Here is a 55,308-nt window from a genome sequence, read left to right as displayed (position 1 = left end):
GCTCGCCGACGTCCTCGACGCGCCGTTCGCGCCGGCCCCCGCCCGCCGGCTCACCGAGCTGCGGGCCGAGGCGGCCGAAGACCGCTTCGACGCCTTGATCCGGCTGGGCGAGCACGCCGGCGTCCTCGCCGACCTCGCCGCCGCGGCCGACGCCGATCCGCTGCGCGAACGGCTGGCCGGGCTGCGGATCCGCGCGCTCTGCGCCGCCGGGCGGCAGTCGGAGGCGCTGGGCGTCTACTCCGGCATCCGCCGCACGCTGGCCGACCAGCTCGGCGTCGACCCGTCGGCCGAGCTGCAGGAGATCCACCTGGCCGCGCTGCGCGGCGAGTTCGCGCCGCCGTCGCCGGTGACCGACCGGCTGCCGACGCGGCTCACCACGTTCATCGGCCGCGACGACGAGCTCAAGCTGCTGGCCGAGCTGCTCGGCAGCGCCCGGCTGGTCACCCTGACCGGGCCCGGCGGCGCCGGCAAGACGCGGCTGTCCACCGAAGCGGCGTCGCGGCACCCGGCGCACCAGCAGGGCCGGGTCTGGTTCGCCGCGCTGGCCGGCGTGCGCGACCCCGACGACCTCGGCGGCGCGCTGCTCGGCGCGCTGGAGATCCGGGACATCCGCAGCGCCGACACCGAGATCCGCCGGCCGCTGGAGCCGGTCGAGCAGGCCCTCGAGGTGCTCGGCGGCGCGGAAGCGCTGCTGGTGCTGGACAACTGCGAGCACGTCGTCGACGCCGCCGCCCGGCTGGCCGACGAGCTGCTGCAGCGGGCGCCGCGGCTGCGCATCCTGGCCACCAGCCGCGAGCCCCTCGCGATCACCGGGGAGGCCCTCTGCCCGCTCGGCCCGCTGCCGGTGCCCGCGGAGCGCGCCGCGCCCGCGGAGGCCGCCGAGCTCGACTCGACGCGGCTGTTCCTCGACCGCGCGGCCGCCGTCCGGCCCGACTTCGTGCTCGACGAGTCCACTGTGGACCACGTCGGCGAGATCTGCCGCCGGCTCGACGGGATGCCGCTCGCGCTGGAGCTGGCCGCGGCGCGGCTGCGGTCGATGACGGTGGCGCAGATCGCCGGGCGCCTCGGCGACCGGTTCCGGCTGCTCACCTCGGGCAGCCGCACGGCGCTGCCGCGGCAGCGGACGCTGCGCGCGGTCGTGGAGTGGAGCTGGGACCTGCTGACCGAGGCCGAGCTGGTGCTGGCCCGGCGGCTCGCGGTGTTCGCCGGCGGTGCCGAGCTGGAGCCGATCGAGGCCGTCTGCGCGGACGAGCGGCTGCCGGCTGCCGACGTCCCGTACGTCCTCGGCAGCCTGGTCGAGAAGTCCATTGTGGACACCGTGGACGGCGGCCGCGGCGAGCCGCGGTACCGGATGCTGGAAACGCTGCGTGCGTACGCCACCGAGCGGCTGATCGAGTCGGGCGAGCAGGACCGGATGCGCCGCGCGATGGCGGCCCACTACGCCGAGCTCGGGGCCCGGTGGGAGCCGGTATTGCGCACGGGCGACCAGCTGCCCGTGCTCAAGCGGTACGAAGCCGAAAGCGCCAACATGATCGACGCCCTGCGCGGCGCGATCGAGCTGTCCGATGTGGACGGCGCGGTCGCCCTGCTGGACGGGGTCTTCTGGTACTTCACCATTCTCGGCCAGGGCGGCCGGGTCGGCGGCCTGGTCCGCGAGACGCTCGCGTTCGGCGACCGGCTGCCGCCCGCGGCCGCGGCCGCCTACCGGGCGATCCTCTACCTGATGGACGTCATCCCGATGAGTTCGGACCGCGGCGAGATCCTGAAGCTGGTCGACGAATGCGTGCGTACCGGCGCGATGGACCGCTACGCCGGGCTTTCGGTGGCCTTGCCGATGCTGGCCTTCCTCGGAGGCGACCGCGAAGTCGCCGCGCGCGAGGTGCGCCGCGCCGAGCAGAGCGCGGATCCGTGGACCCGCGCGGGTGGCTTCTGGGTGGAGAGTTTTCTGCTCGAGGACGCTGGGGACGTCGAGGGCGCCGACCGGGCGCGCGACCGGGCGCACAGCGGGTTCACCGAGGTCGGCGACCGCTGGGGCATTGCGATGACGCTGAGTTTCAAGGCCTACGCGCTTTCGCAGGACGGCCACAGCGCGAAGGCCATCGAGATCTACGAGGAGGGCCTGGCGCTCTCGTTGGAGCTGCAATCGGGCGAAGACGCCGTGCAGCACTGGTGGCGGCTGGTGGTGGAACGAGCGCGCAGCGGCGACTTCGATGGCGCCTGGCGCGACCAGGAAGCCGCCGAACGCTACGGCGCGGACATCACGAACCCGCAGCATCGGGCGATCCTGATGTTCGGCCGGATCGAGTTGCTGCTGCGCACCGGCCGGCTAGCCGAGGCGCGGGCGCTGCTCGATCGCGTGGCTTCGAAGGCCGACGACGACGAGTGGTTCGCCGGGGGCATCGGCGACGAGTGGATCAGCGCGTTCGAGGCGCGCCTGCTGCTGGCTGTGAACCGCCCCGGCGAGGCAGAAGCCCACGTGGCGAAGGCGATCCGGGCGACGAACGACCGCGGCGACATGCCGGACCTGGCCGGCGTGGTGGAGCTGCTGGCGCTGATCCGTGCCGCGCAGGGCCGGTTCGAAACGGCAACCAGGGTGCTCGCCGCGTCCGCCGTCATCCGCGGGCGGATCGACCTCGGCAGCCCGGAGGTCCGGGCCCTCATCGACGACCTGCGCGCGGCCCTGCCGGACTACGACTCGCGCTACGAAGAGCTCCGCGCTGTGTCCAAACAGGACACCATCGCCTGGCTCCTGACCGAAATCGGCTGAAGGGGACGCTCGCCCCCGGCGAACGTCCCCTTCAGCTCCCCCTGGCGCGGTTCACCCCCGTGTCGCGCGCCCTTTTTCAGACCCGCCGGCGGTACGCCCAAGTGGCCAGCGGGAAGAACACGATCACCGCGCCGGCCATCCAGGCCAGCGCCCCGGCCAGCGGGCCGGCGACCGCGCCGCCGTTCATCAGGCCGCGCAGCGCGTTCGCCATCAGGCTGACCGGGCTGATGTCGGCCCACGCCCGCAGCCAGCCCGGCATCGTCGACGTCTGGACGAAGACGTTGCTGCCGAACGTGAGCGGCATGATGAAGACGAACATCAGCGCCTGCGCCGAGCCCGGCGACTTCATCACCATGCCGACGAACACCGAGCTCCAGCAGAAGCAGAGCCCGAACGCCAGCGCGAGCAGGATCGCCACGGCGAACTCGCCGGGGCTGGTCGCGATCCGGTAGCCCATGAGCGTCGCGACGATCATCAGCACCGTCAGGCAGACCAGGTAGCGCACGACGTCGGCCAGCACCGCGCCGATCAGCGGTGCCGACCGGGCGATCGGCATGCTGCGGAACCGGTCGAAGACGCCCTTGGTGACGTCGGTGTTGAGGTTGGTCCCCACGGTGAGGCACGCCTGCAGGATGTTCATCACGATGATGCCGGGCACGACCATCTGCAGGTAGGCGTCGGTCGAACCGGACAGCGCGCCGCCGAAGAGGTACACGAAGATCACCAGGAAGATGATCGGCATCAGGGTGACGTCGGCGAGCTGCTCGGGGTTCTTGCGGATCTTCAGGATGCCGCGCCACGCGAGGGAAAGCGCGTGGCCGAAGCCCTTGGCGGGACTGATGTGCCGCGGCGGGGCCGGGCGGTCGAGCGCCAGCGTCGTCATGCCAGGCTCCCTTCGAAGGTCTTGTCCGCAATGGACTCTTCGGCGGTGTGCCCGGTGAGGGCGAGGAACACCTCGTCGAGGCTGGGCAGCCGCAGCGCCAGCTCGTCGGCGGTGATGCCGGCCTCGTCCAGCTTGCGGACCAAAGTGGACAGCAGGACGGGGTCGTTCACCGGCGCGGTGAGCAGGCCCGTCGCGTCGTCGCGGGTCGGCCGGACGCCGGACAGGTCGCCCAGGATCCGGTTGACGGCGTCCATGTCGGACAGCTGGGTCGGCCGGACCTGCAGCGTCTGGCCGCCGACGCGGCGCTTGAGCTCGTCGGCGCGGCCGTCGGCGACGACGCGGCCGTGGTCGAACACGGTGATCTTGTCGGCCAGCTGGTCGGCCTCTTCCAGGTACTGCGTGGTCAGCAGCACCGTGGCGCCCTCGGCGACGAGGCCGCGGACGACGTCCCAGACCTCGTTGCGGGCGTGCGGGTCGAGGCCGGTCGTCGGCTCGTCGAGGTAGAGCACCTCGGGCCGGCCGACGAGGCTGGCGGCCAAGTCGATCCGCCGTCGCATGCCGCCGGAGTAGGTCCGGATCGGCCGCTTGGCCGCCTTGGTGAGCTCGAACCGCTCGAGCAGCTCGGTGGCGCGGGCTTTGGACTGGGCGCGGGAGTGGCCGTACAGCCGTCCGATGAGGACGAGGTTCTCGATGCCGTTGAGGTCCTCGTCGACCGACGCGTACTGCCCGGTGAGCCCGATCAGGCTGCGGACCCGCACCGGGTCGGTGACCACGTCGAAGCCGCCGACGGTGGCTCTGCCGGCGTCCGGTTTCATCAGGGTGGCCAGGATCCGGACGGCGGTCGTCTTGCCGGCGCCGTTCGGGCCGAGTACCCCGACGACCTGCCCGAACGGGACCTCGAGGTCCACCCCGTCCAGCGCCTTGGTGTCCCCGAAGTGTTTGACCAGGCCCTCGGCCTGGATCGCGTGCGACATGGGCGTCCTCCTTCGCTGTCGCGTTCTGAGGACACTGTGACCGGACGCGCTGGCAGCACGCGCACAGCGCGCTGGCAGCGGCTGGCAGGCGCTGGTGGAGATCTTGTGGAGGAGTTGTCGGCCCCCGGGCCGGCCGGCGATCACCTCGGCATACTCGGCACCATGACGGTTGCGGAAGAGACGCGCGTCCGGCGGAAGAATCCGCTGGTCACGGCCTTGTTGGTGGTGCCGCTGGTGCTGCTGGCCGGAGTGGCCGCGCTGCGCTTGATCGGCTTCGACGGCGACTGGTACACCCTCGTCGCGCTGGCGCTGACGCCGTTCGCGGCGGCCGCCGGCCTGCTGCTCGGCGGGCTGGCGCTGGCCTTGCGGCGCTGGTGGATCGGCGGGGTCGCGCTGGTGCTGGCGGTCGCCCTGGCCGTTCTCGTGCTGCCGCGGCTGTCGGCGAGCGACCAGCGCGAAGTGCACGGCAAGACACTGCGCGTGCTCGCGTCGAACCTCCTGTACGGCCAGGCGGACCCGAAATCCGTCGTCGACCTGGTGCGCGAGCAGCGGATCGACGTGCTGAACCTGGTCGAGCTGACGCCCCGCGCGGTCGACGGCCTGACCGCGGCCGGGCTGTTCCAGCTGCTGCCGTACCGGGTGCTGCACCCGGCGGCGGGCGCGTTCGGCTCCGGGATCGTGTCGCGCTTCCCGCTGACGGAGGTCAACCTGACGGGTGATTCGGCGGCCAAGCAGCCGGGCGCGCAGGCCGACCTCGGCGACGGCGTGGTGGCGGAGATCGTCGCCGTCCACCCGATCTCCCCGGACGTCGACACCCCGCAGTGGGAGCGCGAGATCAAGGACCTCTCGCGCGCGGCGGGCGAGCACGGCCTGCGCATCCTGGCGGGCGACTTCAACGCGACGCTCGACCACGCGGCGTTCCGGACGGTGCTGTCCCGCGGCTACAACGACGCGGCCGAGGAGCGCGGCTCGGGGCTGACGCCGACGTGGCCGTCGTCGTCTCCGGTGGTGACAATCGACCACGTGGTGGTCGACAACCGCGCGGCGGTCCAGGACTACCGCGTGTTCGACGTCGCGGGCAGCGACCACCGGGCGGTGTTCGCCGAAGTGCGCCTGCCGTGACGTCGTCCCTGGCACGCTGACCGGTATGCGAAGACTCGTGCTCGCCCTCGTCCTGGTGGCCGCCGCCTGCGGGCAGCCCGACGCGGCTCCGGCGGACGACGGCCCGAAGAGCGCGCTCGGCTTCACCGCGCACGCGGGTGCGGTGGAGTTCCCGTCCGACACCGACTGGATCCCCACGACCGGCGGGCTGAACGCCTTGGTCCCGCTGAAGAGCTGCGTGCTCGGCATCGGCGACTACGCGACCGGCAACCGCATGCTCAACGCGAACTGGACCGGCTCGGCGGACTGCACGTCGTTGCGGATCGGCCCGATCGGCGGCGGCCTCCCGGCGGTGGCCGCGGTACCGGACCCGGACGGCTCGGTGCTGGGGGCCGGCGCGAAGTTCTCGCACCGGGACCCCGGCGGAACCGTGACCGAGCTCGGCGAGCTGCGCGGCCGGCGGGACGTCCGGGCGCTGGCGCGTTCGGGTGCCGGCCTGGTGGCGGTCGGGACGGCGTTCCTGGACGGGCGGACGACCCGGCCGGTGGCCTGGGTGTCGGACGACGGGGGCAAGACGGAACGCACGGTCGTGATGCCGCTCGCCGCGGGCGTGACCGGGGCGAACGGGCCGTCGTCGGTGGCGGCCGCCGGGCCGGAGCTGCTCGCGGCCGGCTATTCGAACCCGCGGCTGCAGCTCTGGGCTTCGCACGACGGCGGCGGCAGCTGGACGGTGTCGGAGCTGGCGACGCCGTCGGACGAAACTCTGGTGTACGGGATCCTGCCGGTCGCCGGGCAGTGGCTGATCTACGGCGAAACCACGAACGGCTACACGCAGAAACCCTTCGTGGTCACCGGGAAACCGGGCAATTGGTCCACAGTGGACACGCCCGGACCCGGCGGTGTCGTGGCGGGCACGCTGGACGCGCGTGGCAACCTCGTGCTGGCCACGCGGACGATCGAACCGAACCGGGGCAACCAGCGTCCGCGCTCTTGCTCGGCGGTGCTGGTGCGGGACGGTCCCGGCTGGCAGCGCGGCGAGCTGGGCTGCGCGGAGTGGCCGGTGCGGGTGGCGACGACGCTGGTCGACGGCCGGGTCATGCTCGCGGGGAACCGCGACCTGTGGCTGCGGCCAGCGCGGTGAGCGTTTCCAACGCTCCGGCCGCGATCGAGACGCCCCGGCCGTGGCGGATCTCCGGCTCGCGCGGGTTGACGCGGATCAGCGCGCCGGTCGCCGCGCTCGCCAGTTCGCTGTAGCGGCGGACCGTCGGGACCGCCTGGCCCGCGCCCAGTTCGACCACCACGAGGTCGCGCGCGGTCCGGCGCCACGCCGTCAGCTCGTCGAGCTGTGCCTGGCTGCGGTCCGGGACCCAGTCGAAGTCCCCGAACATCAGGATGTTGGGCCGCGCGAGCCCGCCGCACCGCGGGCACGACGGCAGCGGCGGCACGGCCCGCGTGGTTTCTTCGTCGATGACGACGTCGACGTCCGAAGCGGACCAGATTTCGTCGCTGCAACGGGAAAGGCACTGCAAGTGGTGGATCGAGCCGTGCGCCTCGGCGACGTGCTCGAACCCGGCCTTCTGGAACTGGCCGTCCACATTGGACGTGAAGACGCGTACGGAGGGTGCGAAGCCGTGCAGCAGGCGGAAACCCTCGTGCGGCACGGTCTTCCGGTACAGGTCGAGCCGGTGGCCGTAGAAACCCCAGGCCAGCTCGGGGTCGTCGGCGAAGTGGCGCGGGTCGGCCAGCTCCTCGAACCGCAGCCCGAGCCGGGCGTACGGCGGGTACGCGCGCCAAAACCCTTCGCCGCCGCGGAAGTCCGGCAGCCCGGAGTCGACGCCCATCCCGGCGCCGGCGCAGATCAGCAGCGCGCCGGCGCCGTCCAGGAGCTCCGCGGCCCGTTCGAGGGCGTCACTCACCCGGCTTCGAACCGAGGACGACCTCGAACTCCAGCAGGTTCGCCCCGGTGGACACGGGCTTGGCGCGCTCGCCCGAGTGCGCCGCCGCGGCCGGGCCGCCCTTCGCCCACGCCTGGTAGGCCTCTTCGGTCTCCCACTTCGTGTAGACGAAGTAGCGCGTCTCGCCGGACACCGGGCGCAGCAGTTCGAACCCGAGGAAGCCGGGCTGCTGGTCGACGGAGTGCATCCGCGCGGCGAACCGCTTCTCCAGCTCGGGGCCGGCGCCTTCGGGGACCTCGATCGCGTTGATCTTCACGACACTCATGGGCCCAGCCTACTGACGTCAGCTGCGCAGCGAGCCGGGGAAGAGGTCGGCGTCCGCGGGGAGCTTCGTCCCCCGGAACCACTCGTCGAAGAACGGCTTCAGGTTCTGCCCGCTCACCTGCGAAGCCATCTTCTCGAAGTCAGCCCACGAGGCGTTCCCGTGGCGATAGCGCGCCGGCCACGCGTGCAGGAGGCGGTCGAACGACGGGTCGCCGATCTGCCTTCGCAACGCGTGCAGCGCCAGGATTCCCTTGTTGTACACGCCCTCGAACTCGTGGCCCTGGCCCATGCCGACCAGCTTCTGCGCCCAGAAGTCCGTGCTGCCGCGGGTGATCTCGATCGCCGCGCGATAGCGGTCGTCGAGGCTCTGGCCCTCGCGCTCGGCCCACAGCCACTGCGCGTACGACGCGAAGCACTCGTTCAGGCAGATATCGGACCAGTTCTCCAACGACACCGAGTCGCCGAACCACTCGTGCGCGTTCTCGTGCACCAGCGTCGGCAGGTCGGCCCACTTCGCGTACGTCGGCCGGGTCTGCGTCTCCAGGGAGAACCGGACGTCCTCGTTCAGGAAGATCCCGCCCGCCGCCGACTGCGGGTACGGCCCGAACTTGCCGCTCAGGAACCCGAGCACCTCGGGCAGGCGGTCGCCGATCGCGCGGCGGGGCTCGGCGCCCGGCGCGTACGCCGAGACCACCGGGGTGCCGTCCGGCAATGTCGACCTGTCGACACTGAACTTGTCGATCGCGATCGTCGTCAGGTAGCTCGCGACCGGGTTCGGCTCGGTCCACGTCCCCGGCGGGCCCTCGCGGCCGTTCGAGATGACCGTCCAGCCGGGCGGGACGTGCGCGGTCAGCGTGAAGGTCGCCTTGTCGCGCGGGGTTTCGTCGACCGGGTACCAGAACGCGGCCGAGTGCGGTTCGCCGACCATGTACGCGCCGCCGTCGGCCGAGTGCTGCCAGCCGTTCTCGCTGCCGCCGTCGTGCGGGGTCTTCGCCGGGTCGCCGCCGTAGCGCACCCGCGTGCGGAACGTCGTCCCGGCGCGGATCGGCGACGCCGGCGTGACGACCAGCTCGAAGGCCTTCTCGCGGGTGAAGTGCGCCGGCTGGCCGTCGACTTCGACGCTGTGGACGTCCAGCCCGCGCAGGTCGAGGTCGAACCGGCTGAGGTCCTGGGTGGCTTTCGCGGTGACCGTCGTATCGCCGTCGAGGTGGCCGCTCGGCGGGTCGTACGTCACGCCCACCTGGTAGCCGAGGGCGTCGTAGCCGCCGTTGCCGTCGTCCGGGTAATACGGATCACCGGCGCCGGCCGCGCCCGGAACCGGGTGCATGGGCGGCGGCGGAGGCGGCGCCGTGACGGCGTCACCGCTGCACGCCGCGGCGAGGACCGCGGCGGCGCAGACGGCGAGGGCGGCGAGTCGGCGGCGCATACCCACCACCATAGGTGATGGATTGCGATCACTTGGTCACGTTCCGCACCTGCGGTTTTGTGGTTAGGTGGCCGCGTGCTCTGTTTCGGCGGCACCGGTGTGCCGATCGTTCTGCTCCACGGACTGATGGGCCGCGCGCGCACGTGGTCGCGGGTCGCGGAGTGGCTCCGGCCCTACGGCGCGGTGTACGCCCTCGACGCGCGCGGCCACGGCAGCGCGCCGCGCGTCGGCCCCTGGACGACCGAGCGGTTCACCGACGACGTCGCCGCCGCGCTGCGGACCCTCGACGCCGGGCCGGCGGTGCTCATCGGGCACTCGATGGGCGGCCTGCACGCGTGGACGACCGCCGCGAAGTACCCGGAGCTGGTGCGCGCGGTCGTGTCCGAGGACTTCGCGCCGGACCAGCGCGGCCGGACCGTCGAGACGTGGCGCGGGTACTTCGAGAGCTGGCCGGTGCCGTTCAAATCGCTGGACCACGTCCGCGAGTTCTTCGGCGACGCGGGCGAGTACTTCGCCGACTGCGTCGAGGAGCGTTCCGATGGGTTTCACCTGGTCGCCGACCTCGAGGACCTGTACGTCATCGCCGCGGAATGGGGCCGGCGCGACTACTGGGACGTCGTCGACGCGATCCGCTGCCCGCTGCTGCTGGTCGAGGGCGAGCACACGGCGATGCCGCCCGGCCAGCAAGCACTCGTTGCCGACCGAGTGTCAGGCGCGAAGCACCTGGTGGTCCCCGGCTCGGCCCACCTGCCCCACGACGAAGCCCCGGAGATCTACCGGGGCGCGGTCGAGGCCTTCCTGAGCGGCGTGCTCAGCCGGTGAAACCACGCGTGACCAGGCGGACGGCACACCGAGCGCGCCGTTGAGCCCGGTGCACCGACCACCTGGTCACGCGCGAGCCAGGTCCGCCCGCCAGGCTGCCGTCGAGCGGTCGGCGGGGACGATCAGCGGCCAGACGTCCGCGCCGAGGAAGCCGGTCTCGTCGGCCGCCCGCGCCGCGGTGCACGTGTCGCGCGGCAGCCCGGCCTGGACGGTCAACGCGGCCACGGCGTCCTTTGTGGACTTCCCGAAGACGCCGTCGGTCGGCACGCCGAACCCGGCGGACCGCAGGAACCGCTGCGCCAGCTGGACCCGCTTGCCGGTGTCGCCCGGCTTCAGCAGCGGCCACTCGGCTTCGGCGCGCGCCACCGAGACGCCGAGGACGCGCCCGACCGCCGTCCGCAGCTCCGGGAGCCGGTTGTAGAGCACCGTGCCGGGGCACTCGGTCGTGTTGAAGTCGCGGTGGCCCTTGATGAACTCGGGCGAAATGCCGTACTGGTGGGCGATGTAGGCGACCAGCCCGACGAGCGAGTCCCACAGCGCCTGCGGCACGTCGACCGTGCTGTAGAGGCCCTCGTTCTCGATGCCGATGACCTCGCTGTTGTGGTTGCCGACGTTCGCGCCCTGGACGTGCTGCGTGCCGCCGCGCAGGATCTCCAGGCTGCGGTGCCTGCCCTCGGTGACGAACCCGCCGCGGCTGTTCGTGAACTGCTGGCCGCTGTCGATCCAGCCGTTCTTGTCCATGTGCAGGTTCTGGATGTACTTCGCGACGTAGAACGCGCGCGCCAGCGAGAAGTCGTTGTTCATCGGCGGATCGACGGCGTGGTGCACGACGATGTAGGTCGGCTTGTGGTTCTCCACCACGATCGGCCCGCTGGCGGGCCGCGCGCCCCACTCGGAGCACCCGTGGATCGTCGGTGTCGGCACGGCCGCGGCGGCCGTCCCCGTGGTCGTCATCCCCAGTGCGCCGGCCGCCGTAGCGGTCACCCCCGCCTTCAGCAGGGTCCGGCGGTCAACAGTGACCATGCGAGAAAAGGTAACTCCGCATCGCGCCGATGACAACTATTGACCAACTTTGGTTGTAGCGCGTTAGTGTTCACCTGGCAGGGCGAAGAGGCCGCCGCTGGTCTGCTCCAGCAGGCCGTCGACCAGCAGGGAGTCCAGGCAGCGGTCGCGCTGGCCGCCGTCGTGCCACACCAGGTCGAGGCGCGCCTTTTCGACGGGACCCTCACTGCCGCGCAGGACGTCCAGCAGCAGGCCGCGGACCTGCCGATCGGTACCCGCGAACTTCTGGACCGGCTTGGCCGGCCCGGCGTACTCCGGCTTCCCGGCGAGCTGCCACGCGCACTCGTCGTAGATCGGGCAGTCCGCGCACCTCGGCGACCGCGCGGTGCAGATCAGGGCCCCGAGCTCCATGATTGCGGCGGAGAACTTCGCGGCGGGCGCGTCTTCGGCGGGCAGCAGCGCCTCGACGTCGGCCATGTCCCGGGTGTTCGACGCGGGCCCGGCGTCCCCGGCCCCGTGCACGGCCCGCGCGACGACCCGCCGCACGTTGGTGTCGACGACGGGCGCCCGCAGCCCGTAAGCGAACGCGGCGACGGCCCGCGCGGTGTAGGCCCCGATCCCGGGCAGCGCGAGCAGGGTGTCCACATCGGACGGAACGACGTCGCCGTGGTCCCGCGCGATGACGCCGGCGGCTTCGTGCAGCCGGAGGGCGCGCCGCGGGTAGCCGAGCTTGCCCCAGGCCCGCACGACCTCGCCCTGGCTCGACGCGGCCAGCGCCGACGGCACCGGCCAGCGCGCCATCCACTCGTGCCAGATCGGCTGCACGCGGGCGACGGGGGTCTGCTGGAGCATGATCTCGCTGACGAGCACGCCCCACGCCGAGCAGTCCGGCTCGCGCCAGGGCAGGTCCCGGCCGTGCGTGGAGAACCAGTCGAGCAGTACGTCAGCGTCCACAGCCACGCCGGGAGGCTACTTCGCCCGCTTCGGCAGCTCGCGGGCGACCTCGTCCGGCGACGGCATTTCCGCGATCTCCTCGGCGATCCCGCGGGCCGCCTCCCGGCAGGAGGACGCCTTCCGGGCCTGTTCGGCGACGGCGTCCGCGGTCAGTTCGCCCGGCAGGAGCCGCAGTGCCGCACCCGCGGCGACGAGCGCGTCGGCGTTGGCGAACTGGTCGGCGCCCTGCGGCAGGAGCAGTTGCGGGACGCCGGCGGCGACCGCGGCCAGCGTGGTGCCGCTGCCGCCGTGGTGCACGACCAGGTCCGCCTGCGAGATCGCCGCCGCCTGCGGCACCCAGGCCCGGGCGGTGACGTGGGTCGGCAGCGGGCCGAGGTCTTCGGGGGCCACGCGGCCGGTGGCCACCACGACGTGCGTGCCGAGTGCGGCCAGTCCCTCGATCGCCGTCTCGAGGACCTCCGGGGTGCCGAACGCGGTGCCGAGCGTCAGGTAGACCAGGGGCCGCCGGAAGTCGCCCGGCTCGGCGAAGGGCACCGGGCGCAGGGCGATCCGGTCGGCGGTCGCCCGGAAGCCCGCGTCCTGCAGGGACGGCGGGCAGATGTCCAGGTGCGTCCCGCCGGCCGGGCGCTCGAGCCCGATCCCTTCGGGGAACAGCCGGCCGAACCCGTGCCAGAGCGCGGGAATCCCGGCGCGCCCCGCGGCGACGGCCACCTCCGGGACACCCCACCCGTGCACGACCAGGTCCGGCCGCAGCCGCTTCAGGTCCGGTTCGAGGTCCTCGGCGTAGATCTCGTAGAACGAGTCCGCGGGCCGGAACGGGTTCAGCCCGAGCCGGCCCAGCGGCCCGTGGACGTGCTCACCGGCGGCGAAGTGCACCTCGTGCCCGGCGTCCCGCGCCGCGACCGCGAGCGGGACCATCGGGTAGGTGTGGCCAGGTGCCGCGAGACCGGCGAAGAGGACGAGCAAGGCCTACTGGACCTCGGTGAGCTTCCCGGTCTTCACGTCGTAGACGAACCCGCGGACGTTCTCCGTGTGCGGCAGGTACGCACTGCGCCGCACCCGCTCGACCGACGTCCGGACGCTGTTCTCCACGTTCCGGAACGCCTCGACCGACCACGTCGGCCGCAGGCCGGTGTCGCTCTCCAGCTCGTCCTTGAAGTCGTCCTCGGTGACCAGCGACAGGCCGCACTCCGTGTGCTGGACGATCAGCACCTCACGCGTCCCCAGCTTGCGCTGCGAAAGCGCCAGCGAGCGGATCATGTCGTCGGTCACCACGCCGCCCGCGTTGCGGAGGACGTGCGACTCGCCCTGCAGGAGGCCGAACAGCTCGAACACCCGGATGCGGGCGTCCATGCAGGTCAGGATGGCCACCTGCAGCGACGGCTTGGGGGACGACCGGTCGCCGGGCGTCACCTCGCCGAGTTCCTGGTTGCGCTTGAGCAGTACGTCGATCGAGGTCATCGGTCACCTTCCGGCCAGTGGCCCCGCGGCGCGGGCGTGCCACTCCATTTGACCCGGTGGGTACCCCGATGAGCAATGCACTACGAGCTATGTCACGGGTCAGCCCCCGAACCAGGGCTCCTCGACCGTCCTAGGGGGTGCCGACGTGCGGCCGACGCGCAGTTCGGTCGGCAGCGTGATCACCTTCGGCGCGCTGCGCTCGGCCGAGCCGAGCAGCAGCCGGCCGGCCGTCTTGCCCTTCTCGAGCACCGGCTGGTGGACCGTGGTGAGGCCGATCCGCTCGGCTTCGGCGATGCCGTCGAAACCGGTGACGGTCAGGTCCTGCGGCACCCGCAGCCCCCGCCGCTCGGCTTCGGCCATGGCGCCGAGCGCGAGGATGTCCGAGGTGCAGATCACGGCCGTGATCTGCGGGTACGCGTCGAGCAGCTGCCGCGCGGCGGACGCGCCGTCGTCCACCGTGTGGTCGAAGCGCTCGACCACCGGGACGCCGGCCCAGTCGACGCCGGCCGCCGAGAACGCCACGGCGAGCGCTTCCAGCCGGGTGCGCTGGACGTGGAAGTGCGCGCCGCTCTGCCGCGCCGGCGAGACGAAGTCGTCGTTGCGTTCGCGGGCCAGCCGCATGCAGATGACGCCGACCTGCCGGTGGCCCAGGGCGACCAGGTGCTCGGCGATCTTGCCGACGGCCGCCGCGTCGTCCGGGCCGACGCGGTCGATGCCCTCGAGGCTCGGCTGGTCGATGATCACCGTCGGCACCGGGCGCTCCAGCACGGCGGCCAGGTGCGGGTCGTCGTCCGGGACGGAGTAGACGACGAAGCCGTCGACACCCGCGCGGTGCACCGCGGCGACGTCCTCGCGGCCGGGGCTGGCGGGCACGAGGTGCAGGCCGACACCGGCGTCTTCGCAGGCCAGGGCCAGTCCTTCGAGCACGCCGACGGCGGCGGGGTCGCGGAAGGCGTAGGAGAGGTTCTCGGTGAGCAGCAGGCCGACCGCGCCCGCCTTGCGCGTGCGCAGGGAGCGGGCGACCGGGTCGGGACCGGGGTAGCCGAGGCGCCGCGCGGTCTCGAGGACGCGGCGGCGCAGTTCCGGGGACAGCTGGTCCGGCCGGTTGTAGGCGTTGGACACCGTGGTCCTGGACACACCGAGCTCCGCCGCGAGCGACGCGAGCGTCGCCTGCCTCCGGGTGCGAATAGGACGTCCCATCAGCAAACCGTAACGGTTCAGATCACTTTCTTGAAGAGACACCCCGGGTGGTCGATGTCTCGATCCGCATGCACGAACTCGCATACACCAAACCGGGATCGGATGGCCAGGAAGTCATCCGGATGGGGTAAGGTGAATCTGACAACGGTTTCCATTAGCGTCTCAGTGTCGTCAGGAGAGTTCTTCAGATGAGTTCCCGCCGCACCAGGAGCGTGCTCGCCGCCGCTTCGGCCCTGTCCGTGCTCGCCCTGGCCGCATGCTCCGGTGGGACCTCCGACGGCGGAGCGCAGGCCGGCGGGGACGGCAAGCTCAAGGTCGTCGCCTCGACGGACGTCTGGGGCAGCGTCGTCAGCGCCGTCGGCGGGGACAAGGTCGAGGTCAAGGCGATCATCCACGACCCGTCGGCCGACCCGCACTCGTACGAGACGACGGCTGATGATGCATTGGCGGCGAAGGACGCGAAGCTGCTGCTGTCCAACGGCGGCGGCTACGACGAGTTCTTCGACAAGCTCACCGCGCAGGCCGGGGACGCCAAGAAGCTCGTCGCCTACGACATCGCCGCGACCGGCGACGAGAACGAGCACGTCTGGTACGACCTGCCGGGCGTCGACAAGGTCGCCGACCAGGTCGCGGCGCAGCTCGGCGAGCTGCAGCCGGCGTCGAAGCAGGCGTTCACCGACAACGCGGCCGCGTTCAAGGCGAAGGTCGACGCGCTGGAGAAGCGCCTCGGCGAGCTGGGCGCCAGCCACCCGGGGGCGAAGGTCGTCGTCACCGAGCCGGTCGCGCACTACCTGCTCCAGAGCGCGAAGCTGACGGACGCGACGCCGAAGGCGTTTTCCGACGCCGTCGAGAACGACACCGACGTCCCGGCCGGCGCGGTGAACGAGTACAAGCAGCTCATCGCCACCAAGCAGGTCAAGGCGCTGATCAACAACGCGCAGACGGTGACCCCGCTGACCAAGGACGTCGTCGGGCAGGCGAAGGCCGCCGGGATCGGCGTCGTCGACGTGACCGAGACGCTGCCGCGGGGTGTGACCGACTACATTGGCTGGATGACCGGGGAAGTAGACGCGCTGGCAGGAGCGTTGAAGTAGGCATGGCTCCCGTTTCAGACGACGTACGTCCCGCGGTCCGGGTCCGCGGGGCGGCCCTCGCGTTCGGACCCCGGACCCTCTGGTCGGGGCTGGACCTCGTCGTCGAGCCGGGGGAGTTCCTCGCCGTGCTCGGCCCGAACGGCTCCGGCAAGAGCAGCCTGCTCAAGGCGCTGCTCGGCATGCAGGGCCTGTCGGCGGGCTCGGTCGAGATCGCCGGCGGCCGCCCGGGCGGCGCGAACCGCAAGGTCGGCTACATCCCGCAGCAGCGCGCGATCGACGAGTCGCTGACGCTGCGCGGCGTCGACCTGGTCGGGCTGGGCCTCGACGGCCACCGCTGGGGCCCGGGCCTGTTCGGCATGGCGGCCCGGCGTCGGCTCGTTTCGGAGGCGGTCGACGCGGTCGGGGCTACTCGGTACGCGAAGCAGCCGGTCGGCCGGTTGTCCGGCGGCGAGCAGCAGCGGCTGCGGGTGGCGCAGGCCCTGGTCGGCGACCCCGAGGTGCTGCTCTGCGACGAGCCGCTGCTGTCCCTGGACCTCGCGCACCAGCGCGCGATCAGCGAGCTGATCGACCGCCGGCGGCGCACGGCGGGCACGGCGGTGCTGTTCGTGACGCACGAGATCAACCCGGTGCTGCCGTTCGTCGACCGGGTGCTGTACCTGGTCAACGGCCAGTTCCGGATCGGCAAGCCGGACGAGGTCATGACCACCGGGACGCTGTCGGAGCTGTACGGCACCCGCGTCGAGGTGCTGAAGGTCGGCGGGCAGATCCACATCGCGGGCGCGCAGAGCGCGTTGTGCGAGGAAGAGCCGCACCACCACGAACACGACGTCGAAGAGCAAGTGGGCTGAGTCTTGGATCTGTTCGACTTCGGCAAGACGTGGGAGCTGATCACCGAGCTCGAGGGCGTCCAGACGGCGTTGCTGGCGGCCTTGATCCTCGGCCTGGTGGCCGGCGTGCTGGGCCCGCTGATCGTGATGCGGCGCATGTCGTTCGCGGTGCACGGGACGTCCGAGCTGGCGTTCACCGGCGGCGCGGCGGCCTTGCTGCTGGGCATCGGCGTCGAGTACGGCGCGTTGATCGGCGCGGTGGTGGCGGCGCTGCTGCTGGGCATCCTGGGCGCGCGTGACGCGGACCGCGACTCGGTGATCGGCGTGATCCTGTCGTTCGGCCTCGGCATGGGCGTGCTGTTCCTGTCGTTCTACAAAGGACGGTCCGGGAACAAGTTCGGCATCCTCACCGGCCAGATCATCACGATCGACTCGACGAACCTGACGTTGTTCGTGGTGTCGTCGGCGGTGGTGCTGGCGGTGCTGGCGCTGGTCTACCGGCCGTTGCTGTTCGCTTCGGTGGACCGGAACGTGGCCGTGGCGCGCGGGGTGCCGGTGAAGACGCTGACGGTGGTGTTCGCGCTGCTGGTGGGCGTCTCGACGGCGTTGAGCGTGAAGGTGGTCGGGTCGCTGCTGGTGGTCGCTTTGATGGTGACGCCGGCGGCCGCGGCGGCTCGCGTGACGGCGTCGCCGTGGAAGGCGACGGTGCTGTCCGTGGTCTTCGCGGAGGTGTCGGCGATCGGCGGGATCGTGCTGTCGCTGGCCCCGGGTCTCCCGGTGAGCGCGTTCGTGACGGCGATTTCGTTCTTGATCTACGTGGTCTGCCGCGTGATCGCCTGGCAGCGCGACCGCCGGACGCGGGTGAGCGCGGTGGAACCGGCGTCGCCCGCTGACCTGGCCCCGGTGGGGTAGCTACCGCATCAGGACGCCGCCGTTGATGTCCAGGATCGTTCCGGTGATGTAAGCGGCCTCCGGCGCGGCGAGGTAGGCGATGGCGTCGGCGACTTCCCGCAGGGTTGCCGCCCGGCCGAGGGGAATCGCGCTGTCCCGCCGTGCCCGTGCCTCCGCCACCGTGATCCCGGCTTCGGCCGCCGCGGTCTTCAAGCCGGCGTCGTTCAGCGGTGCGTCGATGTGCAGCGGCGCTACGCCGTTGACGGTGATCCGGTCCGGTGCGAGTTCGAGCGCCAGGCTCTTGATCATCGAACCGAGCGCGCCCTTGGACGCGCTGTAGACGGCTCGTTCCGGGGAACCGAGCTGCGCGTGCCCCGAATAGACGTAGACGATGCTCCCGCCCGGCGCGGTCATGGCGGGGATCGCGCTGCGCGACAGCAGGAACGGGCCCTTGGCGTTGACCGCCATGACCCGGTCCCACTCGGCGGGCGGGAGGTCCTTGAGCGGTGTCCGCGGTGGTGCGGTCACCGTGGCCACGGCCAGGACGTCGAGCCGGCCGTGCCGCGCGACGGTGGTGGCCACCAGTTCGTCACAGGCCGAGGCGTCGGTGACGTCGGTGCGGAGCCCGATCGCGTCGGAACCGGGGTGGGCCGCCGCGATCTTCGCCGCGACTTCGGCGGCGCCGTCCGGTACCAGGTCCGTGAGCACCACCTTGGCGCCGTCCTCGGCGAACCGCCACGCGGCCTCGGCGCCGATGCCCTGGGCGGCTCCGGTGACGATGACAACGCGTGGTTCGGATCCTGAACCCGGCATTCTGACTCCGTCCGCTCAACTCCAACCACAGGGTTGGAAATCAAGCTACGGTATCGCCCGCTCCGTCGGCAACCGCCTTCTCGACGGGCAGCATGATGCGTTCCACGGCGCGGACCACTGCCGCGCGGCGCCGGGCCCGCTCCGCGGGGTTGTCCGGGTTCGCGCCGGTCAGCAGCCGTGCGAGCTGGGGAACGGCGACCCACCAAGCGGCGAGGGCGACGACCATGAAGATGGCGTAGTCGGCGTCGATCTCGTCGTCGAGCGTCCCGTCGCGCTGCGCGGCGGCGTACCGCGCGACCTTGTCCTGGTAGTGCGCACCGCGAGCGGCCTCGTCGACCGGCGGCTCCCGGCTCAGCGCCTCCCACAGCAGCAGGCGGACGAGCTCCGGGTGTTCCTGGTGGTGGTCGAAGGTGCGGCCGGCGAACTCGCCGATGTTCTCCAGGCCGCCCTCCGGCTCGCCCACCGCGACCGCGAGCTGCTGGAGCTGCTCGGACAGCACCGCCTGGAACAGGGCTCGCTTGTCGCCGAAGTAGTTGTACAGCCGCTCCTTGTTGATGCCCGCCCGGTTCGCGATGCCGGCCATGGTCGCGTCCGGCCCGCGCTCGCCGAACTCGACGATCGCGGCTTCCTTCAGACGTCGTCGGGTCTCCTCGGTGTCCCAAGCCATGGCCGGAGCCTAGAACATTCCAACCGTGGGGTTGGATCAGCCGAGCATGAGCAGGACCTGCAGCTCACCCACGACGAACCCGATCACCCCGCCGACGGCGATGAGCTTCCACTCGTCCTGCCGGAACGCCGGCCGCAGCAGCCCCTCGAACTCCAGTGGCGTCAACGCCAGCATCCGCTGCTCGATCATCTTCGCGACGTCCATCGCCTCGGTCAGGTACCCCTCGGCGTAGCGCGCGGTGTCCGGTAGCTGCTCCAAGGCCTTCCGGGCCGCCGCGTGCTTGATCTCCCGCAGGCGCGTGCTGCCCACCGCGAAGGACAGCGGCACCTGCTTGTCGACCGCTTCCGACACGACGTTCTCGACCAGCGCCGCCAGCCGGTCGGCGCGCGGGCCACGCAGGACCGCGTCCAGCAGGTTCTGGACCGTCAGGACCTCGTTGGCGATCAGCTCGCCGTACTGCCGCGCCACCTCCGCGCGCCGGCGCTGGAACTTGCCCTGGAAGATCACCCGGCCCAGCCGGACCGGCTCGCGCGGGACGAAGATCAGCTTGATGGCCAGCCAGTCCGTGCACAGCCCGATCACGCCGCCGAACGCCGGCAGGATCCACGGCTCGCGCGTGAACGCCCAGACGATCGTCTGGATCAGGCCGAGCCCGAAGCCGAAGTAGACGCCCATCCGCGCGATGAACGCCATCTCGGGCCGGGACGTCTCGCGGATCAGCCGGACGAGCAGCGCCTTGTCGCGCGTGAGCCGCTGGACCGTCATGTGCTGGACGTCGAGGACCTCGTCGAGGTTCTCGCGGACGTCGTCGAGGAACTCCCGGACCAGCCTCGGTGCCGACGCCTGGACCTGCTTGATCAGCATCTCCTGCGCCAGCGTCGGCATGACTTCCCACAGCCGCGGGTGGTGCTCGGCCAGCACCTCGCGTGCGATGTGGTCGACCGCGCGCAGCAGCGGCTGCTCCAGCTCGCTGGTGATGATCACCGGGTCGACGCGCGCGAAGACCTCGCGCAGGTCCAGCAGGTTCGCCGTCAGCAGCTCGGTCGCGACGGCCGCCATCCGCCCGCCGTGCTTCGGGACGACGCCCTGCCAGCCCAGCAGCGGCGGGATCCCGATGAAGTCCAGGGGCCGGAACATCATCTCGATGGCGACGCGCTTGGTGACGTAGCCGATCAGCGCCGCGATGAACGGCATCGCCGCGTAGACCGGCCAGTGCAGGGCGAGGTCGTGCAGGACCGCGTCCAACTCCGACCTCCTCATGCCGAGAACGGAACCGTACCGGCTACCCGAGCAGCGCGAGCACCTGCAACTCGCCGACGAGCCCGCCGATCACCGCGCCGACGGCGATCAGCTTCCACTCGTCCTGCCGGAACGCCGGCCGCAGCAGCTGCTCGAACTCCAGCGCGCTCAGCTTCTTCATCCGGTCGACGATCGTGTTGCGCACGTCGAGCGCGTTGATCGCGTAGTTCTCGGCGTACCGGATCGTCTCCGGGACGCGCTCCGCGGCCTTCGCCGCCGCCGTCTGCTTCATCTCCTGGAACTTCTTCGTCCCGACGGCGAGGGCGACGAACGGCTTGACGACGCTGGCCTGCGCGTCGATCGTCTTCTGCACCTCGCGCGTGATCATCGCGAACAGCTTGTCGGACTTCGGCCCGCGCAGCACGGCTTCCAGCAGGTTGGGAATGGTGATGATCTCGCGCGCGATCATGTCGCCGTAGTCGGCGGCGACCTGGTCGCGGCGCTTCTGGAAGATGCCCTGCCAGGTGTAGAGCCCGAAGAACCGCTTCGGTTCGCGCGGCAGGAAGATCATCTTCAGGGCCAGCCAGTCGGTGAGCCAGCCGATGCCGAGGCCGAACAGCGGCAGCACGATCGGCGACTTCGTCAGCGCCCAGACCACGAGCTGGACGCAGCCGAGGATGAACCCGAACCCGATGCCCGAGCGCGCGATGAACCGCATCTCGGGCCGCGAGATGTCGCGGATCAGCCGGTTGAGCAGCGCTTTGTCGCGGACGAGGTTCGTCACGACCATGTGCTGCAGGTCGAGGACGTCCTCGATGTTGTCGGCGATCTCCCGCATGATCTTGGTGATCGCCTTCGGCGCCTCGGCCTGGACGCGCTTGAGCAGCAGCTGCTGCGCGCCGTTCGGCAGCACTTCCCAGAGCCTGGGCTGGTAGGTCTCCATCACCTCGCGCGTGACGTCCTCGACGACCCGCAGCAGTGGCTGCTCGATCTCCTTCGCGACCTGCTCCGGGTCGAGCCGCGCGAAGATCTCCTTGGGGTCGACGAGGTTGGTCGTCAGCATCTCGGTGGCCGTCGCCGCCATGCGCTCGGCGTTCGCCGGCAGCACGCCCTGCCAGCCGAAGGGTTTGACGCCGACGAACTCCAGCGGCCGGAACATCATCTCGATCGCGACGCGCTTGGTGACGTAGCCGATCAGCGCCGCTATGAACGGCATGGTGACGTACACCTGCCAGTGCGTGCCGAAGTCCACGCGCGCACGCTATCGGCCCGGCGTCAATGCAGCAGGAGCAGCACCTGGAGTTCACCCACCAGGCCACCGATGACCGCCCCGACGGCGATCAGCTTCCATTCGTCCTGCTTGAACGCCGGGCGCAGGATGCCCTCGAACTCCAGCGGGGTCAGCTGCTGCATCTTGTCGACGATCGTGTTGCGGACGTCGAGCGCGCCGGTGGCGTAGCTCTCCACGTGCTTCACCGTTTCGGGGAGGTACTCGATCACCTTGGCGGCGGCCGCGCGCTTCATCTCCTGGTACTGCCGGCCGCCGATGGTCAGGGCGACGACCGGCTTGACCAGGCTGACCTGCGCGTCGATCGTGCGCTGGACCTCGCGGGTGACGAGCGCGAAGAGCTTGTCCGAGCGCGGGCCGGTGAGCACGGCTTCGAGGACGTTCCGGACGGTGAGGACCTCGTCGGCGATCAGCGCGCCGTAGTCCGCGGCGACCTCCTGGCGGCGCTTCTGGAACATGCCCTGCCAGCGGAAGAAGCCGAACCCGCGCGGCTCGCGCGGGTAGAAGATCATCTTGAGCGCGAGCCAGTCCGTGACGAAGCCCGTGACGAAACCGAAGATCGGCATGATCAGCGGCTGTTTCGTCAGCGCCCACGCGACGAACTGGACGAGCCCGATCACGAACCCGAACCAGATCCCCGAGCGCGCGATGAACTTGAACTCGGGCGCGGCGACCTCGCGGATCAGCCGGCAGGTCAGCGACTTGTCGCGGACCATCGCGCCGATGAGCATGTCGTTGACGTCGAGGACGTCGTCGATGTTGGCCGAGACCTCCCGCAGCAGCCGCTTGACGACCTCGGGTGCCTGCGCGCGGACCTGGTCGACGAGCAGCCGTTGCGCGCGCGACGGCAGCATCTCCCAAAGCCTGGGCTGGTAGGTCTCCATCACCTCGCGCGTGACGTCTTCGACTGCCTTGAGCAGGGGCGCTTCGAGCTCTTTGACCATTTCCTCCGGGTCGAGCCTGCTGAAGATCTCCCGCGGGTCGACGAGGTTGCGGGTCAGCAGATCGACGGCGGTGGTGGCCATCCGCCGCGCGTTCGCCGGGATGACGCCCTGCCAGCCGAAGACGGGCTTGATGCCGACGAACTCCAGGGGCCGGAACATCATCTCGATGGCGACGCGCTTGGTGAGGTAGCCGATCAGGGCGGCGATGAGCGGCATGGTGGCGTAGACGTGCCAGTGCGCGCCGATGTCCGCGAGGACGGCCTGTATGTCCACAATGGCCTCCTCGCGTCAACCGGCTGGTCAACCGACGTCAGAATGCCATGCGTCACCGGGGGTTACCGAAATCGTGATGCATCCGTTTGGCGGTACGTCCGGATGGGTCCCGGCTCATTAAGGTGGCGCGATGGTCGCGCCTGAGAAGCCCCAGTCCGCCCCGAAGACAGCCCAGTTCGCCGTGGGTGTCCGCGGCTACAACCAGCGTCAGGTCGACGAACGCCTCGCCGAGCTGAACAAGGACCTGCGCGAGACGTCCCGCAGCCGCGACGAAGCCGTCGCGACGTCGTCGGACCTCTCCAAGGCCCTCTCGTACGCGCAGAAGGAACTCGCCGAGACGAAGGCCGCGCTGGCCAGGATGAGCTCGAGCCCGTCCGGCGCCGGTGCGATGGCCGAGCGCGTCCGGATGATGATGCAGCTCGCGGAGGAGGAGATCGCCGACCTGCGCGCGGCGGCGGAGGCGGACGCGGCGTCGACCCGCGACCAGGCGGACAAGTACGCGCACGAGACCCGCCGCACGGCCGACAAGCTGGCGAAGGACGCGGAGGAAGAGCGCGCGCGCCTGCTGTCGGAGGCGAAGGGCGAGATCGAGAAGCTGAACGCGGCGGCGGGAGCGAAGAGGGTCGAGCTGGCGGCAGCGGCCGAGCGGGCCCGCAAGGAAGCGGACGCTGCGGCCGAGGCGGCGGCGGCCGAGGCGCGGGCCGAGGCGGACCGGGTCGCGGCGGAGGAGCTGGCGGCGCGCAAGAAGGCGTTCGACGAGGAGCACGCGCGGAAGAAGCAGGAGACCGAGGCGGCGCTGGCTTCGGCCCGGTCCCAGCAGGCGGAAGCCGACCGGAACCGCAAGCTGGCGCTGGACCTGCGGACGAAGGTCGCCGAGCGGATCGCGGCCACGGATGTCGCGGTGCAGGAGGCCATGCGGTTGCTGGCTCCGGAGCCTCCGGCCGCCGCCGAGAACGGGGACCGGAAGCCGACGCCGGCCCCGGCTCCTGCTGCGAAGGCGGCTCCCGCGCCCGCTCCCGCGGCTCCGGCGAAGGCCTGACGGGCTTCCCGAAGACGCCGGCGCCCCTCGGCTCATCGAGGGGCGCCGGGCCAATCTCGATCCGGCGGTTCCGGCGGCCGCTGTCGCTTTCCCTCCCTCGGAGGTGTTCGGTTATCCACATCGGGCTCGGTTGTCCACAGATTTCGCGAGCCGCTGTTTTCGCAGCTCAGCGACGATAGACTGGGCAGGGGACGTCCCCCGGGGATGGGCTCGGGTGGCGCTGCGGGCGGTGTGGCGGAGCGCGTGGGCGATGTTGGTGCCCGGCTTGTCGGTGTGCGCTGGTCGCGAGGTTGCGCGCGCCGGCCATGATCCGGGGTGCGGTGCCCGTCCCGCATCCAGGCCGAAGACTTCGTCGGGGCGGCTGTCTTTGGGCCGAGAGGTGGCCGTGGCTCGTGGGTGGCTGGCAGTCTGCATGACAGCTGCTTGATCACCCACGAGAACGGACCCGCCGCATGCTCCTCGAGACCGAACGGGCCGCCGTGTGCGCCTACGCGCGGCGGATGGTCGGGGACGGCCTCGTCGTCGGGACCTCCGGGAACGTCTCGCTGCGGGCCGGTGACCTCGTCGCCGTCACCCCGACCGGCGTTCCCTACTCCAGCATGAACCCGGCCGATGTCCCCGTCGTCGACCTCGGTGGCCAGGTCGTCGACGGCTCGCTCAAGCCGACCAGCGAGCTCCCGATGCACCTGTCCGTCTACTGGGACGTGCGCGATCCGGACAGCGAGCCCGTCACCGCCGTCGTGCACACGCACTCGCCGCACGCCACCGCCGTTTCCACCCTCGTGCGCGAGGTGCCACCCATCCACTACATCCTCGCCACGATCGGCCCTTCGGTGCGCGTCGCGCGCTACGCCACCTACGGCACGCCCGAGCTGGCCGCCGCCGTGCTCGAGGCGCTCCAGGGCCGCCGCGGCTGCCTCATGGCCAACCACGGCACCCTCACCTACGGCGACGGCCTCGAGGCCGCCTACCACCGGGCCCAGCAGCTCGAATGGGCCTGCCGCGTCTGGCTGCTCGCGCAGGGCGCGGGCCGACCCGCGCTGCTGCCGCCGCCTGAGGTGGCGAAGGTCGTCGACCTGCTGCGCGGCTACGGCCAAACTTAGGACGCCAGCGCGTCGACGGCGTGGACCGCGTCCAGCAGCTCCGCCACCGTCGGGTCGTCGACCGCCTCCTTGATGCACTGCCACAGCTGGAGGTTCGCCATCGCCCAGCGCGAGTACGTCTTCGCCGCCTCGGGGTTGTAGAAGTAGTACCCCTCCTCGTGGACGTCGCACTGCTCGCCGACGATCTTGTCCGCCAGCTCACGCAGGCTCAGCCCGTTCTCGCGCAGGTACCGGTGCGCGAGCACCACCGGCGTCACCGGCAGCGCCTTGAACAGCGTGTCCGCGTCGCTCAGCGCCTGCGCCTCCAGCGAAATGTCGCGGCCGCGCGTGGCCATTTCGGCTTCGTCGACGATTTCGTCGATCCACCGCGCGACGCCCGACGGCACCCCGCACTCCGCGAGGATCTCCAGCCGCAGGCTCCGGCCCGCCGCCGCGGGCGAGTTGCGGAGCACCAGGTAGTTGACGTCGTGCACCAGCGCCGCCACCTCGACCACCGCGCGGTCGGCGCCGTTGTGCTGGGCGAAGCCGGCGGCCTTCGCGCGGACGAAGCTCACGTGGTGCCAGCCGTGGAACGGCAACCGTTCGGCATAACGGCGGCAAAGCCGGTGAACCCGGTTCGCGACGGCGTCGACGATGACGTGGTCGATCGTGCTTTCCTGCGTGCGCATACACCTCTCCGATCCCGGCCGTGGTTTCAGACGGGTGGAGTAATGGTAAGCGCCGTGACGCCGGTGGGTAGCTAGATGCGGTCGGCCAATTCCCCCAATCGGACCTCTACCGGAACGTGACGATGGCCGATTCCCGTGGCCGGGTCGAAAGAAAGGCTGAAACTGCTCACCGGGCGTGATTTCACGAGGAACGTCATCGTGCCGTCGGCCGCTTCGGGGATGCGGTGGAATTCGTCGGCCAGCATGGTGGCGCAGGCCCCGGCCTGGCACAACGTCCGGCGCCGCAGCCGCGCGGCCGCGATCAGGCCGGTTCCGGTGTCGATCGTCGTCTCGTATCTCTCGTGCAGGTAGTCACCACGGAGAATGGTGGTGCAGAAGTGGTACCTGTGGTTGTGCACGGAATCCGCGTACCCCTCCCGCCAGTCCTCCTGCGCCTTGTATTCGTGCAGCCAGAAGGAAAACGGGTCGGACGGCGAATCGAGCAGGCACCAGGCGAAGTGCGTGGTCGTTTCCCGGGACGAGCGCAGCACCTTCGCCGCCTGCGCGGACGACAGCCCGCGCAGTTGCGAACGCAGTTCGTCCCGCAGGCCGGGCTGGGCGGCCCACGGCCGGAACCACTCGTCGACGGCGCGCCAGCCGGCGGCCAGCGGGAACTCGGCCGCGCGCAGGCGCACGGCGAGTTCGGAAAGGGGGGACAGGCGGGTGAGCAAGGTCAGCTCCCTAGCTCGGCGACTTCGGAGAACTCCGCGCGGAAAGCGTGGAACTTGCCTTCCAGCTCGCGGAACTGCTCCTCGGACAGGGGGGATCCGGTGATCTTTTCGAACAGCGCCAGGAAATCCGTCCGCGTCGTCGCGGACGTGATGCGGAAGTGGCGGCCGGTCCGGGACTGCGAGACGCGCACGAACTCGGCGCGCTCCATGTTGTAGAGGAAGGAACCCTCGGTGAACCGCAGGGACCGCGGGTACAGCTTCGTGGCGCCGCGGACGTCGCTGTAGAGCGACACCCACACGCTGTCGTCGAACATCTCGAGCCGGTCCAGCGGCGGGTCGGCGACCACGGTGATGTCGACCTGCGCGCAGCGGCTGCGCGCCAGGAAGAGGCCGACGAGCCCGATCCGGATCTCTTCGTCGAGCCGGGTCTGGATCTGTTCGGAGTCGACGTCGCCCGCTTCGCGGCGCAGCAGGTAGCGGGCGCGCCCGCTGATCGAGCTGGCGTCACGCGGATCGGCGATGACGGCCCGGAGTTCGCGTTCGGTGCGGGAAAGCAACAAGCGGGCGGCCGCGTGCCGCCCGGAGAAGCCGCGGAAGAAGTACTGCCGGGTCGCGTTGAGGTCGGCCATCAGCAACCGGTTGAAGCCGGGGTCGGGGTCCGTGGTCGCCTCGAACACGTCGGTGGGGAAGAACTCCTTGTTCAGCGCGCGGTATTCGGCGCTCAGGTCCTCCAGCGCGCGCCTGCTTTCCTCGATCACCGGGGTCACCAGCGCCTTCTGCGACGCGCTGGCGGTGATCAGCGTGGTGCCGAACCCCACGATCGCGGAGATCAGGGTGCCGGTGCCCAGCGACGTCACCAGGTTCTTCCCGGTGCCGGGGTCCATCAGGCCGGCGAGCCACAGGCTGAGGCCGGCGACGACGACGAGCACCGTGAGGAGCAAGCTCGTCCTGGTCCAGAAGATCTCCTGCAGTGGGGTACGGCGGCGGGATCCGCCGTCCGCGACCACGTGCTTCACCTCCCTCGAACCACCCGAACGGACGTATGCGTAAAGTGTCTGTTCGAGCGCGGGGAGTCACTTTACGCGCCATACGGGGCGCGCGAAATAAGAAGTTCGGGGGACAAGGATGACGGACAGACGTCACTCTCGGCAATAATTAACCAGCTCGGCGAGGTTTTCGTAAATCACGGAAAACCGGCTTCAGAGCGTGGCCGGGAGCCCCTTTCCGTACCAGCCCGGCCCGGGTTCGGCGGTCATCAGGAAATCCACGACGACCGCCGCGGGGGCCGGGTGGATCTCCGGGTGATCGCGTTCGCCGCGCGCGAAGTCCACCGGCCAGGCCAGTTTCTCCTCGCCGAGCGAAAACTCCCCGCGCGCGCCCGTGCGGTTGCCGCGCGCGTCCAGACGCGTCCATTTGCCGTGCAGGTACACGCCATTCAGCCCGTGCAGCGCGGACAGCTCCTGGTAGCAGAACCCGGCCGGAATCCCTTGTGCGCGCAGCAAAGCGGCGAGTAGGTGCGCCTTCGCGTGGCAGATCCCGACGCGCTCGCGAAGGACGTCCGACGCCCGCCAGGTGACCCGCGGGTCGCACGCGTCGAGCACGTGGTCGATCTCGTCGCGGACGAACCGGAACGCGGCCTCGGCGCCGCCGACGGGATCGTCGCCGGCCGCGCGGAAACCGGCGGCCTGGGCGCGGATCGACGGGTGCTCGTGATCGACGACGGCGTCCGAGACGAGGTAGTCGCTCAGCCGAACGGAGGTGGGCGACGGAACGGGACTCATCCGGCCATCCTGACAGGTACGGCCATTCGGGCGAACCCCATTTTCCGAGGCGGCGACGCTCCGCGTTCGCCGATTACGGAAGGTAAAAGTCGGGTGAGAAGTCCGTCCAGCGCAGATCGGCGGTCAGGTGCGCGACGTCGTTGTACGTCAGCAATGCGGCGGGCCGCCCCGGCGAGTAGCGGATCACGGTCAGCGCGGCGTTGGCGTGGTTCAGGGCGAGCCACCGCCACGGCGGCGCGTCCTGCGAGGCGCGCACCAGCCAGCCGGCGAGGAAGTTGTGCGTGACGAGCACTTCGTACCGCGTCTCGGCACCCGGAACTGGCCCGGTGAACCGCCGTTCGGCCTCGGCGGCGAGCTCCTCGTCGGCGGGCGGCAGCTGGCGGGCGAAGGAGTGGAGGAGGTCGCCCGAGGTTTCGGGAAGCTCCTCGCGCATCGGCGTGTAGGGAACGAAGTCGTCGGCCGCTTTGTCGACGTAGATCGGGACGCCGGGCAGCTGGGTGGCGATGAGGGCGGCGGTCTGGCTCGCGCGCGGGAGCGGGCCGTGGTGCACGGCGTTGACGGGGATCTCGCGCAGCCGCCGGCCGAGCAGCAGCGCCTGCCGACGACCGGCTTCGGTGAGCTCGCCGGTGGGGGCCGCTTCGCCGTGGCGGGTGAGGAAGAGGTAGCGCGTGGCGAGCATCAGCCGACGGGGACGAGCGCACCCTGGGGACCTTGGCGGGGCGCGAACTGGGCGAGCAGCCGGATCGGTGCGGGGTGCGGCGGGAGGACGGTCGAGGCGAACGGCGTGATCGTGTGGTCGTAGCCGCTGTTGGTGTGCAGGTGGACGCTGACGTGAACGTTCCGGTCGGCGGGGATTTCGAAGCTGACGGCGCCCCAGGACACGACGTATTGGCGGCCGTCGATGCTGGCGATGGGGGCGTAGGCGCGGACCGTGTGGCCGAGGTGGGGGATGTCGACGGTGAGGAGTCTTCTTTGGCCTGCGTGGTGGTCCACGTAGGGGATCACTCCCGGGGTCCTGGCCAGGTCGGTCGGCTCGCTCATCTCGCGATTGTCTCTGATCATGCTGGTGGTGTCCCACCGACCCGAACGCTCGACGGGCGCTGCGTATCGGGTTCCGGGGGAGGTGTGGCCGATGGCCCTCTCGGGCCCTAAAACTGGTAGTACAAGAACGGGCTGAACGTCCCCGTCGCGATCAGGATCGCCGCGTACACCAACCCCACCGTCATCACGCCGATGCGCAACGCCGTTGCCGGGCGGCTGCGGGACGACTCCAGCAGCGGTCCCGTCACCGGGTGGGCCGGGAGCAGGAACACCGCCAGCGCCGCCAGCAACAACACCAGCCGCTGGTTCGTGAACGCCTCTTCGACCCCCGCTCCCAAACCGTCGAAGTCCGGGATCAGCATGTGGCCGATCATCGACAGCGCGTGGCCCAGGTCCGCCGATCTGAAGAACACCCAGCCGAACACCACCAACAGCATCGTCAGCGCTCGGCGGGTGTAGCGCTTCCACGGGGTTGCCGGGTCCAGGTCGAAGCCGAACCTGCGCTCGATCACCAGCAACGCTCCGTGGTAGCAACCCCACACCAGGAACGTCCACTGCGCTCCGTGCCAGAAACCCGTCAGCACGAACACTATGCACAAGTTGCGGTACGTGTGCGCCGCCCCGTTTCGGTTGCCGCCCAACGGGATGTACACGTAGTCGCGGAACCAGCGGGACAGGCTCATGTGCCAGCGGCGCCAGAACTCCGTGATCGTCACCGATGAGTACGGCCTCGCGAAGTTCTCCGGGAGCCTGAAACCCAGCATTCGACCAAGGCCGATCGCCATGTCCGAGTAGCCCGAGAAATCGAAGAACAGCTGGAGCGTGTAGCCGATCGCGCCGAGCCAGGCCGTTGCGAACGTCATCTCGTCCGGGGGGACCTTGAAGCACGCCTCCACCAACGGGCTCAGCGAGTCCGCGATGATCGTCTTCTTGCACAGCCCCAACGCGAACCGGGGGAAGCCCGCCGCGATGTCGTCCAAGCGGTGCGAACGCAGCTGCGGGAGCTGGTCGGCGATCTCGCGGTATCTGACGATCGGGCCCGCCACCAGCTGCGGGAACATCGCGATGTACGCCGCGAACGACACCGGGTTGCGCAACGCCTGGCGCTCGCCGCGGTAGATGTCGACCACGTACGAAATGTGGTGGAACGTGTAGAACGAGATGCCGATCGGCACCACCAGGCTCGCCACCGGCACGCTGCCGCCGAACCAGTGCGCGACCGCCGCGATCTGCTGGGTCGCGAACCCCGCGTACTTCCAGATCAGCAGGACCGTGACGTCCAGCGACACCACCGCGATGAGGATGCGGCGCCGCCGGACGCCGTTCACGTCGAACGGGTTCGGGGCCAGCAGGGGGCCGGCCAGGAAGTTGACCACCATGCAGCCCAGCAGCAGGAACACGAACGGCCCCGCGCCGATCGTGTAGAACAGCAGGCTGCCGACCGCCACGATGCCGTTGCGCCAGTTCCGCGGGAACACCAGCACGGCGACGAGCACCGCCGGCATGAAGTACCACAGGAACAGTGGCGATACGAACGACATCGGGTCCCCTCGGCTTTATCCGATGGTGACCTTAACCCGAGTGGGTGGCCGGGTCAGACCCGACCGGCGACACGGCGACGCCGCGCCACCTCCGCGAGCAGCACGCCGGCCGCCACGGACGCGTTCAACGATTCGACGCCGGCCGCCATCGGGATCGACACCGTCGCGTCGCACGTCTCGCGGACCAGGCGCGACAGCCCGCGGCCCTCCGAGCCCAGCACGATGACCAGCGGGTCGGCCGCCAGCTCCAGCTCGTCGATGTCCACCGAGCCGTCGGCGTCCAGGCCGACCAGCATCAGGCCCTCGTTCGCCCACGCCTTGAGCTGGCGGGTGAGGTTGGTCGCCACCGCGATCGGCAGCTTCGCCGCCGTCCCGGCGCTCGTGCGCCACGCCACCGCCGTCATGCCCGCGCTGCGCCGCTCCGGCAGCAGCACGCCGTGCGCGCCGAACGCGGCCGCCGAGCGGATCACCGCGCCCAGGTTGCGCGGGTCCGTGACGCCGTCGAGCGCGACGAACAGCGGCACCTCGCCCGAGTTGCGGGCCGCGGCCATCAGCTCGTCCGGGTGCGCGTACTCGAACGGCGGGACCTGCAGGCCCAGGCCCTGGTGCACGGCCCGGTTCGTCTTGCGGTCCAGCTCCTCGCGCGGGATCTCCAGGATCGAGATGCCCTTGTCGCCGGCCAGCCGGACGGCGTCGTTCACGCGGTCGTCGATCTCGATGTTCAGCGCGACGTACAGCGCGGTCGCCGGGACGCCCGCGCGCAGCGCCTCGACCACCGGGTTGCGCCCGGCGATCAGCTCCGGCTTGTCGGCCTTCTTCTGCCGCGCCTGGTCCCGCTTCGTCTGGGCGTTCGCCTGGCGGTAGGCCTTGTGCCCGGGGCGGTCCTCCGCCTTCGGGGTCGGCCCCTTGCCTTCGAGAGCCTTGCGGCGCTGACCGCCCGAGCCGACGACGGCACCCTTCTTGGTGCCCGTCTTGCGGATCGCGCCCTGACGCCGCGAGTTGCCTGCCATGGTGAAAGTTTCCTTGCTGTGTAACGGGATCAGTCGGACTTGACTGTCCACTGAGGACCGTTGGGGGTGTCCTCCACCACGATGCCCGCCTGCGAGAGGCGGTCACGGGCGGCGTCCGCGCGGGCGAAGTCCTTCTCGGCGCGGGCCTGCTGGCGCTCGGCCAGCAGCCCTTCGACGATCCGGGACAGCGCGTCCTTGGTGGGCGTGTCGGAACCGCCCGCCTCGGACCAGCGCGCGGACAGCGGGTCGAGGCCGAGCACGTCGGTCATCGCGCGGACGGCCGCGGCGAGTTCGAGTGCCTTGGGGGTGTCGCCCGCGTCGAGGGCGGCGTTACCGTCCCGGACCGTGGTGTGGACCACGGCGAACGCCTGCGGGGTGGCGAGGTCGTCGTCGAGCGCGTTGGCGAACTCCACCGGGATCGTGCCCAGCGCCACCTCGCCAGACTGCGCGGCGCGACGCAGGAACGTCTCGATCCGCCGGTAGCCCTGCGCGGCCTCGGAGACCGCGGCGTCGGAGTACTCGATGTTGGAACGGTAGTGCGGCTGCACCAGGTAGTACCGCAGTTCGGCGGCCCGGTAGCGCTCCAGCATCGCCGGGATCGCCACGGTGTTGCCCAGCGACTTCGACATCTTCTCGCCCGACATGGTCACCCAGGCGTTGTGCAGCCAGAACCGCGCGAAGGCGTCGCCGGCCGCGTTCGACTGGGCGCGCTCGTTCTCGTGGTGCGGGAAGACCAGGTCGATGCCGCCGCCGTGGATGTCGAACTCCGCGCCGAGGTACGCCGTCGCCATCGCGGAGCACTCCAGGTGCCAGCCCGGCCGGCCGTTCCCCCACGGCGTCGGCCACGACGGCTCGCCCGGCTTCGCGCTCTTCCACATGGTGAAGTCGCGCGGGTCGCGCTTGCCGCGGGTCGGCGTCTCGCCCTGCTGGACGTCCTCGAGGACCTGGCCGGACAGCTTGCCGTACTCGTCGAACGACTTGACCGAGAAGTAGACGTCGCCGTCCGCGACGTAGCCGTGGCCGCTCTCGATGAGCCGTTCCATCAGCTCGACCATCTGGGTGACGTGCCCGGTCGCGCGCGGGTTGATCGACGGCGGCAGGCAGCCGAGCTGCTCATACGCGGTCTCGAAGGCGCGCTCGTGCGTCGCCGCCCACTCCCACCAGGGGCGGTCGGCGTCGGCGGCCTTGGTCAGGATCTTGTCGTCGATGTCGGTGACGTTGCGGACCAGCAGCACGTCGAGTCCACTGTGGACGAGCCAGCGGCGCAGGACGTCGTAGTTCAGCGCGCCGCGGACGTGCCCGATGTGCGGAACGCCCTGCACGGTGGCACCACACACGTAGATCGACGCCGTTCCGCTACGGACGGGGTGGAACTCCCGCACGCTCCGGGTCGCTGTGTCGAAAAGGTGAAGGGCCACCCTCAAAGGGTACGGGGTGGGCGTGAGCGAGGTCGCAGCCCCTAGCCGACGCCGTGCGTGCGCAACGCCGTGAGCAGGGCGTCCGGCCGCTCCGCCGTGGGCAGCGGGTCGACCAGCGCGAACTCGCAGCCGAGCGCGCGGGCGCCGCCGTCGGCCTCCTCGCTGTCGCCGACCATCAGCGTCTCGGTGGCCGGGACGCCGAGCGCCTGCACGGCCTTGCGGAAGATCTCCAGCTCCGGCTTGATGGCGCCGACCTCGAAGGACAGCACGAACTCGTCGACGTAGGCGTCCCACCCGCGCGCGGTGAAGGCCGGCCGGATGTCGAAGGCGATGTTGCTCAGCACGCCGACCTTCAGGCCCCGCTCGGACGCCGCCTTGAGCGCGGCTTCGGTGTCCGGGTACGGCGTCCACTGGCTGGGATCGATGAGCCGGTTGTAGAGCGCTTCGGCCTGGTCGAAGTGCGGGACGCCGGACTTCTTGAGCACCTCGAGGTAGACCTTCCGGTGCAGCGCGGGGTCGCGGTCGCGGTGCTGCCAGGCGTGCACGTGCTCGGCGTCCAGCTCGACGACCTGCCCGACCGGGGCGGTCATCCGGCGCATGAGCTCGGCCTGCGCCTCGATGTCGAGCGGCTCACCTTCGTGGTCGGTCAGTTCGGTGAGCCAGGACTCGTCCTGCTCGAGCCGGAAGAGCGTGCCGGAGAAGTCGAACAACACGGCCCTGATCGTCATGGTTTCCAGCCTAACGGGACCCTCAGGCCGAATGCCCTGTGATGTGTTCGGGGACAACGCGCACGAGCACCCGAACGACCTCCGGCGGCTCGGGCGGGAAGGTCGTGCCGGTGTACTTGCGGGCCAGCTCGTCGTTCAGCTCGCGGCCGCCTTCGACGGTGACCTCGGCGCGGCCGCGGATCTCGACGTAGTTCTCGGGGTCGGCCAGGTCGAAGACGGAGAGCGAGACGCGGGGGTCGCGCCGGATGTTGCGTTCCTTGCGCCGGCCCTGGACGGTCACGAAGAGGACGGTGTCCCCGTCGCGCTTGGCCCAGACGACGGAGCTCTGCGGCGAGCCGTCGGCGTTGGTGGTGGCGACGACGGGGTAGTTGCGGCCGTCGAGCAGGGCCTTGGTGGCTTCGTTGAACATGGTCCGGACCCTATTTCACGTTGCCGGCGACCTTGTCGACCTTCAGCCGGACGATGACGCGCTCGGTGGTTTCGCTTTCGGGCGGCGGGTCCTGGGCGAGGTACTTGTGGCTGAGGGTCTTGGGGAGGGTCTTGCCGGGGTCGGGGGTGATCGTGGCGGTGCCGCGCAGCTGGGTGTGCCGGTACGGGTCATCGGCGTCGGTGATGGAGACGCTGAGACGCGGGTCGCGACGCAGGTTGCGGACCTTCCGGCGGTCCTCGGTCGCGCTGAAGACGAGCTCGCCGTCGTCGAGGGCGATCCAGACCACGGAGGTCTGCGGCCCGCCGTCGGGGTCCAGGGTGGCGACGGTGGCGAAGTTCTTCCCGTCGATCAGCGCGCGGACGTCGTCCGAGAGGGTGAGGGCCATATCACGCCGAACCGGCGCGGGCCGGACCCTATTCCGCCGTCAGCAGCAGGGCCGTCGCGAAGGCCGCGATCCCCTCGCCGCGGCCGGTCAGCCCCAGGCCGTCCGACGTCGTCCCGGACACGCTCACCGGGCCGCCCACCGCCTCCGACAGCACCTTCTGCGCCTCCTCGCGCCGCTTCCCCACGCGCGGCGAGTTGCCCACGATCTGGACCGACGCGTTCCCCACCCGCCAGCCGGCCGCCTCGATCAGCCCGCGGACCTCCGCCAGCATGTCGGCGCCGTGGGCGCCGTCCATCCGGGGGTCGCCCGTGCCGAACACCGCTCCCAGGTCGCCGAGGCCCGCCGCCGACAGCAGCGCGTCGCACAGGGCGTGTGCTGCTACGTCGCCGTCCGAATGGCCCGCGCAGCCGTCCACGCCCGGCCACAACAGCCCCGCCATCCAGCACTCGCGGCCCGCCTCGACCGGGTGGACGTCGACCCCGTTGCCGATCCTCACAGCGTCTCCTCGTTCTTCGGTGCCGCCGCGATCGCCTCGGCCAGGGACAGTTCGAAATCCGTCGTGACGCGCATCGCGTCCGGGTGGCCGTCCACCAGCGCCGCGCCGGTCGCGTCCCACGGGTCGGCCGCCGCGAGGAACGCCTCGAGCGTGTAGCCGATCGGGGTCTGGGCCGTGCGCAGCCGCGTCCGGTCCTCGGTTCCGACGATCAGGGAGGAATCGGTCACCTTCACCGTGTCCGCCATCGGCAGCACCGGGACGACAACCGGAGCGTCACCTACCGCGTTGATGACGTCACGCACGGTCTCCGCAGGAATGAAGGCACGCAGAGCGTCGTGGAGGAGTACAACTGAGTCACCGGGAAGATCGGGCTCGACGGCGGCGAACGCCTGCCGGAGCGAGCCGGGGACGACCCGGCACGGGAGACCCTCGAGGGCCTCCGAAAACGACGACGCACACCGCTGGGGGGCCGCCACGAGCACCAGATCGATCTCCGGTACGCCGAGCAGCCCCCGCACGGTGTGCGTGAGTAGCGGCTCACCATGGACCGGCGTGAGAGCGAGCTCTCCGTCGGAGGCATGATGTGCGACGGTCACGATCACGACGACGTTCATCGGTTCGCGATCGTAGAGGCACTCACCCGCCCGTCGGGCGAATGCCCTGGGCTCAGACCGTCGCGGTTTCCAGAACTTCGTCGAGGAGGACTTCAGCCTTGTCCTCGTCGGTGCCCTCCGCGAGCGCGAGCTCGCTGACCAGAATTTGCCGCGCCTTGGCGAGCATGCGCTTCTCGCCTGCCGAAAGCCCGCGGTCCTTCTCTCGCCGCCAGAGGTCGCGCACCACTTCGGCCACCTTGTTCACATCGCCGGAGGCGAGCTTCTCGAGGTTGGCCTTGTACCGACGAGACCAGTTGGTTGGCTCTTCGGTGTGCGGAGCACGCAGAACGTCGAAGACCTTGTCCAGTCCTTCTTGCCCGACGACATCGCGCACGCCTACGATCTCGGCGTTGTCAGCGGGCACGCGAACCGTGAGATCCCCTTGCGCGACCTTGAGGACGAGGTACTTCTTCTCCTCGCCCTTGATCACGCGGGTCTCGATGGCTTCGATGAGTGCGGCACCGTGGTGCGGGTAGACGACGGTCTCTCCGACCTTGAAAACCATGTGTCCTCTGCCCCTTTCGCTGACTCCATCCTAGCACGGTCCGCCAGTGCCCACCTAGCGGGCCGGACTCGTCCTCGCAGGTCAGCGGCCTGGGCGGGGGTTGACAAACGTCCGACGCCCATGCTCATGCAGGTGACCGGGACGCGTTTCCCGACGTAGTACGAAATCCTTTGTGGACGGTTGATCTTGGGCGCAACGCGGACCGGTTCCGCCCGGGAGATCGCGCCCGGCTAGTCTTCGCGGGGACGAGGCCGTGAAACTGGAAGGACTGCGACGTGAGGCTGCAGAATCGTCGCGTGCTCGGCGCGGGCGTGCTGGCGCTCGGTGCCGCGCTCGTGCTCGCCGGGTGCGGGGCCGGCCAGATCACCCAGACCGACACGCAGCAGCCCGCCGTCAACGGCACGTATGCCCAGGTCAAGACCATTGTCCTGCGTGACGCCGCGGTGCAGTACCCGACGTCGGGTCCCGGCTACCCGGCCGGCGCGACCCCGTCGCTCACGCTGACGGTCGTGAACATCGGCACCCAGGACGACTCGCTCGTCTCCGTGACGACCGAAGACGGCACCCAGGCGACCGTGAGCGGCTCGAAGGCCGTCGTCGCCGGGCACTCCCTGGTGATCGGCCCGGACGACGCGGTCGAGTCCACCAACGAGGTGCAGACCACACCGCCGAGCGCGCCCAGCTCCTCCTCGACGGCCCCGTCGTCGACCGGGACGCCCACCAAGTCCGAGACCAACACGCCGGGCAGCCTGACGGCGTCGTCGACGTCCGAGGCCCCGTCGTCCGGCCCGGCCGCGACGCCGACGGCGCCCGAGAAGGTCGGCCAGGCCACGGTCACGCTGCCGCCGCTGAAGCAGCCGCTGTGGCCCGGGCAGACCATCAAGGTGACGTTCGTGTTCCAGAACGCGGGCCCGGTCACCGTGGAGCTGCCCGTCGCGGCTCCGGCGCACGTCAAGGAGTAGGTCCCCGGTTTTGTCGGTGGTCGCCGATAGCCTCGCGGGGTGAAGAAAGGGACCACCTACCGCTGCGCGAGCTGCGGGTACGAAGCGGCCAAGTGGCTCGGCCGGTGTCCGGAGTGCCAGGAATGGGGCTCCTTCGAGGAACGCGGGGCGCCGGTCAAGCCGGCCATCCAGCGCGTCGCCGCCGGGGCGCCCAGTGCGCCCGCGCGGCCGATCGGCGAGGTCGACGTCGAAGCCGCGCGCGCCCGCCGCACCGGCGTCTCCGAGCTCGACCGGGTGCTCGGTGGAGGTCTCGTCCCGGGCGCCGTCGTGTTGCTCGCCGGTGAGCCCGGCGTCGGCAAGTCGACCCTGCTGCTCGAAGTCGCCTACCAGTGGGCGAAGACCGTCGACAGGTCCCTGTACGTCACCGGCGAGGAGTCGGCGGGCCAGGTCCGGTTGCGCGCTGAGCGAACGGGCAACGTCCACGACCGCATGTACCTGGCCGCCGAGAGCGACCTGTCTGCCATCCTCGGGCACGTCGACGACGTCAAACCGGGCGTGCTGATCGTCGACTCCGTGCAGACCATGGCGTCTCCGCAGGTCGACGGCTCACCGGGCGGCGTCACGCAGGTCCGCGCGGTGACGTCCGGGCTCGTCGCGCTGGCCAAGGAGCGCGGCCTGCCCGTCGTCCTGGTCGGGCACGTCACGAAAGACGGCTCGGTCGCCGGCCCGCGCGTGCTCGAACACCTGGTGGACGTCGTCCTGCAGTTCGAGGGCGACAAGCACTCGACGCTGCGGATGGTCCGCGGCATCAAGAACCGCTTCGGCGCCGCCGACGAGATCGGCTGCTTCGAGCTGCAGGAAGAAGGCATCGTCGGGGTGCCGGACCCGTCCGGGCTGTTCATCAGCCGCACGGCGGAACCGGTTCCCGGTACGGCGATCACCGTCTCCCTGGAAGGCAAGCGGCCGCTGCTGGGCGAGGTCCAGGCGCTGGTGTCCTCGACGTCGGCGCCGCAGCCGCGGCGCGCGGTGAGCGGGCTGGACTCGGCGCGCGTGGCGATGGTCCTGGCCGTGCTCGAGAAACGCGGCGGGCTGAAGCTGGGCGACAAGGACGTCTACACCGCCACCGTCGGCGGCATGAAGATCACCGAGCCCGGGATCGACCTCGCGCTGGTGCTGGCGCTGACGTCGAGCTTCGAAGACGTCGCGTTGTCACCACGGCTGGTGTCCGTCGGCGAAGTCGGGCTCGCCGGTGAGATCCGCCGCGTGCCGAGCGTGGGCCGGCGGCTGGCGGAGGCCGCCCGGCTGGGCTTCACGCACGCCCTCGTCCCGCCGGACTCCGGGAAGCCGCCGGCGGGGATCCGCGTGCTGGAGGTGGCGAACGTCGCGGACGCGCTGAACGCGGCCAACCACGCCCGCTGATCACCCCGAGGTCCCGGTGATGGCGAAGGAGTACAGCGTCGCCGGTGCCGGGGGGAGCTGCGGCGCGAACGGCACCTCGTTCTTGGTGGTCGCGGTCGGTGGACCCACCGGGGTCGGTGGTGCCACGGGCACGGTCAGCGGGACGTCCGGGCGGGTGGGCGTCGTCGCCGGGGTGCCCGGTGGGAAGTCCCAGGCCAGCAGCTGGGCCGTCGCCGGGTCGAGGTACAGGTGCTGGCCCGTGTCCTTCACGCCGACCACGGTGGCCGGGCGGCCGTCCGGGGTCTGGCCGGGGACCGCGAACGCCATGTCGATGCCGCTGAGGGCGTCGCGCAGGGCCTCGCGGACCGGCCTCGGGGCCAGGCCCAGCTCCAGCACCATCCGCACCATCGTGAGCGCCTCGGTGGCGCTGTGCGCCCGGCCGTCGTCGGTGACGTCGATCGTGTCGAACAGCAGGCGCTTGGTCAGCTTCGCCCGGTCCGGGACCAGTGACGTCACCAGGTCGGCGTCGGGCGACAGCCAGTTCTTCAGCGGGGTGTTCCACCCGGGCTGGGTCATGCCGGTCATGCGGGGTTCGCCGGGGAACACGCCGGCCGGGCCGTACTCGTCCTTCGGAGCGCGGTTCACTTCCGCGTGCTCGGCCGGCGGCAGGCCGTCGATTGCGCCCGTCCACATCGTGCGGCGGTGCCACGTTCCCTTCGGGTCCGCCGGGATCCACAGCTCCACCTTGCGCTGCACGTTGACCTGCTTGCCGAGCACGGTTTCCGGCACCCAGGTGAGCTTCTGCGCGTAGTGGAACTCGCCCGGTGCCAGCGGCCGGTCCAGGTAGGCGAGCGACGCGCCCGGGCGGGCCGGCTCGGGCGCCGGCGGCCGCAGCGAGACGACGATCCCGAGCCCGCCCACCAGCGTGACGACGGCCGCGGCCACGGCGATCCACCGCCACGTCCCGCGGCGACGCGGCTGAGGCGGCGCTTCGGGCGTGCCCGCCGCGGCCATCAGGGACGCGCGGGCGAAGGCGAGGCCGTCTTCCTCGTCGACGTCGTCGTGCAGGTCGGACAGGGCCGCGTCGAGTTCGGCGTCGGACCAGATCTTCCGGACGTTGTCTTCACGCAAGGTCCTGCACCTCCTCTTGAGCCGGGGCGTTCGTCCTGAGCCAGCGTCTGATCCGGTGCAGCCGGGACCGGACCGTACCGGGCGGGATGCCGAGGGCTTCGGCGACCTCGGCCGGTTCGAGCCCGGCCCACGAGACGAGCAGCAGCGTGTCGCGGTCGGCGGGGCTGAGCTTGGCGAGGGCCCCGGCCAGCTGCGCGGCGCGGACCTGGGCGTCGACCTGCTCGGCGACGCGGCCGTCGTGCCCGGCGTGGGTGTGCTCCCCGGTGCGGGCGAGCCGCGCGGTGGCCTGCAGCCCGCGCAGCTCGGACCGCACGTGGTGGCGCAGCAGGTTGGTGGCGATGCCGTAGAGCCACGACCGCGCGGTGCCGAGCTCGGGCCGGTAGGACTCCCGCCGCCGGAGAGCGACGAGGAAGGTCTCGGCGACGAGGTCGTTCGCCGGTTCGGGCCCGACGCGCCGGGCGAGGTACCGCCGCAGCGCGACGGCGTGGGCGTCGAAGAGCCGCCCGAACGCCGGCCCGGGCTCGGATCCGCCCAGGTCCGGGCGGTCGTGCCCCCAGATCTCCGACCCCTCGTGGATCACCTGCATGCCCCCAGTTGCCCGCAGCGCCCGCGAGCGTTCACGAGCGAACCTACGCCCAGCTCGCGGCGCGCAAGATCGACCGAGCGCCAACGTTCAACGACCTGGCCACAGCGGAACGGAGGGACGGGTGCTGGTCCGCAACCTGAAAGGATTGCCCGGACCGGATGGTCGCGGCAACCCGTTCCGATGGAGTTTCGATGATCGTGAAGTGCACCGCCGAATCCGGCGGGCAGCGGGTGGCGCCCGCCTACGGCTTGACCTACGTCCTGCCGCCCGAGTTCGGGCTGACCAGGGGACGGGAGTACGAGGTCTACGGGTTCGCGCTGTTCGAGAAGGGCCCGGCCGTCCTCGTCCGCAACGACGACCGCGACCCGGAGTGGTACGCGACGAGCGTGTTCGAAGTGCTCGGCAGCGCGGTGCCGGCCGGGTGGCGAGCCGGCCGGGGAGCGGGGTACGAGCTGGTGCTCACTTACCCGGAACTGGCCGCTTCCGAGTCGACCATGGCGGAGCTGGTCGAACTGCGGCAGGACGCCCTGCGGGCCTTCGCCCGGCAGGTGCAGACCCGGACCAGCTCCTTGCCAGTCGAGGCGACGCCTCCCTTCGCCGCGCTCGTCGATCTGGCCGAGCACTTCCACCAGGACTACGACGTGGTCGCCGACACGGCCCTCGGTGTCGTCGACGCCTACGCCGTGGGCCGGGCCGACGAGGTGCGGGCCATCGTGGCCGACCTTGAGGCCCTGTTCGCCGCCGGGATGGACGACGTCGTCGCGCATCGGATCTGGATCGTCGAGGGCTGGGCTAGCTATGACCCCGCCCGCGATGGCCTGACCTGCCTCGACTGGCTGAAACAGGTCAAAGACCACCTTTCGGCGTGATCCCGATCATCCTCGTGAGGCGTTAACTGACCAGTGTCGCAACTGGGGCATGACCGTCAAGATCCCGCCGAAGGGCTACTCCGCCTAGATCGCCAGCAGGCCCCAATAAACCGCCCACGGGACGAACACCACGCCGCCGGCCAGGGCCACACCCAGGCGGGGGGTTCGGTGGCGCCACCACGTCAGCGCCGTGGCGATGGTGGCGGCCACCGTGCCCACCGCCAGCAGCTGCAACGCCAGCCACGGCAGCGGCCGGCCCAGCACCACCGGGCCCAGTCCCTTGCCCATCGTCGTCTGGATCAGCACGTCGACCACCAGGAACCCGACCACCGTCAGCAGCCCGGTCACGCCCAGCCGGCGGGTGCCGCGGCGCAGGCCGAAGCCGAACGTCACCAGCAGGAACAGCAGTACCGCCAGCTGGAGCCACGTCGACTCGTACCAGGCCAACGGTGTCACCGCGGTGCTCGGCCGGTCCTGCTGCGGCGGCGCGTCAGCCGACGAAGCCGCGGGCAAGTCGTGCACCCACGTGCCCACCAGCTCCAGGTATCCCGGCGCGTAGCCGGGCAGCTTGTCGTAGCCGTCCGTTGTGCGGCGCAGCTGGTGCTGCGCGTCCGGGAACACCCGCAACGTGTAGTGCGCCAACGACTCCCGGAAGATCCGGACCGCTTCCCCCGGCGGCGTCAGGACGTCCTTCGCGCCCCACAGCCCGAGCACCGGCTGGCGCAGGCTCTTCAGCACCGCCACCGGGTCGTAGTACGCCTCCGGGAACACGCCGCCGCCGACCAGCTGGCGCATCATCGTCGACGACGCCATCCGCACCATCGAGCCGTCCATCCCCAGTTGCCGCAGCTGGTTCTCGACCGCCCACGCCTGCTGCCGCGACGGTTCGACGCCGTTCGCCCCCAGCGTCACGACGAAAGCGACGTCAGCGGACCGGGAAGCCGCCAGCGGCGCCACCCAGCCGCCTTCGCTCAACCCCCACACGCCGACCCGCGACGGATCCACCTCCGGCCGTTTCCGCAACGCCTCGACGGCCGCCAGCGCGTCGTCCGCCAGGGTCGAGTACGACCGCGAGAACTGCGAGTACCCCTCGGTCCGCTTGTCGTAGATCAGGGTCGCTATCCCTTGCCGCGCAAAGACTTCCGCCTGGTCGCGGTAGTCCTCACGGCTGTGCGCCCCCGAGCCGTGGACCATCACCAGGCCCGGCAGTTTCGTTCCCCCGGGCGGAGCGACGACGCTGCCGTGCAACGTCACTCCGCCGTTCGTGAAAGTCACGTCGCCCGGGTCGGCCGAAGCCGGCGGCGCCCAAGCCGTGCCCGCCAGGATCACCCCGGCCAGTAGTAGAGCCCCTCTTCGCATGTGAATCCCCCTGTCATGTCGGTTCCCCTGGGTCCGGGAACGCGAGCAGGCGCACGAGCACGCGCCGCGCTTCCGGTGACCGGTCGTCCTCGGGCCGCCAGTACCGGCGGAACAGCTCCATGTACTCGTCCCAGAACCGCTTCAGTTCCTCCGCGGTGAGCCACGTGCCGCCGCGGGCGTAGAGCAGCGCGTCCGGCCAGTCGCCGGGCAGCTCCTCGCGCGTCTCCGCGAACCGGTTCAGCTTTTCGAGGTCGTCCTCGAACCCCTGGCGCTGCATGTCGTCGAACAGCACGCGGGATTCGGCGCTCTGCGAACTGCGGCGCGGCCACCGGATGTCCCGCGGCCGCGTCCGCCACCACCGTTCCTTGCCCTTGGCGAGCTCCGGGACGTCCTCGACGAACCCGAACCGCGCCAGCTCCCGCAGGTGGTAGCTGGTCGCGCCGGTGTTCTCGCCGAGCGTCTGGGCGAGCTTCGTGGCTGTCGCCGGGCCCGCGGACAACACGCCGAGTATCCGGCGGCGCAACGGGTGCGTGACGGCCTTGAGGACGTCCGGGTCCAGTTCTTCGGGCGGTGGAGCGCTGGTCACGACGCCACTGTAGCCGTGCAAAGAAAGTTGTGCAAAGAAAGTTCTGCACGCGGGAATCCCAGATTGTCGGACCCGGGCCTTACTATCCGTGCCCATGTGGTTCCGAGGGGTCAGACGCCGTGGGTGAGCCGAACCTGCCCGCCCGGCAGATGGGGCGTCAGCTGAAGCGGATGCGCGAACGGCTCGGCATGACGCAGGACGAAGCCGGCGCGCCACTGCGCATGTCGACGAGCAAGATGTCGCGCATCGAGATGGGGTACCTGCCGCCCTATCACGACTTCCGCGCGCTCCTGGACCGGTACAACGTGGTCGTTTCGGACTGGGGCGAGTACATCGCCGCCTACGACCGCGCCAAGGCGAAGGGCTGGTGGCACCACTACGGGGTGGGGAATCGCGGCTTCCTGCCCATTGAGGCCGAAGCGAGCGCGGTGAAGGTCTTCCAGTTCGGCTACATCCCCGGACTGCTCCAGACCGAGGCGTACATGCGCGAGGTCTTCGCCGCGGCGCGGGTGCAGATGAAGCCGAAGGTGCTGGAGAACCAGGTCACCGTGCGGCTGCTGAGGCAGCTGCGGCTCACCGACAACCCGATCCTGCAGCTCCACGCGATCATCGACGAGCACGCGCTGCGGCGGCCGGTCCTCGGTCGTGCGGACCGGCAGGAGCAGTTGCAGCACCTGGTCGAGCGGGCGCGGCAGCCGAATGTGAAAGTGCAGGTCGTGCCGGAGGAGATCGGTGCCTATCCCGGCCAGTTCGGCAACCTGATCGTCGCAAGCTTCGACGACCCCCAGGAGCCGGACATCGCCTACGTCGAGCACATCTTCGGGTCGGTTCACGTTGAGAAGGAGGCAGAGGTCTCCGCTGCTAGGCTGGCTTTCAAGGATTTCGCCGATCGGGCTCTGGACGAGGAGGACTCGATCGCGCTGATCGAACGGCTCTGATCGGGGAGGCTGCGGTGTCCACTGTAGACGGACGGTGGGTCAAGAGCAGCTACAGCGGCGATGGCCAGGGTAGTGACTGTGTTGAGGTTGACCTTGGTGAGCGAGTGGGCGTGCGGGACTCCAAGGCACCCCACGGCGAACTCCACCTGAGCCCCGCCGCCTGGTCGGCCTTCCTCACCAAATCGGGTGATCGCTGAACTTCCGCAGCGTCTGCACCGACGGCCGCACGAAGAACATCCCGGCCACGTACCCCAGCGTGGCGAAGGCGAACGTCGCCAGCGTCGTGAGCAGGTCCGGCCGCAGCCGGAACACGATCGGCGCCGCGAAGAGCCCGAGAATCAGCGCGAGCGTCAGCACGTACGTGAAGAGCAGCGTGGTGCGCGCCGCCGCCGCGGTCGCGACCACCAGGTAGTCGCCGCGCAGGCACCGCCGTGACGAGAGCACCAGCACCGCGATCGCCAGCACGCCCAGCGGCGGCAGCACGACCGCGGCCTTCCCGATCAGCGAATCCGGCAGCGCGTGGCCGCGGGCGAGGCTCTCCAGGAACGTCGTGAGGCCGAACAGCAGCACCATCGCGGCGATCATCGTGCACCCGACGACCACCGACCCCGCGCGCACCCGCTCGGCGAACCGGGGCGGCAGCGGGACGTACTCGACCTGGCCGGAAGTGCCCTGCATCCACCTCACCTCCGAACGCCGTGAAGGCCACCATAAGGAACTTGTGGTTCCCCAAGGTGGCCTTCACGGAGATTCAGACCGAAAGGGCTAACTGGCCGCCAGCAAGTTGGCGCACCGGATCAGCCCGATGTGCGAATAAGCCTGCGGGTGGTTGCCGAGGGACCGTTCGGCGATGGGGTCGTACTGCTCGGGCAGCAGCCCCGTCGGGCCGGCGGCCGCGACGATCTGGTCGAACAGCTCCTGCGCCTCGGTGCGCCGCCCGGTGAGCAGGTACGCCTCGATCAGCCACGCCGCGCAGATGTGGAAACCGCCCTCACCACCGGGAAGGCCGTCGTCGCGGCGGTAACGGTACACAGTGGACCCACTGCGCAGCTCCGCCTCGATCGCGGTCACCGTCTGCTGGAACCGCTCGTCGGCCGGGTCGATCAGGCCGGTGAGCCCGACGAACAGCGAGGCCGCGTCGAGGTCCGTGCCGTCGTAAGCCGTGGTGAAGGCCTGGACCTCGTCGTTCCAACCGTGCGTGAGGACATCGTGCTTGATTTCCTCGCGCAATCCCTGCCAGTTGCCGGGGATCTCGCGGCCGTACTGCTCGCCGAGCTTGATCGCGCGGTCGATGGTCACCCAGCACATGACGCGGGAGTAGACCCGGTGGCGCGGCACGTGCCGCTCTTCCCAGATCCCGTGGTCAGGCTCGTTCCATCGCCGCGTCACGGCTTCCGCCATCGCGCGGACCAGCTGCCAGTCTTCGTCGCGCAGGTCGCTGCGCGCCGCGGCCAGCGTGCCGACCAGCTCGACAACCGGGCCGAAAACGTCCAGCTGCACCTGGTGGTTCGCCAGGTTGCCGACCCGAACCGGGCGAGAACCGGCATAACCGGGCAGCGACTCGATGACCGCTTCGGCGCCGATCACGCTGCCCGCCAGGGTGTACAGGGGGTGCAGCCGCTCCGGGCCGGCCAGCGTGGCGAGCACGCCGTGCAGCCACTTGAGGTAGCCCTCGGCCTCCTCGACCGAGCCCAGGTGCACGAGCTCCCGCACGGTCATCGCGGCGTCGCGGATCCAGCAGTAGCGGTAGTCCCAGTTGCGGACGCCGCCGATCTCCTCCGGCAGCGACGACGTCGCCGCGGCGAGCACGCCACCGGTGTCGGTGTTGACCAGGCCGCGCAGGGTCAGCGCCGAGCGCAGCACCAGGTCGGTCTGCACCTTCGGGAGCTGCAGCTTCGACGTCCACTCGCTCCAGTAGCGGCCGGCGCGGTCACGTCGCTCCACTTCGGACAGTTCGTGCGGACCGAGGTCGGTGGTGCCGCAGCGCAGCTCCAGCACGACCGGCTGGGTCGGCGTCGGCTGGACCAGCGCGCTCGCGGTGTCGTGCAGGCCGTCGGAGGTGATGGTCCACTCGACGCCCGGCGAATACAGCACGAACGGCTCGGACGTGCCGAGCACCCGCAGACCACCCTCGGTGATCTCCAGCTTCACCGGCACGCCGCCGAACTCGGGGCGCGGCGCGAACCGGACGCTCGCGACCGCCTCGCCCGAGATCACGCGCACGAGGTCCGTCCGGTGCTGCGGGCTCTCCGGCTCGAGGTAGTCGGTGACGAGCAGGCGCGACCAGCGCGTCTCGACCGTCATCGTGTTCGGCAGGTAGCGCTGGCCGAGCGGCAGGCCGTTGCGGTGCGGCTTGATGGAGAAGTGGCCGGCCCCCTCGCCGCCGAGCAGGTCGGCGAACACGGCGGGCGCGTCCGGGCCGGGGTGGCAGAGCCAGGTCAGCTTCGCGTCCGGCGTCAGCAGCGCGACCGAGCGCTCGTTGGCCAGCATCGACAGCCGTTCGATCGGCGGCGCCGACTCGCCGTAGAGCCAGTTGCGCCGCTCTTCCAGCATGAACGCGAGCACCAGCGCGACGTCGACGGTGTCGGGCACGCGGTACCCGGCGAGCGTCTCGCCGTCGCCGACCTTGATGCCCAGGTCCGGGCCGGACAGGCGGGCGAAGGCCTTCTCGTCGGTGACGTCGTCGCCGAGGAAGATCGCCGCGGTGGCGCCGACCTGGTGGCGCAGGATGTCGAGCGCGCGCCCCTTGTCCGTCTGGACGACCGCGAGCTCGACCACCTCCTTGCCGTCGGTGGTCGACACACCCTCCCATGTGGACGGTCCGGAGTGGACGGCCGCGAGCACGCGGCGCCCGGCCTCGTGCTCGGCGCGGCGCACGTGCACCGCGATGCTGGCCGGCTTGACCTCGAGCGACACGCCCGGGACGTCCAGCACGAGCTGCTCCAGCTCGGCCTCCAGCCGCCGGTGCAGGTCACGCGCCTTCTCGTCGAGGGCGTGGATGAAGCCGATGTCGAACTCCGAGCCGTGGCTGCCGACGAGGTTCACCTCGGAGGGCAGCCGCGACAGCGTCGCCAGGTCACGCAGGGCGCGCCCGGAGATGACCGCCGTGGTGGTCTCGTGCAGACCGGCGAGCGATCTGAGGGCGCCCACGGACTCGGGCAGCGGACGCGCCTCGTCCGGGTTGAGGGTGATGGGTGCCAGCGTGCCGTCGTAGTCGCAAGCGACCAGCAGGCGCGGCGTGCGAGCGATCTGGACGATCGCACGCCGCAGCTCGGCGGGCAGGGCCTCGGCAGTCAACACTCCTCCTCAGGAGCTCGTGCATGGTCAAAGACTATGTCAGTCGACCGCTTCGGCACCCAGAGCTTGGAGGAACGAGCGCGCCCATCGGTCGACGTCATGAGTGAGGACCTGGCGACGCATGGCGCGCATCCGGCGACGGCCCTCGGCCGGGTCGAGCGTAATGGCAGCTACTAAAGCGTCCTTCACCCCGTCCAGGTCGTGGGGGTTGACGAGGAATGCGCTAGAGAGCTCGGCGGCCGCCCCGGCGAACTCGGACAGCACCAGCGCGCCCCCGAGGTCGTGCCGGGTGGCGACGTACTCCTTGCAGACCAGGTTCATGCCGTCACGCAGCGGCGTCACGACCATGACGTCCGCGGCGGAGAAGAAGGCGGCCAGCTCGGTGCGGTCGACCGATTGGTGCAGGTAGTGCACGACCGGGTGGCCGACGCGGGAGAACTCGCCGTTGATCCGGCCCACCATCTGCTCGATCTCGCCGCGCATCCGCTGGTAGTGCTCGACGCGCTCGCGGCTGGGGGTGGCGAGCTGGACGAACGTGACGTCGTCCGGCTGCAGCCGGCCTTCGTGCAGCAGCTCGTGCAGCGCCTGCAGCCGCAGGTCGATGCCCTTGGTGTAGTCGAGGCGGTCGACGCCGAGCAGGACCGTCTTGGGGTTGCCGAGGTCGCGCCGCAGCTGGGCGGCGCGCTCCTGGACGCCCTTGGTGCGGGCGAGGTTGTCGAGGCCGGCGGCGTCGATGGAGATGGGGAAGGCGCCGACGCGGACGGTCCGGTCGCCGACCTGCATCGTGCCCGGCCGCGACCGGACGCCGACCGCGCCGCGCGTCGACTCGAGGCCGATCAGCTGGCGGCACAGCCAGAGGAAGTTCTGCGCCCCGCCGGGGCGGTGGAAGCCGACCAGGTCGGCGCCGGTGAGGCCGCGGATGAGCGCGGCGCGCCACGGCATCTGCATGAACAGCTCGACCGGCGGGAAGGGGATGTGCAGGAAGAAGCCGATGCGCAGGTCCGGTCTCAGCTCGCGCAGCATCGCCGGCACCAGCTGCAGCTGGTAGTCCTGGATCCACACGGTCGCGCCCTGGGCGGCGACGTCGGCGCTGGCCTGCGCGAACCGGCGATTCACCTTGACGTAGCTGTTCCACCACACGCGGTCGAACACCGGGCGCTCGACGACGTCGTGGTAGAGCGGCCAGAGCGTGGCGTTGGAGAAGCCCTCGTAGTAGTCGCGGACCTCGTCGGCGCTGAGCGAGACGGGGTGCAGCACCAGGCCGTCGTCGTCGAACTCCTCGACGTCGACGTCCGGGATGCCCGGCCAGCCGACCCAGGCGCCCTTCCGGGATCGCAGGAACGGCTCCAGCGCGGAGACGAGCCCACCCGGGCTGGCCGTCCAGCGGCGTTCACCGTCGGTCGTGCGTTCGAGGTCCACCGGTAGCCGGTTCGCCACTACGACGAAGTCGGCCTGGTTCCCGTTCTCCTTGTCACTCACAGCTGCTGCTCCTCGCGTCCTGGGTCGCGGCCCCAGAGTGAAACCCTATCGCGTGAGCGATGAACAGCCGGTGACCGTCGGGTTACTCCAAGCTTCGTTCGGTCGGTTCGAGCGGACCAGCCATGCGTGGTCCGGCGAACCGCCGCTCGAGCCTGCCCAGGCCGGTCCGCACCGGCTGGGCGAGCCATTCCCCGAGTACCACGCCTGCTGCCAGCGCAAGCCCGATCGCGACGGCCGTCATGAGCGTCGAGATGTTCCCACTGGGCTCGACCCCGATCTGATACAGACCACGGTAGGTCGAAAGGCCCGGAAGCAGCGGAGTGATCCCGGACACGGCGACCACCAGTGGAGTAACGCCGAGTCGTCGGGCGAGCACGCCACCGCAGAACCCGACGAGCGTCGCGGCGATGGCGGACGAGCTGACGCCGTCCAGTTGGGCGAGCGTGAGCGACCCGTAGACGGCGGCGCCGATCCCCCCGGCGGCCGCGGCGACCAGCATCGCGCGCATCTTGGAGTAGCTGGCGAGCGCGAAGCAGCCGGCGGCGCCGGCCCCGCCGAGCACGACCATCGGCAGCTGCAGCGCGGTCGACGTCGGCACCTCCGGCAGCGGCGTCCGCGGCAGGCCGAGCATGACGGCGATCCGCAGGGCGAGCACGACCCCGGCGATCAGGCCGGCGGACATCAGCGCGGTTTCCATGGTGCGGCCGGCGGCGGTGACGTTGTAGCCGGTGATGGCGTCTTGAACCGCGGAGACGGTGGAGAGCCCGGACAGCAGCACGGTGACCGCGGCGGCGACGACGAGCGTCGGTTTGTCGGTGGTCAGGACGTTCATGCTGACGATGGCCATGGCCGAGAGCGTCGCGACCAGGCCGCCGATGACCTGCTGGAAGAAGAAGGGCAGGCCGTAGCGGTTCACGAACCGCCCGATCCGGTCGATGACGCCGGAGATGACGAAGGCGACGAGCGCGATGTCGATGCCCCCGCCGAGCAGCAGGGTGATGAAGGCGGCGACCCCGCCCCAGGCGAGCGTCGCGGTCCAGCGCGGGTAGGGGTGCGAGGCCTGCGTGATCCGCTCGAGCTCCTGCTGAGCCTGCTCGGCACCGACGTTCCCGCGCACGATCTGCCGGATGAGCTTCTCGGTCTCGGTGAGCCGGGTGTAGTCGAGGCTCCGGCTCCGCACGACGCGCAGCGCGGTGACGGGCGAGAGGTCACTGCCCCGGTGGCAGGTGACGGTGATCGAGGTGAAGATGACGTCCACCTCGCAGTGCGGCAGCCCGAGAGCCCCGGCGATGGCGATGATGGTGGCGGTGACGTCCGAGGCGCCGGCACCGCTGGCCATCTGGACCTCACCGATGCGCAGGGAGAGGTCGAGCACGAAGTTGACGGTGGCCTCGTCGGGCAGCTGCGGCCCCATGGCCTCGTCGGCATCGACGGCGGGGAACTCGCCGGTGGGTGCCTCGAGGACGTGCCAGGGGCGGCGCTTGAGGAGGTTCGGGCGGTGGGTCCGCGGCTTTTGCTCGGGCGGTTCGAGGAGGGGCCATCTGGTCGTGGTGTGCCCGGTGCTGTCGATCTTCAAGATCCACCTCCTCGCTCTGTCGTCCTCCTCCGGGTGCATCGACGGCGGTGTGTCCATCGTTGCAGTGGCGTTGACCACGTTGCTCCATAGTGGCCTGGAGCTGGTGATCTTGCCTCTTGACGGGGTGGTGGGGTGGGGCCGATACACTGGGGGCGGTGCCTTGGGCACCAGGCCGCTATAGCTCAGCTGGTAGAGCATCTGTCTTGTAAACAGAAGGTCAGGGGTTCGAGCCCCCTTGGCGGCTCATCTCTGACCAGGGAGTCTCCGTTTTCGGAAGACTCCCTGGTCTCGTTCCGTCTCAGTTTCCGTCTCATTCGGTGCCCTACGCGGATACGAGCGCGGCCGCCGGCGGCTCTCCGTCGTCGTCTCCTGGTGCTTGCCAGAGCAGCCCACCGAGCTGCGTGGCGATGCCGCGCCGGACCTCGTCGGGCACGTGCTGGTAGCGCTGGGCCATCGTGATCTTGGACCAGCCCATGACGTCCATGACGGCTCGCTCACCGATTCCGAGGACGAGCAGGAACGTCGCCGCGGTGTGGCGAGCGTCGTGCAGTCGCGCTTCCCGCACGCCGGCAGCCTTGAGGACGGCCTTCCACTCGCCGTAGTCCGCCCGCGGGTCGGTGGGCTTGCCGGTGGGCTGCGCGAACACCCACTGCCCGTCGTGCCACAGGTCGGCCGCGATCCGTCGTTCGGCCTCCTGTTGCTCCTTGTGCGCGAGCAGAGCCAGCACGAGCGGCGGTGGCACGCTGACAACGCGTCGGCCGGCGCGGGACTTCGGCTCGACCACTACGAGCCCGCCGCTGTGCCGCTGGCGGCAGTCAGCGCCGCGCTTGCGGCCGCAGGGCCGTTCGCCGCAACCGTGCTGCCAGGTTTGGCGCTGAAGGGCACGGCGGACAACCAGCAGCCCGGTGACGTGCGCGCTCGGGCAGTCCTGCGCTGTGCGCGCGGCGCAGCGCGGCTCCCCGCAACCGTGGTGCCACTCGACCTGAAGATCGGTCCACTTCAAGCCCAGGGCCTCGCCCTGCCTCAGTCCGAGCGCGAGCGCGACGGCCCAGCGCGCACCGTTCCGCAGTGCCTGCGTTGACGCGAAGATCGCCTTCGCGTCGGCGACGGTGAGCGGGTCGATTTCGGTCTCGTCGATCTTGGGAGACCGAACGGCGCTGATGGGGTTCTTGCCGAGGCGGTCTCGTCGGTCCGCTTCGTTCAGCGCGGCGCGCAGTGTGATGTGAACCTGTTGCAGGGTGGCCGACTTGGCGCCTTCCTTCCGCAGCCGTGCGTACAACTTCTCGATGTGTTCCGACTCAAGTCGCTTGAGCTTGTGGGCGCCGATTCCGGGGATCAGGTACTTGCTGATTGCCGTCCGGTAGTAGGTCTGTGTCTTGTACCGGACCGAGGGCAGGGCGATGGTTTCGAACCAGTGCAGCAACCACCGTTCGACTGTCCAGTCCGGCCCGGTCTTCTCAATCGATCCGGCGTCCCGGGCGCGTTCGAGCTGCCGGACTTTCTTCGTCACCTCCGCTTCCGTCGTCGCTTGGACGTGCCGGCGGTCGGGCTTCCCGTTGTCCTTCACGCCAACGGTCACGCGGCCGTGCCAGTAACCGTCATTGCCGAGGTAGATGCTGCTGGCACCGTTGGGAGCGCGGGTGCCTTCCGGGCGATTGCGTCGAGGCATGTTGGTTCCCTTCGGTCAGGCGGCTGAGTTCTGGGCGGCGGCGTCCGTCACGAGGCGTTCTGCAAACTCGCGCACGGCAGAGGCAGGGACGCGGCGAAGACGGCTGATCTGAACGGATTCGAGCTGGCCGGTCTTGACCAGACGGAAGGCCAGGGTTCGGCCGATCCCGAGCCGTTCCGCGGCTTCCTCGACTGTCAGCAGGACACGTTCCGGCATCTGCCGGACGGGCGCGGGTGGTGGTTCGGCTTCACTCGTGGCGAGGGATTCGGCGAGCTTCGCGAGGGTGGCGGCAAGCTGGGTGAGTTCGTTGGCGGTAGCCATCGGTGGTGTGAGCCCTTCGGGTGGCGGTGCGGGTGGCGTTGATGCGCATGGGCTCTCCTCGGTTTTGGTGTGGGTGGTTGTCGGTGCTGAGGGGGTAGCCGTACCAGCCGTACCAGCCTCGTTTTGACTGGTCAGGTGCGGTACGGCTTGGATTCCTGGTACGGCTCAAGCCGTACCAGGGCCGTGACGGTGGTACGGCTTGAGCCGTACCAGGCGGGGAAGCCGTACCAGGGCTGACCTGCGGAAATGAGGCTGGTACGGCTGGTACGGCTACCCCGCCCGGCGGTGTCAGGCCGACCGCGCCCGGCGGAGCGGAATAGCGCCCCCGGCGGCGGCGTCGCCGTCGCGTTTGGCCGGCGGATCGGTGCAGTAGCGCTCCCACGAGTCGGTGAAGTCGGCACGGCGGTAGCCCTTGGCCTGCCCGGCACCGGGGAACCGCATGGTGTCCGAGCGGATGCCGTACTCCTTGAGCAGACTGCCGAGCTTCATAGCGGTGAGCCCGGTCGCGCCGTACTCGCGCCACGGCGACTCGTCCAGTGCGCGTAGCCGGTGCAGCAGCTCGGCGGTGGGCAAGGCGAGTTCGTCGGCGAACGCGGTACGGCAGTCGGTGAGCAGGCGTTGCCGGTCGTTGCTGTCGTTGTCCTCGTCAGCGGCAGCGGTGAGAGCGAGCACGGCGGCACGGGAGCGGTCGCCCCAGGTGCCTCCGGCGTGGTCGGCGACGGCGACCAGGGGTTCCCAGGTGTCGGCGGCGCGGTCTTCCACGGGCATCTCCGGTTCGGCGGTCTCCAATGTGGACAGGTCGGCGCGCAGCCACGCGTGCAGGTTGTCGGCCAGGGCGCGCAGGGCGGGCCGGTCCCGGCGGTGCCGGTACGGGGCCACGGTTTCGCCGGGCGCGCGGCGGCGCATCCGAGCGATGACGGCGCGGTCCTCGATGGTGTCGGGCATCGCGCCGATGCCGGCGAGGGCGGCCATGGCGAACGTGGGAATGGACTCGACGCGCTGGTTAGTGGCGTCGTAGCGCTTGGCCGGCCGGTTGCGCTGGTGCCCGGCGTTGAGCAGCCCGCGCAGGTCCTCGTTCCCGTCCGCTTTCGGCCCGAAGATGGTGTCCGCCTCGTCGACGAGCAGGGTGGGCGGGTCCTCGGACACCGACCGGTAGACGGCGGCCGGACTGCTGTTGACCGTGATGAACGGGTTATGGCAGGTGGCTTCCACGATGTCGAGCAGCCGGGACTTCCCGCAGCGCTTTTCCGGGGCGCGGATCACCAGCCGGGGCGCGTGCGCCCACGCCGGTTGCGCATGGGTGGCGGCGATCCAGAGGGAAATGGCGTCGGCGGTCTCCGGGTTGGGCAGGGCCACGTAGCGAGTAAGCGCGGCCCGCAGCGAGTCGAGCAGGGCGGCGCCGTCCAGAGTGGACGGTTCGATGTCGTACGTGCCCATCGGCACTCCCTCGTCGTTAGGCGTGCTGGTGGTCATCAGGCGGCCTCTCGCGTAGCGATCCAGGCATCGACCCGCGCCCACGACGCGGCGGCCTGTGCGTGGATCTGGTGCGGTGTCAGGGCGGGCCGGGTGGCGACGGCGCGGCGGCGTTCGAGTTCGGCGTAGGTCGGCGCAGCGGCGAGGGCGCGCCAGTCGGCGGCGGCCGACACCGCGTGGGAGGTCTCCCGCAGCGTGCGGCGGCGGTCCCACTCGACCCATTCGGCGAGGAGTTCGACGACGTGCGGGCTGGTGGCCAGCAGCCGCCAGGCGGCGGCGTCGAGGGTGAGCGCGCGGTACTCGGTGAAGGGGATGGTGACCCGGGTGGCCGGGGCGGCGGCGGTGGTGTGCGTGGTCAAGGCGGGTCCTCACGTCGATCACACGGGGTGACAGTGTGTGGGCGTGTTCGGCCAGGGCTAGGGCCGGGCGACATGGGCACTAGCCTGGTTTTCAGGGTGTTTCCGCAGGTCGGAGCGAGGTGGGCCTAGAGCGCTAGTGCGCTGGTCACGACGGCTGCGGGTGTCTAGAGGAGGGGTCTAGGTCTAGGGGCGGTCCGGTCTAGGACGCGCACCGCCCCTAGCCTCTGAGATTGGTTACGCTCGGTTGTTCTTGGCGGTGGTGAGGGCGTCGCGGGTGTAGCCGTTGCGGTTGGCTGCCTTGCCGGTGTCGGGGTCGGTGCTCCACACCTGCTTGGGCTTGACGCCGTAGGGCTTGAGCGCGGTGGCGAGGTTCTGCGCGGTCCAGCCCCGGTACTGGCCGGGCCGCAGCTCGGCGAGGCGGGTCACGATGGCGTCGGACCAGAGCTTGTCCTCGCCGCGCTCGAACACGGCGATGGTGTCGGCCAGCGGGTCCAGCCGCGCGGCCTCGACGTCGACGGCCTCACCGGCGGCGTAGCCGGTGATGTTGCCCAGCGCTTCGCGGCGGGCGCGGGCGCCGGCGGCGATCTTCTTGGCGTCGGTGGCGTCCTTGTAGACGCTGCGCACGATCTGCGCGTCGTCACCTTCGCCGGCGAGGTAGCCGATGCCCCGGTCGGAGCGGGCGAACATCGTGGCCCGCACCCCGGACTTGTACTGGCTGGTGCCGAGAACCATGTCGTTGGCCTGCTGCCCCATCACCTTGAGGCAGAACCGCAGGATGGCGTTCGCGGAGATGCCTGTGGGCAGCGACTTCGCGTCCGGGCGCTGCGTGGCCAGGATCAGCGTGATCCCCAAGGCGGGGCCGCGCTTGACCAGGTCGGTGCAGATCTCCTCCAGCTCCTCGCCGTGCTCGGGGTGCTCGAACCACACCTGGCACTCGTCCACCCCGACCACGATCGGCGCGAGCCGCAAATCC

57 protein-coding genes and 1 tRNA gene (2 of these 58 only partly in view) are annotated in these 55,308 nt (G+C 70.6%); 15 read left to right on the top strand and 43 right to left on the bottom strand.

Translation table 11 applies throughout. The annotated features are described in order from the left end of the window. On the top strand, positions 1 to 2,767 hold the 3' portion of the coding sequence (locus ACIRSS_RS18385) for a BTAD domain-containing putative transcriptional regulator (RefSeq protein ID WP_400896252.1). The gene continues 398 nt to the left of window position 1, outside the view; the window shows 2,767 of its 3,165 coding nt (coding positions 399-3,165); the start codon falls outside the window, past its left edge; the stop codon is at positions 2,765 to 2,767. 76 nt (positions 2,768 to 2,843) lie between these two features. On the opposite strand, the gene ACIRSS_RS18380 is transcribed toward ACIRSS_RS18385, so the two are convergent. After that, complete coding sequence (locus ACIRSS_RS18380; RefSeq protein ID WP_400896250.1) at positions 2,844 to 3,650, bottom strand: ABC transporter permease; 807 nt, start codon at positions 3,648 to 3,650, stop codon at positions 2,844 to 2,846. Next, positions 3,647 to 4,624, bottom strand: a complete 978-nt coding sequence (locus ACIRSS_RS18375) for an ATP-binding cassette domain-containing protein (protein WP_400896248.1) — start codon at positions 4,622 to 4,624, stop codon at positions 3,647 to 3,649. Before ACIRSS_RS18375 ends, ACIRSS_RS18380 begins: the two co-directional genes overlap by 4 nt. Before the next feature lie 105 nt (positions 4,625 to 4,729). Here ACIRSS_RS18375 and ACIRSS_RS18370 point away from each other — a divergent pair, with 105 nt between their 5' ends. Together ACIRSS_RS18370 and ACIRSS_RS18365 are read left to right on the top strand one after the other, a co-directional pair. Continuing rightward, positions 4,730 to 5,746 (top strand): endonuclease/exonuclease/phosphatase family protein, encoded by a 1,017-nt coding sequence (locus tag ACIRSS_RS18370; RefSeq protein ID WP_400896246.1) that lies wholly within the window; start codon positions 4,730 to 4,732, stop codon positions 5,744 to 5,746. Between the two features lie 25 nt (positions 5,747 to 5,771). Further along, positions 5,772 to 6,866 carry a hypothetical protein gene (locus tag ACIRSS_RS18365; protein WP_400896244.1) on the top strand — a complete coding sequence of 365 codons (1,095 nt, stop codon included), beginning with the start codon at positions 5,772 to 5,774 and terminating at the stop codon, positions 6,864 to 6,866. Here the strand turns inward: ACIRSS_RS18365 and ACIRSS_RS18360 are convergent. Genes ACIRSS_RS18360 through ACIRSS_RS18350 form a run of 3 tightly spaced genes read right to left on the bottom strand, consistent with a single transcriptional unit; the run spans position 6,820 to position 9,370 of the window. Continuing rightward, positions 6,820 to 7,641, bottom strand: coding sequence for an SIR2 family NAD-dependent protein deacylase (locus ACIRSS_RS18360; RefSeq protein ID WP_400896242.1), 822 nt, complete (start codon positions 7,639 to 7,641; stop codon positions 6,820 to 6,822). The genes ACIRSS_RS18365 and ACIRSS_RS18360 overlap by 47 nt on opposite strands. Continuing rightward, complete coding sequence (locus ACIRSS_RS18355) at positions 7,634 to 7,945, bottom strand: antibiotic biosynthesis monooxygenase (protein WP_364465153.1); 312 nt, start codon at positions 7,943 to 7,945, stop codon at positions 7,634 to 7,636. Before ACIRSS_RS18355 ends, ACIRSS_RS18360 begins: the two co-directional genes overlap by 8 nt. A gap of 18 nt (positions 7,946 to 7,963) precedes the next feature. Continuing rightward, positions 7,964 to 9,370: a M1 family metallopeptidase gene (locus tag ACIRSS_RS18350; protein ID WP_400896239.1), complete on the bottom strand. Its 1,407-nt coding sequence runs from the start codon at positions 9,368 to 9,370 to the stop codon at positions 7,964 to 7,966. A gap of 75 nt (positions 9,371 to 9,445) precedes the next feature. Between ACIRSS_RS18350 and ACIRSS_RS18345 the strand changes: the two genes are divergently transcribed. Continuing rightward, positions 9,446 to 10,192 (top strand): alpha/beta fold hydrolase, encoded by a 747-nt coding sequence (locus tag ACIRSS_RS18345; protein ID WP_400896237.1) that lies wholly within the window; start codon positions 9,446 to 9,448, stop codon positions 10,190 to 10,192. 66 nt (positions 10,193 to 10,258) lie between these two features. On the opposite strand, the gene ACIRSS_RS18340 is transcribed toward ACIRSS_RS18345, so the two are convergent. The 5 genes from ACIRSS_RS18340 to ACIRSS_RS18320 form a co-directional block, all read right to left on the bottom strand. After that, on the bottom strand, positions 10,259 to 11,215 hold the full coding sequence (locus tag ACIRSS_RS18340) for an N-acetylmuramoyl-L-alanine amidase (RefSeq protein WP_400896235.1): 957 nt from the start codon (positions 11,213 to 11,215) through the stop codon (positions 10,259 to 10,261). 63 nt (positions 11,216 to 11,278) lie between these two features. Next, on the bottom strand, positions 11,279 to 12,154 hold the full coding sequence (locus ACIRSS_RS18335) for an A/G-specific adenine glycosylase (protein ID WP_400896234.1): 876 nt from the start codon (positions 12,152 to 12,154) through the stop codon (positions 11,279 to 11,281). Between the two features lie 9 nt (positions 12,155 to 12,163). Continuing rightward, complete coding sequence (locus tag ACIRSS_RS18330; protein ID WP_400896232.1) at positions 12,164 to 13,114, bottom strand: glycosyltransferase; 951 nt, start codon at positions 13,112 to 13,114, stop codon at positions 12,164 to 12,166. Positions 13,115 to 13,117: 3 nt separating this feature from the next. Beyond that, positions 13,118 to 13,609, bottom strand: a complete 492-nt coding sequence (locus tag ACIRSS_RS18325) for a beta-class carbonic anhydrase (protein ID WP_400896230.1) — start codon at positions 13,607 to 13,609, stop codon at positions 13,118 to 13,120. 99 nt (positions 13,610 to 13,708) lie between these two features. Continuing rightward, entirely contained in the window at positions 13,709 to 14,809 is a 1,101-nt protein-coding gene (locus tag ACIRSS_RS18320) for a LacI family DNA-binding transcriptional regulator (protein WP_400896228.1), read from the bottom strand. 188 nt (positions 14,810 to 14,997) lie between these two features. Here ACIRSS_RS18320 and ACIRSS_RS18315 point away from each other — a divergent pair, with 188 nt between their 5' ends. From ACIRSS_RS18315 to ACIRSS_RS18305, 3 genes are read left to right on the top strand one after another with little or no spacing between them, the layout of a single operon-like run. Next, the gene (locus ACIRSS_RS18315; RefSeq protein WP_400896226.1) at positions 14,998 to 15,903 is read left to right on the top strand and encodes a metal ABC transporter solute-binding protein, Zn/Mn family; all 906 of its coding nucleotides are present in this window, start codon (positions 14,998 to 15,000) and stop codon (positions 15,901 to 15,903) included. A 2-nt stretch (positions 15,904 to 15,905) separates the two neighbouring features. Further along, positions 15,906 to 16,751, top strand: a complete 846-nt coding sequence (locus tag ACIRSS_RS18310; protein WP_400896224.1) for a metal ABC transporter ATP-binding protein — start codon at positions 15,906 to 15,908, stop codon at positions 16,749 to 16,751. Positions 16,752 to 16,754: 3 nt separating this feature from the next. Further along, positions 16,755 to 17,642 (top strand): metal ABC transporter permease, encoded by an 888-nt coding sequence (locus ACIRSS_RS18305; RefSeq protein ID WP_400896222.1) that lies wholly within the window; start codon positions 16,755 to 16,757, stop codon positions 17,640 to 17,642. Here ACIRSS_RS18305 and ACIRSS_RS18300 read toward each other — a convergent pair whose 3' ends face one another. From ACIRSS_RS18300 to ACIRSS_RS18280, 5 genes are read right to left on the bottom strand one after another with little or no spacing between them, the layout of a single operon-like run. Then, positions 17,643 to 18,434 (bottom strand): SDR family NAD(P)-dependent oxidoreductase, encoded by a 792-nt coding sequence (locus ACIRSS_RS18300; protein ID WP_400896220.1) that lies wholly within the window; start codon positions 18,432 to 18,434, stop codon positions 17,643 to 17,645. Between the two features lie 40 nt (positions 18,435 to 18,474). After that, on the bottom strand, positions 18,475 to 19,101 hold the full coding sequence (locus tag ACIRSS_RS18295) for a TetR family transcriptional regulator (protein WP_400896218.1): 627 nt from the start codon (positions 19,099 to 19,101) through the stop codon (positions 18,475 to 18,477). 36 nt (positions 19,102 to 19,137) lie between these two features. Next, positions 19,138 to 20,346: a DUF445 domain-containing protein gene (locus ACIRSS_RS18290; RefSeq protein WP_400897528.1), complete on the bottom strand. Its 1,209-nt coding sequence runs from the start codon at positions 20,344 to 20,346 to the stop codon at positions 19,138 to 19,140. Between the two features lie 37 nt (positions 20,347 to 20,383). Next, complete coding sequence (locus ACIRSS_RS18285; protein WP_400897526.1) at positions 20,384 to 21,556, bottom strand: DUF445 domain-containing protein; 1,173 nt, start codon at positions 21,554 to 21,556, stop codon at positions 20,384 to 20,386. A 59-nt stretch (positions 21,557 to 21,615) separates the two neighbouring features. After that, positions 21,616 to 22,845, bottom strand: coding sequence for a DUF445 family protein (locus tag ACIRSS_RS18280; RefSeq protein WP_400896216.1), 1,230 nt, complete (start codon positions 22,843 to 22,845; stop codon positions 21,616 to 21,618). A 130-nt stretch (positions 22,846 to 22,975) separates the two neighbouring features. On the opposite strand from ACIRSS_RS18280, the gene ACIRSS_RS18275 reads away from it, so the two are divergent. Further along, a complete protein-coding gene (locus ACIRSS_RS18275) occupies positions 22,976 to 23,884 on the top strand; it encodes a hypothetical protein (RefSeq protein ID WP_400896215.1) in 909 nt (302 codons plus the stop codon). Between the two features lie 452 nt (positions 23,885 to 24,336). After that, positions 24,337 to 24,987: a class II aldolase/adducin family protein gene (locus tag ACIRSS_RS18270; protein WP_400896213.1), complete on the top strand. Its 651-nt coding sequence runs from the start codon at positions 24,337 to 24,339 to the stop codon at positions 24,985 to 24,987. Here ACIRSS_RS18270 and ACIRSS_RS18265 read toward each other — a convergent pair. The 15 genes from ACIRSS_RS18265 to ACIRSS_RS18195 form a co-directional block, all read right to left on the bottom strand. Further along, positions 24,984 to 25,655 carry an HD family phosphohydrolase gene (locus ACIRSS_RS18265; RefSeq protein ID WP_400896211.1) on the bottom strand — a complete coding sequence of 224 codons (672 nt, stop codon included), beginning with the start codon at positions 25,653 to 25,655 and terminating at the stop codon, positions 24,984 to 24,986. The genes ACIRSS_RS18270 and ACIRSS_RS18265 overlap by 4 nt on opposite strands. A gap of 71 nt (positions 25,656 to 25,726) precedes the next feature. Then, complete coding sequence (locus ACIRSS_RS18260) at positions 25,727 to 26,365, bottom strand: hypothetical protein (RefSeq protein WP_400896209.1); 639 nt, start codon at positions 26,363 to 26,365, stop codon at positions 25,727 to 25,729. A 2-nt stretch (positions 26,366 to 26,367) separates the two neighbouring features. Next, positions 26,368 to 27,381: a hypothetical protein gene (locus tag ACIRSS_RS18255; protein ID WP_400896208.1), complete on the bottom strand. Its 1,014-nt coding sequence runs from the start codon at positions 27,379 to 27,381 to the stop codon at positions 26,368 to 26,370. A gap of 183 nt (positions 27,382 to 27,564) precedes the next feature. Further along, on the bottom strand, positions 27,565 to 28,146 hold the full coding sequence (locus ACIRSS_RS18250) for a transglutaminase family protein (RefSeq protein WP_400896206.1): 582 nt from the start codon (positions 28,144 to 28,146) through the stop codon (positions 27,565 to 27,567). A 73-nt stretch (positions 28,147 to 28,219) separates the two neighbouring features. After that, positions 28,220 to 28,825 carry a histidine phosphatase family protein gene (locus tag ACIRSS_RS18245; RefSeq protein WP_400896204.1) on the bottom strand — a complete coding sequence of 202 codons (606 nt, stop codon included), beginning with the start codon at positions 28,823 to 28,825 and terminating at the stop codon, positions 28,220 to 28,222. Next, positions 28,825 to 29,187, bottom strand: a complete 363-nt coding sequence (locus ACIRSS_RS18240; RefSeq protein ID WP_400896202.1) for a hypothetical protein — start codon at positions 29,185 to 29,187, stop codon at positions 28,825 to 28,827. The genes ACIRSS_RS18245 and ACIRSS_RS18240 overlap by 1 nt, the downstream gene beginning before the upstream one ends. Positions 29,188 to 29,294: 107 nt before the next feature. Further along, entirely contained in the window at positions 29,295 to 30,728 is a 1,434-nt protein-coding gene (locus tag ACIRSS_RS18235) for an MBOAT family O-acyltransferase (protein WP_400896200.1), read from the bottom strand. Between the two features lie 53 nt (positions 30,729 to 30,781). Then, a complete protein-coding gene (rlmB, locus tag ACIRSS_RS18230; protein ID WP_372669925.1) occupies positions 30,782 to 31,738 on the bottom strand; it encodes a 23S rRNA (guanosine(2251)-2'-O)-methyltransferase RlmB in 957 nt (318 codons plus the stop codon). A 29-nt stretch (positions 31,739 to 31,767) separates the two neighbouring features. Beyond that, complete coding sequence (gene cysS / locus ACIRSS_RS18225) at positions 31,768 to 33,156, bottom strand: cysteine--tRNA ligase (RefSeq protein ID WP_400896198.1); 1,389 nt, start codon at positions 33,154 to 33,156, stop codon at positions 31,768 to 31,770. Between the two features lie 41 nt (positions 33,157 to 33,197). Next, positions 33,198 to 33,884, bottom strand: coding sequence for an HAD family hydrolase (locus ACIRSS_RS18220; RefSeq protein ID WP_400896196.1), 687 nt, complete (start codon positions 33,882 to 33,884; stop codon positions 33,198 to 33,200). 22 nt (positions 33,885 to 33,906) lie between these two features. Beyond that, positions 33,907 to 34,293, bottom strand: a complete 387-nt coding sequence (locus ACIRSS_RS18215) for a PPOX class F420-dependent oxidoreductase (RefSeq protein WP_400896194.1) — start codon at positions 34,291 to 34,293, stop codon at positions 33,907 to 33,909. A 10-nt stretch (positions 34,294 to 34,303) separates the two neighbouring features. Then, positions 34,304 to 34,699, bottom strand: a complete 396-nt coding sequence (locus ACIRSS_RS18210; protein WP_400896192.1) for a PPOX class F420-dependent oxidoreductase — start codon at positions 34,697 to 34,699, stop codon at positions 34,304 to 34,306. A gap of 28 nt (positions 34,700 to 34,727) precedes the next feature. Continuing rightward, entirely contained in the window at positions 34,728 to 35,195 is a 468-nt protein-coding gene (gene ispF / locus ACIRSS_RS18205) for a 2-C-methyl-D-erythritol 2,4-cyclodiphosphate synthase (RefSeq protein ID WP_400896190.1), read from the bottom strand. Continuing rightward, a complete protein-coding gene (locus tag ACIRSS_RS18200) occupies positions 35,192 to 35,809 on the bottom strand; it encodes a 2-C-methyl-D-erythritol 4-phosphate cytidylyltransferase (protein ID WP_400896188.1) in 618 nt (205 codons plus the stop codon). The genes ispF and ACIRSS_RS18200 overlap by 4 nt, the downstream gene beginning before the upstream one ends. Positions 35,810 to 35,861: 52 nt before the next feature. Continuing rightward, the gene (locus tag ACIRSS_RS18195; RefSeq protein WP_004559016.1) at positions 35,862 to 36,353 is read right to left on the bottom strand and encodes a CarD family transcriptional regulator; all 492 of its coding nucleotides are present in this window, start codon (positions 36,351 to 36,353) and stop codon (positions 35,862 to 35,864) included. A 275-nt stretch (positions 36,354 to 36,628) separates the two neighbouring features. Here ACIRSS_RS18195 and ACIRSS_RS18190 point away from each other — a divergent pair, with 275 nt between their 5' ends. Continuing rightward, a complete protein-coding gene (locus tag ACIRSS_RS18190; RefSeq protein WP_400896186.1) occupies positions 36,629 to 37,315 on the top strand; it encodes a hypothetical protein in 687 nt (228 codons plus the stop codon). A 39-nt stretch (positions 37,316 to 37,354) separates the two neighbouring features. Beyond that, positions 37,355 to 38,713: a DNA repair protein RadA gene (gene radA / locus ACIRSS_RS18185; protein ID WP_400896184.1), complete on the top strand. Its 1,359-nt coding sequence runs from the start codon at positions 37,355 to 37,357 to the stop codon at positions 38,711 to 38,713. On the opposite strand, the gene ACIRSS_RS18180 is transcribed toward radA, so the two are convergent. Then, on the bottom strand, positions 38,714 to 39,823 hold the full coding sequence (locus tag ACIRSS_RS18180) for a hypothetical protein (protein WP_400896183.1): 1,110 nt from the start codon (positions 39,821 to 39,823) through the stop codon (positions 38,714 to 38,716). Further along, entirely contained in the window at positions 39,816 to 40,409 is a 594-nt protein-coding gene (locus tag ACIRSS_RS18175; RefSeq protein WP_400896181.1) for an RNA polymerase sigma factor, read from the bottom strand. The genes ACIRSS_RS18180 and ACIRSS_RS18175 overlap by 8 nt, the downstream gene beginning before the upstream one ends. 191 nt (positions 40,410 to 40,600) lie before the next feature. On the opposite strand from ACIRSS_RS18175, the gene ACIRSS_RS18170 reads away from it, so the two are divergent. Beyond that, positions 40,601 to 41,278, top strand: a complete 678-nt coding sequence (locus tag ACIRSS_RS18170; protein ID WP_400896179.1) for a contact-dependent growth inhibition system immunity protein — start codon at positions 40,601 to 40,603, stop codon at positions 41,276 to 41,278. An 84-nt stretch (positions 41,279 to 41,362) separates the two neighbouring features. Here the strand turns inward: ACIRSS_RS18170 and ACIRSS_RS18165 are convergent, their stop codons facing one another. Next, positions 41,363 to 42,607, bottom strand: a complete 1,245-nt coding sequence (locus ACIRSS_RS18165) for an alpha/beta hydrolase family protein (RefSeq protein ID WP_400897524.1) — start codon at positions 42,605 to 42,607, stop codon at positions 41,363 to 41,365. A 43-nt stretch (positions 42,608 to 42,650) separates the two neighbouring features. After that, positions 42,651 to 43,223, bottom strand: coding sequence for an ArsR/SmtB family transcription factor (locus ACIRSS_RS18160; RefSeq protein ID WP_400896177.1), 573 nt, complete (start codon positions 43,221 to 43,223; stop codon positions 42,651 to 42,653). A gap of 149 nt (positions 43,224 to 43,372) precedes the next feature. On the opposite strand from ACIRSS_RS18160, the gene ACIRSS_RS18155 reads away from it, so the two are divergent. Further along, entirely contained in the window at positions 43,373 to 44,161 is a 789-nt protein-coding gene (locus ACIRSS_RS18155) for a helix-turn-helix domain-containing protein (protein ID WP_400897522.1), read from the top strand. A gap of 14 nt (positions 44,162 to 44,175) precedes the next feature. Next, positions 44,176 to 44,358 carry a DUF397 domain-containing protein gene (locus ACIRSS_RS18150; protein ID WP_400896175.1) on the top strand — a complete coding sequence of 61 codons (183 nt, stop codon included), beginning with the start codon at positions 44,176 to 44,178 and terminating at the stop codon, positions 44,356 to 44,358. Here ACIRSS_RS18150 and ACIRSS_RS18145 read toward each other — a convergent pair. The 4 genes from ACIRSS_RS18145 to ACIRSS_RS18130 form a co-directional block, all read right to left on the bottom strand. Beyond that, on the bottom strand, positions 44,336 to 44,839 hold the full coding sequence (locus ACIRSS_RS18145; RefSeq protein WP_400896173.1) for a hypothetical protein: 504 nt from the start codon (positions 44,837 to 44,839) through the stop codon (positions 44,336 to 44,338). The two genes, ACIRSS_RS18150 and ACIRSS_RS18145, sit on opposite strands and share 23 nt — an antisense overlap. Positions 44,840 to 44,926: 87 nt before the next feature. Continuing rightward, complete coding sequence (gene otsB, locus ACIRSS_RS18140; protein WP_400896171.1) at positions 44,927 to 47,461, bottom strand: trehalose-phosphatase; 2,535 nt, start codon at positions 47,459 to 47,461, stop codon at positions 44,927 to 44,929. Positions 47,462 to 47,497: 36 nt separating this feature from the next. After that, entirely contained in the window at positions 47,498 to 48,937 is a 1,440-nt protein-coding gene (locus ACIRSS_RS18135; RefSeq protein ID WP_400896169.1) for a trehalose-6-phosphate synthase, read from the bottom strand. Positions 48,938 to 49,019: 82 nt separating this feature from the next. After that, complete coding sequence (locus ACIRSS_RS18130) at positions 49,020 to 50,513, bottom strand: threonine/serine exporter ThrE family protein (protein ID WP_400896168.1); 1,494 nt, start codon at positions 50,511 to 50,513, stop codon at positions 49,020 to 49,022. Between the two features lie 171 nt (positions 50,514 to 50,684). On the opposite strand from ACIRSS_RS18130, the gene ACIRSS_RS18125 reads away from it, so the two are divergent. Beyond that, positions 50,685 to 50,757 (top strand) — tRNA-Thr (locus tag ACIRSS_RS18125). Positions 50,758 to 50,835: 78 nt separating this feature from the next. On the opposite strand, the gene ACIRSS_RS18120 is transcribed toward ACIRSS_RS18125, so the two are convergent. The 5 genes from ACIRSS_RS18120 to ACIRSS_RS18100 all read right to left on the bottom strand — a co-directional run. Continuing rightward, positions 50,836 to 52,182, bottom strand: coding sequence for a tyrosine-type recombinase/integrase (locus ACIRSS_RS18120; RefSeq protein ID WP_400896166.1), 1,347 nt, complete (start codon positions 52,180 to 52,182; stop codon positions 50,836 to 50,838). Between the two features lie 15 nt (positions 52,183 to 52,197). Continuing rightward, positions 52,198 to 52,503: a helix-turn-helix domain-containing protein gene (locus ACIRSS_RS18115; protein ID WP_400896164.1), complete on the bottom strand. Its 306-nt coding sequence runs from the start codon at positions 52,501 to 52,503 to the stop codon at positions 52,198 to 52,200. A gap of 288 nt (positions 52,504 to 52,791) precedes the next feature. Next, positions 52,792 to 53,940, bottom strand: coding sequence for a DUF3631 domain-containing protein (locus ACIRSS_RS18110; RefSeq protein ID WP_400896162.1), 1,149 nt, complete (start codon positions 53,938 to 53,940; stop codon positions 52,792 to 52,794). Between the two features lie 35 nt (positions 53,941 to 53,975). Then, on the bottom strand, positions 53,976 to 54,335 hold the full coding sequence (locus tag ACIRSS_RS18105; protein WP_400896160.1) for a hypothetical protein: 360 nt from the start codon (positions 54,333 to 54,335) through the stop codon (positions 53,976 to 53,978). Between the two features lie 234 nt (positions 54,336 to 54,569). Further along, positions 54,570 to 55,308: the 3' portion of an FtsK/SpoIIIE domain-containing protein gene (locus ACIRSS_RS18100; protein WP_400896158.1), read on the bottom strand. Its footprint extends 1,523 nt past the window's final position; only the last 739 of its 2,262 coding nucleotides appear in the window; the start codon falls outside the window, past its right edge; it ends in the stop codon at positions 54,570 to 54,572.

Source organism: Amycolatopsis sp. NPDC101161, assembly GCF_044768185.1.
Lineage (GTDB): Bacteria > Actinomycetota > Actinomycetes > Mycobacteriales > Pseudonocardiaceae > Amycolatopsis.
The sequence above is the reverse complement of the archived record's forward strand: the minus strand, read 5'-3'. Positions and strand labels throughout refer to the sequence as shown.

Coding starts and splice junctions, on each gene's coding strand:
- ACIRSS_RS18315 (WP_400896226.1), top strand. CDS start 14,998: ATGAGTTCCCGCCGCACCAGGAGCGTGCTCGCCGCCGCTTCGGCCCTG.
- ACIRSS_RS18175 (WP_400896181.1), bottom strand. CDS start 40,409: ATGCAGGTGATCCACGAGGGGTCGGAGATCTGGGGGCACGACCGCCCG.
- ACIRSS_RS18145 (WP_400896173.1), bottom strand. CDS start 44,839: ATGCAGGGCACTTCCGGCCAGGTCGAGTACGTCCCGCTGCCGCCCCGG.
- ACIRSS_RS18120 (WP_400896166.1), bottom strand. CDS start 52,182: ATGCCTCGACGCAATCGCCCGGAAGGCACCCGCGCTCCCAACGGTGCC.
- ACIRSS_RS18110 (WP_400896162.1), bottom strand. CDS start 53,940: ATGGGCACGTACGACATCGAACCGTCCACTCTGGACGGCGCCGCCCTG.
- ACIRSS_RS18320 (WP_400896228.1), bottom strand. CDS start 14,809: ATGGGACGTCCTATTCGCACCCGGAGGCAGGCGACGCTCGCGTCGCTC.
- ACIRSS_RS18355 (WP_364465153.1), bottom strand. CDS start 7,945: ATGAGTGTCGTGAAGATCAACGCGATCGAGGTCCCCGAAGGCGCCGGC.
- ACIRSS_RS18210 (WP_400896192.1), bottom strand. CDS start 34,699: ATGGCCCTCACCCTCTCGGACGACGTCCGCGCGCTGATCGACGGGAAG.
- ACIRSS_RS18245 (WP_400896204.1), bottom strand. CDS start 28,825: ATGCTCGCCACGCGCTACCTCTTCCTCACCCGCCACGGCGAAGCGGCC.
- ACIRSS_RS18325 (WP_400896230.1), bottom strand. CDS start 13,609: ATGACCTCGATCGACGTACTGCTCAAGCGCAACCAGGAACTCGGCGAG.
- ACIRSS_RS18250 (WP_400896206.1), bottom strand. CDS start 28,146: ATGAGTCCCGTTCCGTCGCCCACCTCCGTTCGGCTGAGCGACTACCTC.
- ACIRSS_RS18295 (WP_400896218.1), bottom strand. CDS start 19,101: ATGGCTTGGGACACCGAGGAGACCCGACGACGTCTGAAGGAAGCCGCG.
- ACIRSS_RS18195 (WP_004559016.1), bottom strand. CDS start 36,353: ATGGTTTTCAAGGTCGGAGAGACCGTCGTCTACCCGCACCACGGTGCC.
- ACIRSS_RS18375 (WP_400896248.1), bottom strand. CDS start 4,624: ATGTCGCACGCGATCCAGGCCGAGGGCCTGGTCAAACACTTCGGGGAC.
- ACIRSS_RS18350 (WP_400896239.1), bottom strand. CDS start 9,370: ATGCGCCGCCGACTCGCCGCCCTCGCCGTCTGCGCCGCCGCGGTCCTC.
- ACIRSS_RS18215 (WP_400896194.1), bottom strand. CDS start 34,293: ATGTTCAACGAAGCCACCAAGGCCCTGCTCGACGGCCGCAACTACCCC.
- ACIRSS_RS18365 (WP_400896244.1), top strand. CDS start 5,772: ATGCGAAGACTCGTGCTCGCCCTCGTCCTGGTGGCCGCCGCCTGCGGG.
- ACIRSS_RS18235 (WP_400896200.1), bottom strand. CDS start 30,728: ATGTCGTTCGTATCGCCACTGTTCCTGTGGTACTTCATGCCGGCGGTG.
- ACIRSS_RS18155 (WP_400897522.1), top strand. CDS start 43,373: ATGGGGCGTCAGCTGAAGCGGATGCGCGAACGGCTCGGCATGACGCAG.
- ACIRSS_RS18340 (WP_400896235.1), bottom strand. CDS start 11,215: ATGGTCACTGTTGACCGCCGGACCCTGCTGAAGGCGGGGGTGACCGCT.
- ACIRSS_RS18380 (WP_400896250.1), bottom strand. CDS start 3,650: ATGACGACGCTGGCGCTCGACCGCCCGGCCCCGCCGCGGCACATCAGT.
- ACIRSS_RS18265 (WP_400896211.1), bottom strand. CDS start 25,655: ATGCGCACGCAGGAAAGCACGATCGACCACGTCATCGTCGACGCCGTC.
- ACIRSS_RS18220 (WP_400896196.1), bottom strand. CDS start 33,884: ATGACGATCAGGGCCGTGTTGTTCGACTTCTCCGGCACGCTCTTCCGG.
- ACIRSS_RS18170 (WP_400896179.1), top strand. CDS start 40,601: ATGATCGTGAAGTGCACCGCCGAATCCGGCGGGCAGCGGGTGGCGCCC.
- ACIRSS_RS18115 (WP_400896164.1), bottom strand. CDS start 52,503: ATGGCTACCGCCAACGAACTCACCCAGCTTGCCGCCACCCTCGCGAAG.
- ACIRSS_RS18285 (WP_400897526.1), bottom strand. CDS start 21,556: ATGCCGTTCATAGCGGCGCTGATCGGCTACGTCACCAAGCGCGTCGCG.
- rlmB (WP_372669925.1), bottom strand. CDS start 31,738: ATGGCAGGCAACTCGCGGCGTCAGGGCGCGATCCGCAAGACGGGCACC.
- ACIRSS_RS18240 (WP_400896202.1), bottom strand. CDS start 29,187: ATGAGCGAGCCGACCGACCTGGCCAGGACCCCGGGAGTGATCCCCTAC.
- ACIRSS_RS18275 (WP_400896215.1), top strand. CDS start 22,976: ATGGTCGCGCCTGAGAAGCCCCAGTCCGCCCCGAAGACAGCCCAGTTC.
- ACIRSS_RS18300 (WP_400896220.1), bottom strand. CDS start 18,434: ATGCCGGGTTCAGGATCCGAACCACGCGTTGTCATCGTCACCGGAGCC.
- ACIRSS_RS18310 (WP_400896224.1), top strand. CDS start 15,906: ATGGCTCCCGTTTCAGACGACGTACGTCCCGCGGTCCGGGTCCGCGGG.
- ACIRSS_RS18270 (WP_400896213.1), top strand. CDS start 24,337: ATGCTCCTCGAGACCGAACGGGCCGCCGTGTGCGCCTACGCGCGGCGG.
- ACIRSS_RS18200 (WP_400896188.1), bottom strand. CDS start 35,809: ATGAACGTCGTCGTGATCGTGACCGTCGCACATCATGCCTCCGACGGA.